The organism is uncultured Collinsella sp. (assembly GCF_959026545.1).
In the GTDB taxonomy this organism is placed as follows: Bacteria; Actinomycetota; Coriobacteriia; order Coriobacteriales; family Coriobacteriaceae; genus Collinsella.
The window spans coordinates 1-57,671 of the sequence record NZ_CAUFLV010000011.1 but is presented as its reverse complement, the minus strand read 5'-3'; the positions used below and the strand labels follow the sequence as shown (position 1 = coordinate 57,671).

Annotated in this window: 48 protein-coding genes, 2 tRNA genes and 1 other RNA gene (1 of these 51 running past the window's edge); 7 read left to right on the top strand and 44 right to left on the bottom strand. The window is 61.8% G+C overall.

The features are described from left to right. Positions 1-246 carry the start of a YitT family protein gene (locus Q5Q88_RS06490; protein WP_294121673.1) on the bottom strand. It extends 501 nt beyond the left edge of the window, so 246 of the gene's 747 nt are visible here — the first part of the coding sequence; the start codon lies at positions 244-246; its stop codon lies beyond the left edge, outside the window. Positions 247-376: 130 nt separating this feature from the next. Next, positions 377-1,717 carry an MFS transporter gene (locus tag Q5Q88_RS06485; RefSeq protein WP_302742393.1) on the bottom strand — a complete coding sequence of 447 codons (1,341 nt, stop codon included), beginning with the start codon at positions 1,715-1,717 and terminating at the stop codon, positions 377-379. Between the two features lie 174 nt (positions 1,718-1,891). On the opposite strand from Q5Q88_RS06485, the gene Q5Q88_RS06480 reads away from it, so the two are divergent. The 4 genes from Q5Q88_RS06480 to yihA all read left to right on the top strand — a co-directional run bounded on the left by Q5Q88_RS06480 (position 1,892) and on the right by yihA (position 6,146). After that, positions 1,892-3,160, top strand: coding sequence for a GTP 3',8-cyclase MoaA (locus tag Q5Q88_RS06480; RefSeq protein ID WP_302742391.1), 1,269 nt, complete (start codon positions 1,892-1,894; stop codon positions 3,158-3,160). A 5-nt stretch (positions 3,161-3,165) separates the two neighbouring features. Continuing rightward, positions 3,166-4,524, top strand: a complete 1,359-nt coding sequence (gene moaC / locus Q5Q88_RS06475) for a cyclic pyranopterin monophosphate synthase MoaC (protein ID WP_302742390.1) — start codon at positions 3,166-3,168, stop codon at positions 4,522-4,524. 136 nt (positions 4,525-4,660) lie between these two features. Beyond that, positions 4,661-5,491, top strand: coding sequence for a 5'-methylthioadenosine/S-adenosylhomocysteine nucleosidase (locus Q5Q88_RS06470; protein WP_302742388.1), 831 nt, complete (start codon positions 4,661-4,663; stop codon positions 5,489-5,491). 16 nt (positions 5,492-5,507) lie between these two features. Continuing rightward, on the top strand, positions 5,508-6,146 hold the full coding sequence (yihA, locus tag Q5Q88_RS06465) for a ribosome biogenesis GTP-binding protein YihA/YsxC (RefSeq protein WP_294121660.1): 639 nt from the start codon (positions 5,508-5,510) through the stop codon (positions 6,144-6,146). Positions 6,147-6,248: 102 nt separating this feature from the next. On the opposite strand, the gene Q5Q88_RS06460 is transcribed toward yihA, so the two are convergent. The 32 genes from Q5Q88_RS06460 to Q5Q88_RS06305 all read right to left on the bottom strand — a co-directional run bounded on the left by Q5Q88_RS06460 (position 6,249) and on the right by Q5Q88_RS06305 (position 40,525). After that, positions 6,249-7,274 carry a YitT family protein gene (locus tag Q5Q88_RS06460; protein ID WP_302742387.1) on the bottom strand — a complete coding sequence of 342 codons (1,026 nt, stop codon included), beginning with the start codon at positions 7,272-7,274 and terminating at the stop codon, positions 6,249-6,251. 166 nt (positions 7,275-7,440) lie between these two features. Continuing rightward, positions 7,441-8,310: a MetQ/NlpA family ABC transporter substrate-binding protein gene (locus tag Q5Q88_RS06455; RefSeq protein ID WP_118652395.1), complete on the bottom strand. Its 870-nt coding sequence runs from the start codon at positions 8,308-8,310 to the stop codon at positions 7,441-7,443. Positions 8,311-8,674: 364 nt separating this feature from the next. Next, entirely contained in the window at positions 8,675-9,340 is a 666-nt protein-coding gene (locus tag Q5Q88_RS06450) for a methionine ABC transporter permease (RefSeq protein ID WP_302742384.1), read from the bottom strand. Further along, the gene (locus Q5Q88_RS06445) at positions 9,333-10,223 is read right to left on the bottom strand and encodes a methionine ABC transporter ATP-binding protein (RefSeq protein ID WP_302742382.1); all 891 of its coding nucleotides are present in this window, start codon (positions 10,221-10,223) and stop codon (positions 9,333-9,335) included. The genes Q5Q88_RS06450 and Q5Q88_RS06445 overlap by 8 nt, the downstream gene beginning before the upstream one ends. Positions 10,224-10,565: 342 nt before the next feature. Next, positions 10,566-11,096 (bottom strand): Asp23/Gls24 family envelope stress response protein, encoded by a 531-nt coding sequence (locus tag Q5Q88_RS06440; protein WP_118652389.1) that lies wholly within the window; start codon positions 11,094-11,096, stop codon positions 10,566-10,568. Positions 11,097-11,145: 49 nt separating this feature from the next. Continuing rightward, on the bottom strand, positions 11,146-11,601 hold the full coding sequence (locus Q5Q88_RS06435; protein WP_233545994.1) for a DUF2273 domain-containing protein: 456 nt from the start codon (positions 11,599-11,601) through the stop codon (positions 11,146-11,148). Further along, on the bottom strand, positions 11,591-12,136 hold the full coding sequence (gene amaP / locus Q5Q88_RS06430; RefSeq protein WP_118652387.1) for an alkaline shock response membrane anchor protein AmaP: 546 nt from the start codon (positions 12,134-12,136) through the stop codon (positions 11,591-11,593). The genes Q5Q88_RS06435 and amaP overlap by 11 nt, the downstream gene beginning before the upstream one ends. 213 nt (positions 12,137-12,349) lie before the next feature. Further along, entirely contained in the window at positions 12,350-13,156 is an 807-nt protein-coding gene (locus Q5Q88_RS06425) for a YebC/PmpR family DNA-binding transcriptional regulator (protein WP_118652385.1), read from the bottom strand. A 178-nt stretch (positions 13,157-13,334) separates the two neighbouring features. Continuing rightward, complete coding sequence (locus Q5Q88_RS06420) at positions 13,335-14,639, bottom strand: DNA recombination protein RmuC (protein ID WP_302742375.1); 1,305 nt, start codon at positions 14,637-14,639, stop codon at positions 13,335-13,337. Positions 14,640-14,724: 85 nt separating this feature from the next. Further along, positions 14,725-15,129 carry a hypothetical protein gene (locus Q5Q88_RS06415; protein ID WP_302742373.1) on the bottom strand — a complete coding sequence of 135 codons (405 nt, stop codon included), beginning with the start codon at positions 15,127-15,129 and terminating at the stop codon, positions 14,725-14,727. 145 nt (positions 15,130-15,274) lie between these two features. Further along, positions 15,275-19,135, bottom strand: a complete 3,861-nt coding sequence (locus tag Q5Q88_RS06410) for a discoidin domain-containing protein (RefSeq protein ID WP_302742371.1) — start codon at positions 19,133-19,135, stop codon at positions 15,275-15,277. Between the two features lie 172 nt (positions 19,136-19,307). Next, positions 19,308-19,847, bottom strand: a complete 540-nt coding sequence (rbr, locus tag Q5Q88_RS06405; protein WP_118652379.1) for a rubrerythrin — start codon at positions 19,845-19,847, stop codon at positions 19,308-19,310. A 145-nt stretch (positions 19,848-19,992) separates the two neighbouring features. After that, positions 19,993-20,952 carry an adenine glycosylase gene (locus Q5Q88_RS06400; protein WP_302742369.1) on the bottom strand — a complete coding sequence of 320 codons (960 nt, stop codon included), beginning with the start codon at positions 20,950-20,952 and terminating at the stop codon, positions 19,993-19,995. A 26-nt stretch (positions 20,953-20,978) separates the two neighbouring features. Continuing rightward, on the bottom strand, positions 20,979-21,464 hold the full coding sequence (locus Q5Q88_RS06395; RefSeq protein ID WP_118652375.1) for an Rrf2 family transcriptional regulator: 486 nt from the start codon (positions 21,462-21,464) through the stop codon (positions 20,979-20,981). 233 nt (positions 21,465-21,697) lie between these two features. Beyond that, a tRNA-Asp gene (locus Q5Q88_RS06390) sits at positions 21,698-21,775 on the bottom strand. An 86-nt stretch (positions 21,776-21,861) separates the two neighbouring features. After that, the gene (locus Q5Q88_RS06385; protein ID WP_118652373.1) at positions 21,862-22,317 is read right to left on the bottom strand and encodes a YfcE family phosphodiesterase; all 456 of its coding nucleotides are present in this window, start codon (positions 22,315-22,317) and stop codon (positions 21,862-21,864) included. Beyond that, entirely contained in the window at positions 22,317-23,051 is a 735-nt protein-coding gene (locus Q5Q88_RS06380) for a LytTR family DNA-binding domain-containing protein (protein WP_302742365.1), read from the bottom strand. The genes Q5Q88_RS06385 and Q5Q88_RS06380 overlap by 1 nt, the downstream gene beginning before the upstream one ends. 71 nt (positions 23,052-23,122) lie before the next feature. Next, the gene (locus tag Q5Q88_RS06375) at positions 23,123-24,529 is read right to left on the bottom strand and encodes a sensor histidine kinase (protein ID WP_302742363.1); all 1,407 of its coding nucleotides are present in this window, start codon (positions 24,527-24,529) and stop codon (positions 23,123-23,125) included. Then, a complete protein-coding gene (locus tag Q5Q88_RS06370) occupies positions 24,529-25,713 on the bottom strand; it encodes a glycosyltransferase (RefSeq protein WP_118652369.1) in 1,185 nt (394 codons plus the stop codon). Before Q5Q88_RS06370 ends, Q5Q88_RS06375 begins: the two co-directional genes overlap by 1 nt. An 83-nt stretch (positions 25,714-25,796) precedes the next feature. Further along, entirely contained in the window at positions 25,797-26,447 is a 651-nt protein-coding gene (locus tag Q5Q88_RS06365; protein ID WP_255413654.1) for a QueT transporter family protein, read from the bottom strand. Positions 26,448-26,571: 124 nt separating this feature from the next. After that, positions 26,572-27,834: an MFS transporter gene (locus Q5Q88_RS06360; protein ID WP_118652367.1), complete on the bottom strand. Its 1,263-nt coding sequence runs from the start codon at positions 27,832-27,834 to the stop codon at positions 26,572-26,574. 222 nt (positions 27,835-28,056) lie between these two features. Then, complete coding sequence (locus tag Q5Q88_RS06355; RefSeq protein ID WP_118652365.1) at positions 28,057-28,842, bottom strand: helix-turn-helix domain-containing protein; 786 nt, start codon at positions 28,840-28,842, stop codon at positions 28,057-28,059. Beyond that, complete coding sequence (locus Q5Q88_RS06350) at positions 28,842-29,540, bottom strand: MurR/RpiR family transcriptional regulator (RefSeq protein ID WP_294159974.1); 699 nt, start codon at positions 29,538-29,540, stop codon at positions 28,842-28,844. Before Q5Q88_RS06350 ends, Q5Q88_RS06355 begins: the two co-directional genes overlap by 1 nt. A 55-nt stretch (positions 29,541-29,595) precedes the next feature. Beyond that, positions 29,596-29,835 (bottom strand): hypothetical protein, encoded by a 240-nt coding sequence (locus Q5Q88_RS06345; protein ID WP_118652361.1) that lies wholly within the window; start codon positions 29,833-29,835, stop codon positions 29,596-29,598. Positions 29,836-29,942: 107 nt separating this feature from the next. Then, complete coding sequence (locus Q5Q88_RS06340; protein ID WP_294121634.1) at positions 29,943-31,292, bottom strand: 6-phospho-alpha-glucosidase; 1,350 nt, start codon at positions 31,290-31,292, stop codon at positions 29,943-29,945. A 175-nt stretch (positions 31,293-31,467) separates the two neighbouring features. Next, entirely contained in the window at positions 31,468-33,021 is a 1,554-nt protein-coding gene (locus tag Q5Q88_RS06335; protein WP_302742356.1) for a PTS transporter subunit EIIC, read from the bottom strand. Between the two features lie 224 nt (positions 33,022-33,245). Beyond that, entirely contained in the window at positions 33,246-35,210 is a 1,965-nt protein-coding gene (locus Q5Q88_RS06330) for an ABC transporter ATP-binding protein (RefSeq protein ID WP_302742354.1), read from the bottom strand. Continuing rightward, positions 35,203-37,095 carry an ABC transporter ATP-binding protein gene (locus Q5Q88_RS06325; protein ID WP_302742424.1) on the bottom strand — a complete coding sequence of 631 codons (1,893 nt, stop codon included), beginning with the start codon at positions 37,093-37,095 and terminating at the stop codon, positions 35,203-35,205. Before Q5Q88_RS06325 ends, Q5Q88_RS06330 begins: the two co-directional genes overlap by 8 nt. A gap of 243 nt (positions 37,096-37,338) precedes the next feature. Next, an RNA gene (gene ffs / locus Q5Q88_RS06320) (signal recognition particle sRNA small type) lies at positions 37,339-37,434 on the bottom strand. Positions 37,435-37,647: 213 nt separating this feature from the next. Continuing rightward, positions 37,648-39,573 (bottom strand): tRNA adenosine(34) deaminase TadA, encoded by a 1,926-nt coding sequence (gene tadA, locus Q5Q88_RS06315; protein WP_118652649.1) that lies wholly within the window; start codon positions 39,571-39,573, stop codon positions 37,648-37,650. Between the two features lie 247 nt (positions 39,574-39,820). Beyond that, positions 39,821-39,910: transfer RNA gene (locus Q5Q88_RS06310), tRNA-Ser, on the bottom strand. 24 nt (positions 39,911-39,934) lie between these two features. Continuing rightward, positions 39,935-40,525, bottom strand: coding sequence for a TetR/AcrR family transcriptional regulator (locus Q5Q88_RS06305; protein WP_118652353.1), 591 nt, complete (start codon positions 40,523-40,525; stop codon positions 39,935-39,937). A gap of 301 nt (positions 40,526-40,826) precedes the next feature. Here Q5Q88_RS06305 and Q5Q88_RS06300 point away from each other — a divergent pair, with 301 nt between their 5' ends. The 3 genes from Q5Q88_RS06300 to Q5Q88_RS06290 all read left to right on the top strand — a co-directional run bounded on the left by Q5Q88_RS06300 (position 40,827) and on the right by Q5Q88_RS06290 (position 45,211). Then, positions 40,827-41,381: a LemA family protein gene (locus Q5Q88_RS06300; protein ID WP_302742351.1), complete on the top strand. Its 555-nt coding sequence runs from the start codon at positions 40,827-40,829 to the stop codon at positions 41,379-41,381. A gap of 298 nt (positions 41,382-41,679) precedes the next feature. After that, on the top strand, positions 41,680-43,638 hold the full coding sequence (locus Q5Q88_RS06295) for an acyltransferase family protein (RefSeq protein ID WP_302742349.1): 1,959 nt from the start codon (positions 41,680-41,682) through the stop codon (positions 43,636-43,638). A 484-nt stretch (positions 43,639-44,122) separates the two neighbouring features. Continuing rightward, positions 44,123-45,211: a hypothetical protein gene (locus Q5Q88_RS06290; protein ID WP_302742347.1), complete on the top strand. Its 1,089-nt coding sequence runs from the start codon at positions 44,123-44,125 to the stop codon at positions 45,209-45,211. Positions 45,212-45,615: 404 nt separating this feature from the next. Here Q5Q88_RS06290 and Q5Q88_RS06285 read toward each other — a convergent pair whose 3' ends face one another. From Q5Q88_RS06285 to Q5Q88_RS06240, 10 genes are all read right to left on the bottom strand, one after another. After that, positions 45,616-46,857, bottom strand: a complete 1,242-nt coding sequence (locus Q5Q88_RS06285) for an Nramp family divalent metal transporter (RefSeq protein ID WP_294159991.1) — start codon at positions 46,855-46,857, stop codon at positions 45,616-45,618. Between the two features lie 15 nt (positions 46,858-46,872). Further along, positions 46,873-48,759, bottom strand: a complete 1,887-nt coding sequence (locus Q5Q88_RS06280) for a magnesium transporter (RefSeq protein ID WP_302742344.1) — start codon at positions 48,757-48,759, stop codon at positions 46,873-46,875. 288 nt (positions 48,760-49,047) lie between these two features. Next, a complete protein-coding gene (locus Q5Q88_RS06275; RefSeq protein ID WP_302742422.1) occupies positions 49,048-50,364 on the bottom strand; it encodes a polysaccharide deacetylase family protein in 1,317 nt (438 codons plus the stop codon). 15 nt (positions 50,365-50,379) lie between these two features. Beyond that, a complete protein-coding gene (locus Q5Q88_RS06270) occupies positions 50,380-51,588 on the bottom strand; it encodes a polysaccharide deacetylase family protein (RefSeq protein ID WP_302742342.1) in 1,209 nt (402 codons plus the stop codon). Between the two features lie 203 nt (positions 51,589-51,791). Next, a complete protein-coding gene (locus Q5Q88_RS06265) occupies positions 51,792-52,583 on the bottom strand; it encodes a PRC-barrel domain containing protein (protein WP_118652337.1) in 792 nt (263 codons plus the stop codon). 15 nt (positions 52,584-52,598) lie between these two features. Beyond that, the gene (locus Q5Q88_RS06260) at positions 52,599-52,979 is read right to left on the bottom strand and encodes a YtxH domain-containing protein (protein WP_118652335.1); all 381 of its coding nucleotides are present in this window, start codon (positions 52,977-52,979) and stop codon (positions 52,599-52,601) included. Between the two features lie 110 nt (positions 52,980-53,089). After that, positions 53,090-53,698 carry a hypothetical protein gene (locus Q5Q88_RS06255; protein WP_118652333.1) on the bottom strand — a complete coding sequence of 203 codons (609 nt, stop codon included), beginning with the start codon at positions 53,696-53,698 and terminating at the stop codon, positions 53,090-53,092. Positions 53,699-53,747: 49 nt separating this feature from the next. Continuing rightward, positions 53,748-55,103, bottom strand: coding sequence for a hemolysin family protein (locus Q5Q88_RS06250; RefSeq protein ID WP_294121612.1), 1,356 nt, complete (start codon positions 55,101-55,103; stop codon positions 53,748-53,750). Between the two features lie 89 nt (positions 55,104-55,192). Then, positions 55,193-56,017 carry a hemolysin III family protein gene (locus tag Q5Q88_RS06245; RefSeq protein ID WP_294160005.1) on the bottom strand — a complete coding sequence of 275 codons (825 nt, stop codon included), beginning with the start codon at positions 56,015-56,017 and terminating at the stop codon, positions 55,193-55,195. A 259-nt stretch (positions 56,018-56,276) separates the two neighbouring features. After that, on the bottom strand, positions 56,277-57,479 hold the full coding sequence (locus tag Q5Q88_RS06240) for a DUF362 domain-containing protein (RefSeq protein WP_118652331.1): 1,203 nt from the start codon (positions 57,477-57,479) through the stop codon (positions 56,277-56,279). Between the last annotated feature and the right edge of the window lie 192 nt (positions 57,480-57,671).

Genomic DNA, 57,671 nt, shown 5'->3' with positions numbered 1-57,671 from the left:
GCCAAACCAATGGTCGAAGCACAGGACGAGGCCGATGATACCACCCTCGGTGATACCCGTGACATTATGGATGTTGTGCACGCCAAAACTCACGATGGCGGACCCGAGCAAGATGACGAGCACCCTCTTGGCGAATTCACGTGGGCTCAAGCCGGCGATGCGCACGCTCGGACTGTCGCCCTCCGTTGTGGCGTCTTCGCTATTGATCGTTGTCACGTTCTGGTGCTGCGTATTCTCGCGCGGCATGGATATCACGTCTCCCAAGTGATCTCGTGCATATCCAGCCTAGCTGAGGATTACGGCGGCGGCAAGCCGAGCACGCGGGGCGTCGTTACTCGTTCACGCCGTCTCCAAAAGCACCTTCATAAGTGGGCGGCTATCCTTCCGCGAGCTCCTCCTCTGCCGCGCGCTCGCTCTTCACCAGTTGGGCAAGCTCCCGACGGCGCACCACCAGAATCGCGAGTGGAACCACAGCGACCAGCATGCCCGCAGCTATGAGCGTCCCCTGCACGCCGAACATGTGCGCGAGGCTCGGGGCGCACAGCAGCGGAATCGCGCCTGCCATGTTGTACCCGGAGCCCATAGCGGCATTGACGCGGCCAATGCGGTCGAGCGGCGTATGCACCTGCACAAGGGTGTCCTTAATGGGGCCGAATGCCGAGAACGCGATACCGAGTATGAATTGCCCAACGCACGCGATAAGTACGAAGGGCGTGGCAACGTACAGCAGGCTACCGAGCCCCGTGATGCACAGAACCACGAGCAGGGCCCGCACGTTGATGAGGCGCGGGGGCATAACGCCCGCAAGCGCGGCACCTATAAGACCGCCCACGCCCGACAGAGCGGACAGCCAGCCCATCCACTCGGCACCCACGTTGAGCACATCACGGTAAAACAGGGACTCGAGCGGGTCGAATGCCCCGTATCCCATGAAGGAAAGAAGCGTTGCCCAGAACAGCAAGGTGAGTACGCTGCTGCCAAAGATGACGGAGAAGCCCGCGGAGATGTTGCCGCGCGAAGCCGAGTCGCCGGCGGGCGCCCCGTCCGTCGACGAGAAGGCCGCCTCCCCCATGCCGTCGGCGCCCCCATCGAGCTCACCAGGCTGCCTCAAAGCCTCGATCCCCCATCCGGGAATGAGCGCAAGCGCCGAGCAGGCCACCATAAACAAAAATACCGCCTGCGTGGGAGCCACGAGCGAGATTGCCCCGCCCACAAGCGGTCCCACCACGATGGCGATGTTGCCCGTGAGGGTCACGAGTGCGTTGATGCGCTTGAGCTCGTCCAGGTCATCCGTGAGATAGGCGGGGTACGAGCGCGGGATGGCCTCCGACATGCCCCACGCGAAGCCGAAAACAGCCGCCCCAATGTAGACGCCCATGATGCTCGTGCCCACCACCTGGTAGAGCAGACCGCTCGCGACGAGACCCGCCACGGCGATGCGCAGGTAGAAGTGCGGTCCCATGCGGTCCAGCAAGCCACCTCCGCGAATCTGGCCGAACACGATGCATAAGTTGAGCAAGCCGACCGCGATGGCGTTGTCCCCCACACCGGCACCCATGGCGAACGTGAGGGTTCCCATCACGCCGATGAAATAGCTCGACATCGCGCCGAGATAGAGCAACAAGCGCGCCCAGATGAACCGGCGAACCTGCTGCGTGAGCTCCGGCGTTGAATAGGTAAACCGGTCGCAAAGGCCGGAGAAATGTCCCTTTTCCATATCGTCCCATCTCCTGTGCTTTAGCACTCCAGTGTAGCAAAGTACCCCAACCGGCTTACCGGCCCCCTCCCGAAACGCATGCGAACCATCGTGGTTCCCCTCGGTGACGTGGGGTACCATGAAATCATCTACCCTTCACCGGCATGCCGCCGGACCATCCCGAAAGGCGCCCGCGTGCCCCGCGAACTTCACGACGGCTTCGGCCGAGGCATCAACTACCTGCGCATCTCCGTCACGGACAAGTGCAACTTCCGCTGCGTGTACTGCATGCCCGAGGAGGGCGTCGCGATGCGCGCGCACGATGAGCTGCTCTCCGCCGAGGAGATCGCTCATTTCGTGCGGCTCGTCGCTCCCGAGGGCATCACGCGTGTGCGGCTCACCGGGGGCGAACCGCTCGTCTCGCACCGCATCGTGCCCCTCATCGAGGAAATTCGCGCCATCGATGGCATCGAGGACATCTCCCTCACCACCAACGGCGCCCTGCTCCCTCGTCTTGCGCCGGCACTTCGCGAAGCCGGGCTTGACCGCGTGAACATCTCGCTCGACACCCTGAACGCTGACCGCTTCACCCAGATCACGCGCCTGGGCCGCGTCGAACAGGCGCTCGCCGGCATCGATGCCGCCCTCGAATACGGCTTCGAGCCGGTCAAGGTCAACACCGTCGTGGTCAGGCGTATGGACCAGGATGTGCTCGAGCTCGCTAAGCTGTCGCTCGAGCGCCCCGTGCACGTGCGCTTCATCGAGTACATGCCCATTGGCTCCTCAGCCACCTCGCCTTGCCCCTCAATCGTCGGTCGCCGCACCCAAGGCGTGCTCCCTCCTCGTTCGGGGCAATCCGAGGCACCTGAGGAGCCAATGTGGTCGAGTTCAGCCACCTCGCCTTGCCCCTCAATCGTCGGTCGCCGCACCCAAGGCGTGCTCCCTCCTCGTTCGGGGCAATCCGAGGCACCTGAGGAGCCAATGTGGTCGAGTTCAGCTACCTCGCCCCACTGCGGGGCCGGGACTTCGGGCTGCTCCGGGAGCACCCTCAACCCCGAACTGTGGGACGCAAGCGACGTCGTGCCCTCAGATGAGCTGCGCGAGCTCATCTCGAGCCAGGCGCGTGCGATGGGTATCGGAGCCCTCGCTCCCGTGGACGAAAGCGCACCGTACGGAGCCGGTCCCGCACGATACTGGGCCTTCCCCAACGCCGCGGGCACCGTGGGCTTCATCTCCGCCATGTCCAACCACTTCTGCAGCGCCTGCAACCGCCTGCGCCTTACCGCCGACGGTCAGCTAAGGCCCTGCCTCTTCTCCGACGCCGAGTACAACGTACGTGACGCCCTACGCACCGGCGACGACGAAGCGGTTGTTGCCCTGTATCGCACCGCGATTGCCCATAAACCCCAGCAACATGACCACATTGATGGAACCCAGCGCTTCATGTCGCAGATTGGAGGCTGATCTCCGTGACCGCCCGAACCCCCGATAAGCCCGAGCGCCCAAAGACCTTGGGCAGAGCCGTACACGAGAAGTACCCCGCCGCCGTGGTTGAGCCGCGCGATGCCTACCGCGATGAGCTCACACACGTGGACGAGCACGGGGATGTGCGCATGGTCGACGTGGGCGAAAAGGCGGTCACCCAGCGCCTCGCCATCGCAGAGGGCTCCATCCTCATGCACCCCGAGACGCAGGCGATGGTCCTCGAGGACCGCGCCAAGAAGGGCGACGTCCTCGCCTGCGCGCGCATCGCCGGCATCATGGCGAGCAAGCGCACGAGTGACATCATCCCCATGTGTCACCCGCTCAACCTCACCAAGGCGAAGGTCGAGATAGCGCCCATCACCGCGCCGGGCACAAAGCTCGCGAGCGGCTGGGCACCAGAGCGCGAGGACGGTCGCGTGGGCTTTCGCGTGCGCGCGACCTGCGGCGTGACGGGCGTCACGGGCATCGAAATGGAGGCCCTTACCGCCGCCTCGGCCGCCTGCCTCACCATCTACGACATGTGCAAGGCCGTCGACCGCGGCATGGAAATCGTCGACGTACGCCTGCTCCACAAAGAGGGCGGGCGTTCCGGCCTGTGGGAACGCGACGGTGCGAAAGACATGGCAGGCACCGATGACGCTACGGCCATCGCCGACTCCACCCATGCCGCAAACGCGGCCCTCCACCCCATCTCCCCCGCACCCGAGGACCTCGATCCCTCGCCGCTGCCCGGCGGACCGCGCACAGGGGCGGCGGCGCCGGCCATCGCCTTTGTGGGCTACCAAAACGCCGGAAAGACGACGCTCGTCGAGAAGGTCATTAGCCGACTCACCCAGCGCGGCCTGCGCGTGGGATCCATCAAACACCACGGCCACAAGGGCTTCGACATCGACCAGCCCGGCAAGGATTCGTGGCGTCACGCTCAGGCGGGCAGCCGCCATGTGGGCCTTGTCTCGCCCGGCGCCTACGCCGAATACGCGCGGATCGACGGCGAGGTTCCCGTGCGCGACCTGATTGCGCACTACACCGATGTGGACATCGTGATCGTGGAGGGCTACAAGACGGCGGGGTTGCCGAGCATAGCCGTGGCGCGCAGCGGCATCGACCGCATGCGTGGACGCGACTCGTTTGAGCTCATCGACGAGAACACGCTTGCCGTGGCCTGCAACGATGTGGTGGCACGCGACTTCCGCACACGAGCAGCAAAGGCCGCCCGCGCCGCCGCCGAGGAGGAGGGGCGCGCTTTCAACGAATCCGACGTCACGCTGCCGCCTTTCCTCGACATCAACGACTCTGCCGCTATCGCAAGTTTTGTATACGACCACCTGCAAAATCTAAAGTAGCCGTCCAGCTCGTTGGCGCCCTGCAGGCCCCGGGCGACCGTTCGGGGTCTGTTCGTTTGCCGCAAAATCGCTGGCGTTCACCTTTGCGCTGCTAGAATAGGCCGCGATACACACTCGCTTGCCCGATTGGAGACGCATGACACCCACCATCGCCATCATCGGCGCGCTGGAAAAGGAAGTGCGCCAGATTTATACCGCCGTAGAAAAGGGCACCGTCGTCGACGAAGCCGGGCTGCATATCGTGGGCGGCGAGTATCACGGCTTCACAGTGGTTGCCACCACCGCCGGCATGGGTACGGTTAACGCCGCCGCAGCGGCGCAACATCTCATCAGCGCCTACCATGCCAATGCCATCATCTTTTCCGGTATCGCTGGCGGCCTCAACCCCCAGCTGCATATCGGCGACGTCGTCATCGGCGAGCACCTGCGTTACCTCGACACCGACACGGCCCTCATCGCCGAATCCGCTCCCGAACTCGAGGAATTTACCAGCACCGATTTCCTCATCGACCTCGCCGAAGAAACGCTACGCGCCCACGGCTACATCGACGCCTCCCTCACTGGCAATGCGGCCGCCGGCCCCGAGACCCTTGCCGCCGCGCGAGCCGATGCCGATGCCACGTTGTTCCGTCGCAACAACGCAGGCACCGAGCCGCAGCAGTACCTGCGCGGCACCATCGCCACGGGCGACCGCTTCGTGAGCGGATGCGAAGCAAAGGCCGCCGCCATCGCCGCCACGCAGGGCGACTGCGTCGAGATGGAGGGTGCCGCCATCGCGCACATCGCCGCCAAGAACGGGATTGACTGCCTGGTGTTGCGCGCGATTTCAGACAGCTGCGATGAGAGCTACGATGCCTTGTCCTCCCGCGAGTTCGACCTCGAGGAATATGCCGCAAGCGCAAGTTCCCTCGTCCTGTCCATCGTCCGTCGCCTAGCGGTTAAGCTGGGTGTCGAGCCCCGCGACTAGCACGAAAGGCTGCCCTATGGCCGAAGCCATCAACTACAACAAAGTCCACTTCGTCGCCAGTTATGGCAAGGCGTCGCAGATTCCACCGTCAACCTGCCCCGAAGTCAGCTTTGTGGGCCGTTCCAACGTGGGCAAGTCCTCAATCATGAACAAGCTGTTCAACCGTCGAAGCCTGGTAAAGGTTTCCTCCACCCCCGGCAAGACGGCCAATGTCAACTTCTTCGAAGCCGATGGCGTGCACTTCGTCGACCTACCCGGCTACGGCTTCGCACAGCGAAGCAAGGCCGAGCGCGACCGCTGGGCTCGTCTCATCGGCGACTTCTTCGACTCCGAACGCAGCTTCAATCTGGTTGTCTCCCTCGTTGACATCCGCCACGACCCGAGCAAGCTCGACTTTGAGATGATCAACTTCCTGCGTGAGAACGGCTTCAACTTCATTGTCTGCCTCACCAAGGCGGACAAACTCTCCAAGTCGCAGCAGGGCAAGCAAGCGGCCTCCATCCGCAAGCAGCTCGGCATCCCCGCCGATCGGCTCATCGTCACAAGCAGTGAATCTGGCTTGGGCATCGATCGCCTCAAGCAAGCCATCGTCGATTTCTGCCTCGACAACGAAAACGATGGGGCCGCGGATTCGGACGCCCTCAACGAAGCCTAGCGCCATCGAGTAGCCATCTTTTTTTCACATGCAAAACGGCGGCTCGCGCACCATTGGCAAGGCCATCTACGCGGGCATCTTCAATAAACCCCGCACGTCTTATTAATTAACACCTCTAAAGCCCTTGCCAACAATCTCAGAGCTGTCCACAATCGTGATAAAACAGCCCGGATCGACCTCGCGCGCATAGCGACGCAGCTTCACCGCCTCGCGACGACTGAGCACACACATGATCACGGTGACGAGCTGGCCGGAGAAAGCACCGTACCCACGGCTGATCGTGGCGGTGCGGTTGAGCTCCTTAACGATATAGGTCTCGACCTTGAGAGGTTCCTTGCAGATGATGGTACATACTTTGCGCAGGTGAATGCTCTCGATTGCCTTATCGACCACGAGCGTCTTGGCAAACAGGCCAAGCACGCAGTAAAGACCCACGCGCGGACCGTACAGAACCGCGGCGATACACACGATTCCGATGTCCACCAGCAGCAGCGCGCGACCGATCTCAAGCGTACTGTGACGCTTGAGAATCATGGCAAGGATGTCCGTGCCGCCCGTTGAAGCGCCGATGTCGAACACCATGGCACTGCCAATCGCCGGCAAGATCACGGCAAAGCACAAATCGAGCCACATATCGCCCGTGATCGATGTAGTCGAGACTCCCGGGAACAGCATTTCGAACAACGAGACATACCCCGAAAGCGCAAAGGACGCAAACACGCTCCAGAGGATTGCCTTGCGCTCAAGGAATATGAAACCGAGCACCACGAGCGCGATGTTGATGATCCACATGAACGCACCAACGGGCAGCGACGGGAACAGCGTGGATAGGATAACCGACACGCCAGACGTACCGCCAAAGGCAAAGTGATTGGGCGTCTTAAACAAGACGATGGCGAGTGCCGTTAAGATGAGGCCGCCGTTGAGGACGGCGAAGAAATGAAGAAAGCCCGGGTCCTTGCTACGCTTGACGCCAGCCCGCTCACCGCGACGGATATCCTCCTCGGAAACCAAGTGCTCCAAAGGCTCCACAGGCGGCGTATGCCCTGTGGCGAGGCAACCGTCCGTTCCCTCCGCCGCGAAGGTGCCCTGCCTGCCGCTATCGTGCTCTTCCACCGCGCGCTCCATCGTCCGCCGAAACCATAGCGCCCTGATGGTAACGCGCCGGCGCGACGACGCAAGCGGAAACCAAGCGCACTCAAGAAAACGGGCCGTCCCGTGCGCGCGGGACAGCCCGAAGAAGTACACGAGAGCCCGTCTTGCGCGGATGCGCAACTGGGCGGTCGAGCAAGCTTTAGAACGCCGGAAGAACATCCTCGCCGTAGTTCTCCTCAAGATACGCCTTAAAGTCATCCGAGGTCAGGACCTTGACGAGCGCCTTGACGGCCTTGGAATCCTCGTTGTTCTTCGCAACGCAGATGATATTGGCGTACTTCTCGACGGCAAGGGAATCGGAGGACTCGTGAGCCAGAGCGTCGGCCACGTGGTAGCCCGCCTCGATGGCGTAATTGCCGTTGATGACCGCAAAATCCACCGAAGAGAGGGCACGCGGAAGCGCAGCGGCCTCGAGCTCCTGGAACTTGAGGTTGTGCGGGTTGTCCTTAATGTCCTTCGGCGTGGCCTCGAGGTTCTCGGGATCGCTGAGGGCAATGAGGCCCAGGTCCTGCAGCAGGAGCAGCGCACGGCCCTCGTTGGTGGGATCGTTAGGCACGGCGATGGTGGCACCGTCGGCGATGGCGTCGAGGTCGTTGGAGGTGCCGGCGTACACGGCGAAGGGCTCGTAGTGAATCAGCCCCGCGGAGACGAGGTCGGTACCGTTCTCGGCGTTGTAGTTCTCCAGGTAGGTGATGTGCTGGAAGTAGTTGGCGTCCACCGCGCCCGACGTGGTGTCCTTGTTGGGCTGGATGTAATCGGTGTACTCCTTCACCTTAAGCTCGATACCCTCCTTGGCAAGCAGCGGCGCGGCGAAGTCGTTGAGGATCTCGGCATGGGGAGCGGGGCTTGCAGCCACGGTGAGCGTGGTCGAGCCGGCGGCAGCGGAGCCCTCGGCAGCGGTGCCAGACCCGCCGCAGGCAGTCAGACCGCCCAAAGCGACAACGCCAAGGCCCGCGAAAGCGGAAGCAACAAGGGAGCGGCGGGAAATGGAGGTGTTGAAGTTCTTCATGATGGAATCCTTTCAGATGGAAAACACAGTTGGCGGGAGGGAATCGAGGGCCGTTGGTTCACCCCCCATCCCTCACCTTCCGCGAAAGTTACCTTTCGCGGAGGATTTGCGGATGAAACGCCCCTAAACTGACGCGAGAGTTAACTCTCGCAGAAGGACTGGGGCCAAAACGACCCGAAAGCGCCGCGAGAGTGCACTTTCGCGTCTTGTGCCGAGCAATACGCGGCGGCACGAGACCCATGTGCGCCGGCACGAGGACCCAACCTCGTGCCCACATCGTAGAGGGCGCGGGCAGGCGGTGCCAGATACACGAAGGCAACGCCTCGGAATCGACGAGCCAAAGCCCTTAGCAGCAAACCAACCTCTAGCGGTGGTCCACTTTGCGGGCGATGGCGTTGCAGACGGACTGGATGAGCTGGACGAGCACGATGAGCAGCACGACCGTGACGATCATTGCCTCGTCCTCATACCGGTAATAACCGTAGCGGATGGCGATGTCGCCCAGGCCGCCCGCGCCCACGGCGCCGGCGATGGCGGTGTAACCCAGCACGGCGATGAGCGTCACGGCGATGCCGCGCACGATGCTCGGCAGCGCCTCGGGCAGAAGCGCCGAGAACACGATACGGGGCACGGACGCGCCGCACGCCTCAGCGGCCTCCACGGCGTCGCGGCTCACCTCGGCGAGCGACTGCTCGACCATGCGCGCCACGAACGGGGCGGTAGCGACCACCAGAGGCGGAATGACACCCACCACGCCGGTGGAGGTGCCCACGAGTGCCTGCGTGGCGGGCATGAGGGCGATCAGCAGAATGATGAACGGCAGGGAACGGCCGATGTTGACCACCCAGCCCAGCACCGCGTTCAGCACGGGTACGGGACGCAGGCCGTTCGGCGCGGTGAGGTGCAGCACGACACCGAGGACCGTGCCAATCACATAGGCGACCGCAGTGGACGCGAACACCATGACGAGCGTGTCGATGGTGCCCTGAATGAGCAGCGGAGCAAACTCCGCGAGGAAATCGTTAAGCATCCCAATCCACCTTTCCGAGCAGCACGCGCGTAGCCTCGGCCTGGGGATCGGCGAACACCTTCGCCACGCTCCCCTGCTCCACCACGCGGCCGTGCTCGAGCACCGCGACGTTGTTGCAGATCTTCTCGACCACGTCCATGGAGTGGGTGATTACCACCAGGGTCACGCCGGTCTCGTGGTTGATATCGCGCAGCAGCTTGAGGATGGTGTTCGTGCTGCTGGGATCGAGCGCGGAGGTCGCCTCGTCGCAGAGGATCACCTCGGGCTCGCAGGCGAGCGCGCGGGCGATGGCAACGCGCTGCTTCTGCCCGCCGGAGAGCTGGCTGGGATAGCTCTGCGCCTTCTCCGCAAGACCAACGCGGTCGAGCAGCTCGAGAGCACGGGCGCGGTTTGCCTCCGTCACCTTGCCGGTGGCGGCGAGGAACGGGAAGCAGACGTTGTCCAGCACGGTCTTTTGCGCCAGCAGGCCAAAGTTCTGGAAGATCATCGCCACGCGACGGCGATACGCGCGAAGCTCCTCGCCAGAAAGCGCGGTGACGTCACGGCCATCGACCTCGATGACGCCCGTCGTGGGACGCTCCAGCAGGTTGATGGTGCGAACGAGCGTCGACTTGCCGGCACCGCTCATACCGATGATGCCGAAGATGTCGCCGTCGGCGATCTCGAGATTGATGTCCGAAAGGGCGTGAACCAGGCCGTCGGCCTCGACCGACGCCAGGGTTTCGGCCGCCTCGTCAGTCGCCTGCACGACCGCGGCAGCTCCGAGAGCAGGATTTCCGCTCACCGAAGCGGCGTAGGACACCTCGGCCTTGCCTCCGTGGCGTTTCTTGCCGGACGCTTTGGGCGCGGCGAAAGATTTGTACACATGCTTGATGCTGATCACGAGGAAAACTCCGCTTGAAGATGGAATGGGACCTGTGGCCATCTCCCGCCGGAGACAACCTAGTGGAGGCGCCCGGTCTCTATCAGCACGCGGAAATCGCGCGGCATGACAAAGTGCCCGGGCGAGGGCATCTCCATGACCATCATCATGTTCGCGCTATGTCCAACAAACGTAATCATGGGGATGAGAGTAACAGGGTACCTTATATCGGGCAAGCTGGGAAACTACCATGTAACAAAAGGGACCCCGAAGGGCCCCTTTAATCGAAAGCAACGCATCTGCCCGAGTCCGCCCCTTACCTCGAAACGGCGAGGGCGCGGGCCCCATGAGACGCGGCCGTCCCTACTCGGCGTCCTCGGCGTGACGGCGACGGCTCGCCTCGTACTCCTCGCGCGTGACAACGTCCTCAATGCGCAGGTTGATGCCCGCGACCTCAAGGCCGGTCATGGCAGTGAGGCGCTCGGTCACGCGCTCCTTGACGTCCTCGAAGATGGCGGGGGCATAGCACCCGTACTCGATGATGACGGAGATGTTGACCACCACGCGGTTGTCGTCGGTCACCTCGATGGTAACGCCCTTGGAAAGGTTCTCCGCGCCGAAGGTCTCCTGGACGAGGTGCATGAGGTTGCCCTTCATGCCCAACACATGCGGGACCTCGCGCGTGGCCATGGCGACGATCTTCTCAATCACACCGTTGGAGTAGGTGAGAGAGTCCTCGGAGTCGTCGTCTTCTTCAGACTCGGCAAGGACCTCACCGATCTCGACGTCCTCGATGGCGTCAGTCGCCTCAGCCGCGTCGTCGGACGACGCCCGTTCGACCGTCTCCACCGCGTCAGCGTCCTTGTTATCCAAAAACTCTTTACTGTCTGCCATGATTCGCTCCTATCCGCAAATCCCAAACTCACACGAACCGACCGTGCGCCTATTTACGCCCATCGAGCACGCGGCGAATAAAGTTGACCGCCGCATTGTCGCCATCGACCATTTGGCCAATGACCGTACCCACAAACACGAACACCGCGATGACGATCGTGTCCCACAGGCCAATCACCAAGATGAGCACCGCCAGCACAAAGCCGATGATGCCGTACAGCGTGGCATGCGGATGAGCATTGGCATACGCCCATGCCGTACGACCGAGCCCTTCAAACAAGCCGATGGTCGCGCGTTGGAAATCACGACGAGAGGTATGCGCACCGCCTTGCGCGCCATCCCCACCCATGTGCGAGGAGCCCTTCTGAGCAGAGGCCTCGGCCGCATCTCGATCCGAAGGACCGGGGGTATCACCTGTCCCCCGCTCCCCAACGCCCTCAACATGGACCTCGAGTTGCTCGACTATCGCTTTTGGCACCTTGGGCGCATGGGAATTATCGCTCACCGGAGACCTCCTTCGTCACGGTCACGGTTTTACTCGGGAGAAAACGTACGTGCACACGCGCACCGGCCACTCCGAGCATCTTGTGACAGGCGTCTTGGACACGTTGCTGCACACGATGCGCAAGGCCCTCCGCATTGTGCTGCGTGAGCGCAATCGCCTCGATGCGAATGTCCACAGCGGATTTATCGCGGCCCACAACACGTGCGCGAACATCTTCGACCATCACATCGCGCTCCGCGGCAGCAGATCGCGCAATGGAAGCCAAAGCCTCAGTCGAAACCTCGATATCCGCGTTGCCCGCCAACCGCATGCACGTGGGCTCAGGGCGATCAACGAGCAGGTACATCAGGACGGCGATTAGATTCAGGGCGACAATGACCAGGCAGATGGCCATAGTCACGCGGCCGGACCCCGATGCGAGCATCGAGGCGAACCGCTCCGTATAGGGACCAAAGAGGGAGCCCGCGCATGCGCCGACCACCAATACACCGGCGATGAGATACAAAACCAGCCCGATTCTGCGTATTCGCCGCATGGCTCCTCCTCTCTCTTACACATCGCGGGCACCACGGCGCCCGCACACATTTCACCTTTTGTACCCCGATAGCCCGTAAAGCATCATGGCACGCTTCTCGATTATACGGCGAACACGCCGCTCTAGGGAAAAGCCGGGCCCGCCACATAGCGAACCCGGCTCAAACAAGCGACGACTTGCACGTCACGATGCGGCGCCTCGGGAACCCCGAACCTACTCCTCCTCGAGGGCAGCGATGACCTCGTCGGTCATATCCATGGTGGAGTAGACGTCCTGAACGTCGTCAAGCTCCTCGAGGCGGTCAATGAGACGCTGGACCTTCTTGGCATCAGTGCCAGAGACGGACGTCGGGGTGGTGGGAACCATGGTGAGCTCGGCACCCTTGACCTCGATGCCCTGGGACTCAATGCCCTTCGAGACGGCCATGAGGTCACCGGCGGCGGTCCACACAACCCACTCCTCGCCGGCATCCTCGTAATCGTCGCCACCGGCCTCGGCAACGGCCATCATGAACTCCTCCTCATCGCCAGCAGCGCCGTTGGCCATGAGGTTCTCCTTCTTATCGTTGGGGTCGACGATCTGCTTGGCAACGACGACCTGGCCCTTGCGCTCGAACTGGAACGACACGGAGCCGGAAGTGCCCAGGTTACCACCCGCGTGGGAGAACGCGGAGCGGACATCGGCGGCGGTGCGATTGCGGTTATCGGTCAGGCACTCGACATACACGGCGACGCCCGCGGGACCGTAGCCCTCGTACACGATGTTCTCGTACACGGCGGCGTCGGCACCGGAACCGAAGGCCTTGTCGATAGCGGCCTTGATCTTGTCCTTGGGCATGGACTGAGCCTTTGCCTTGGCGACGGCAGCGGCAAGGGAGGCGTTGTTGTCCGGGTTGGGATCGTTGCCCAGACGGGCCGCGACGGTGATGTTACGGCTCAACTTGGAGAACAGGGCGGAACGCTTGGCGTCCTGCGCACCCTTGCGGTGCTTGGTTGTGGCCCATTTAGAGTGTCCGGACATGTGATGCTCCTTCTATTTACCCGCTCTCGACACATGACTACGCGCCTCAAGCCCATATAAACACACGCTCAGCATGATATACCGATTGCGGAGCATGCGAAAGGGGTTTACCACGAGCTTCACACGCGTGCCAAAGGGGGCACGCCCCCAAGGGCACGTTGGCACGCCCGCCGGCGCGTCACAACTCGTCCGCGTCCACGGCCTCGATTCCGAGCAGTTCGGCAGCAAGCATATCGTCTTCCAAAGCGGTCACGCTCCTGAGCTTGCGCTCAATTACGTTCGTGCGCGTGTTGATGATTCCGTCCACCGTCTTCCCGGCAGTCTCGATCTGCTTGAGCGCGCGGCGCAACTCCGCTTGATACTTGGGGAACTCCGCCTTGACGGCGCTTAGCACCTTTTGGATCTCGTCGGCGCGGCGTTGGAACGCGAACGTCTGATAGCTCAATTGCAGGCTATTGAGGATCACCGCCATGGTCGAGGGCCCTGCCACGTTCACCTGGTAGTCGCGCTGTAGGCACTCGATAAGCCCCGGCCGGTCGACAACCTCGGCATACAGGCCTTCGAACGGCAGGAACATGATGCCGAAGTTCGTCGTCTCGGGAACGCTCAGATATTTGGCGGAAATGTCCTTCGCCTCAAGCTTGATGACCTGCTCGAGCGTACGACGGGCGGCGGCGATTCCCTCGGCATCGCCCGCATCCATCGCATCGCGCAGGTGCTCGTAGGTGTCGCCGGGGAACTTTGAGTCGATGGGCAGCCAAATCGGCTCGCCCTCCTCAACCGGTAGTTTGACGGCGAACTCGACGCGATCTGCACTGCCCGGTTTGGTGGCGACATTCTCGGCATATTGGTCGGGCGCGAGAATCTCGGACAGAATCGCCGCCAACTGAACCTCTCCCAGCATGCCGCGCGTCTTGACGTTGGAGAGCACCCGTTTGAGGTCGCCCACGCCCGTCGCGATAGACTGCATGTCCCCCAATCCGCGGTACACCGCCTCGAGTTGATCGCTCACCTGTTTAAAAGAGGCGCCCAGGCGGTCATTGAGGGTCGTGGCGAGCTTCTCGTCCACCGTGACACGGATGGCCTCGAGCTTGCGCTCGTTATCACTGCGCATCGCACCGAGCTGCGCATCAACCGTCTCGCGCGTCTTTTCCAAATACTGAGTTGTCTCGCGGCGAACATCGTCCACCCTAACACCCATCTGATCGAACGCGCGCGATTGCGCCTCGAAATGTTGCTGCTCGATTATCGACAGGCTCGACAACCCATCAAGCGCGGCATTCACGGCAGCGGAAACTTGAGACAGAGCGCTGCCTGCGGCGGTAAGGGTCTCATGCATCTGCTCTCGCTCGGCAATCGAGCGCTCTCTTTCTTCCCGATGCTCCATGTGTGCGCGGCGCAGGCGGACGCACGCGACGGTCGACCAGGCAGCAAGCACTGCCGCCATGACCGATGCGACCATCGTTATAAGCTCGATTCCCATTCCCTCAACCCCTTATCCGCTTTCGAATAACCTCATCTTAGCAGTCGCCATTCGTATCGCACCAAAGCCAAGGCGAACCCCCGCACTACGCGATCGAGCAGATCCTATCAAATAAGGCAGCGAGAGCGTCCATGAGTTCCTCGGGAGTTGCACCATCCAAAATGCACGTCAACGCATATGAAGCGACGAAGACCGCAGCAACGAGAACGGGTACCGCCAAAGCCAACAACACCGCCCGCAAGACCCCCAAAAGTGCCCCGCGACGCATCCTCTTGACGTCGTATGCCCTCTCGGCAGCGTATGCCTCCGCAGCCGCAAGGCGTTGCACGCCCTCGCCCCCGGAAGCTGCGCGCTCGAACTCTCCAACGTCTACCTGCGGGAAGCGTTCCTTTCGCGCGGCGCGCCGTCCCTTTGTGCGCGGGGCGTTTCCTCCACCGGATGCGGATGCCGGCACCTGCGTGCACGGCGCGTGTTTAAGAAAAAGGTCCATGCAAAAGCCCTCCTTATGGAGGCATGCATGGAACCGACTTCTCCAGAATTGCACTAAAAAGTTCCCGCGTCAAGCCCGGATCGAGTTGAGGCTTGACGCGGGATGGTCACATGCGCCAAACGCGCATCTCCCGTTGTGGCCTGCCCTACCGGTCTTCGCGGCGCGACCTCAAACGGCTGAAGGCGGCTGCCGCCATGGACGCGACGCCCGCAGCGGACGCCATCACGCCATGAGCCGACGCGTCGCCCGTTCCGGGAAGGGTTTCGGGCTTACTGCCGAGGGAATTCTGAGGTGTCTCGTCGCCACTCTCATCCTTGGCGCCGTCATTATCGTCCTGGTTCCCGTCTTCATCGGGAGTCTCCTGGCCGCCGGAGCCATCGTTGCCGCCGTCGCCCTGGCTGTCGCCGTTGTTCCCGGCGTCTCCGTTATCGTTACCGTCACCTTGGTCGCCACCCTGGTTGTCGCCGTTGTTGCCGCCGGTATCGCCGCCGCCATTGCCGCCGTTGCCGTCGCCGCCATCGGGGTCAACGACATCGGGCACGATCTCAACGGGTGCTCCCTCGCCGGAAGTCACCGCACCTAAACCGGGCACACCCGTCACGCGCACGAAGGCATAATACGTCTCGCCGGGCATCAAGCCGCTGAACACCGGATCGCTCGTCCAGGTGTTGAGGGGATTTCCCTGCACCTGCGGTCCCTCAGTAGCGTCGGCGACCGTCACCGCGTCAGGCGCTTGGTTCGTATCGCACAGGGCGTACTCCACGCGGGCTCCCAAGCCCTCTGCGCCCTCAACGCGGGCGTTCAGGCGAACCGAATCCTGCCCGAGCTTCTCAACATCTACGGAAACGCTGACGTCCGCCGGGGAGACCTCGATCATCACCGGAATGCTGAGCGTGCGCGCGGTAGCCTCGGTTCCCACAGCCCGATAGGCAACCTTGGCAGCCGCCCGGTGCGACCCCACCGCAAGCCCGGCTTTCGGCACCACCTGCCAGGATGCGTCCGTGCCGCCGGCGGGGATCGTAGTCGAGCCGGAACCGCGCAGCTCAAACGCGTCGGAATCGAGCGTCACGCCCTCGATCTGCACATCGACCTTGCTTGTGTTCTTCAACTCGAGAGCGATGGGGACGGGAGTCGCCTCACCCTCGCGCATCGAATCAAAGACCACCTCATCGGCTTCCAAGCCGGGCTCGTGGGCCTCCCACACATCGATGAGCGTCGCGCTGAAGTAGATGTCGTTCAGGTGCAACTTGACGTAGCGAGCCATCACTGGACCGTCGCTCAGCGTCAAACGGGTGCTCAGCGTGCTCTCCTGCCACCCGGGCACCTTCGTGCCACCCTTACCAAAGCGCTCGACTTCCTTAAAGGCCGAGGCATCCACCGGAACCCCGGCAGCAAGGCCCGTATCGGGCGCAACCGACACCGTCACCGCCATGCGATCCCACCGGGGAACGCCATTGGTGCCCAGGTTCTTGGGACGCCAGTAATCGACATCCGTGACGGCACGCTCATGTCCAAGGTCGAGCACGATCCAGGCATCGCTTGTCTTCTCGCGGCTCGTGATCCAGAACTCGTTGCCCGGTCCGTAGTAGCCATCGATCACGCGCTGGGCCATCGCCGCGCCATCGCGAGAGGAAGAATAGGAGTTGACCACCATCTCCTCATACGGAACGAAATTTGCATCGCGGTCGCCCGCGGTGAACGTGAACACGGCCGGGTTGGAGGCAGTGGTGGTTCCCCGCGCGGGCACGCGCAGCTCGACCGTGCGATTCCCCTTGTACGTCCGCTCAACATCCAGCGGCTCCCACGAACCGCCGTCCACGCGCATCTCGAGTCCATTGGGAACCTTGCCGTCAAAGAAATAGATGCGGTTCGCGCGGTCGTTCGCCTCGCACTTGAGCGAGGGAGCCTGACCCGCCACGATATCGATGCAGTTGATGACGCTCGCGCCGATGAGCTGGATCTGGATATCCGTCTCGGCGTTGATGGAGGCGATCTGATCGGCGGTTAAGACGACCTCGACCTGACCATCCGTCTGGTCGGACCATGTCTTGCCGCCGTCGAGGCTGAACCTCCACGGCACGCCTCCGCCGCGAAGGTGCTCACCCAGCGCGATCACACCCGCCTGATCGCCATCGAACGAGAAGGTCGCCACCACACCATCGGCCTCGCCCATGAGCATCTTGGCCACGCGCGCACAGGCATCGTGATTGACCGTCTGGCTCTTGTCGACCTTGGACGCGCGCTGGAGCGCATCGAGCCTGATGGCCTCCAAGGCGGCGAACTGCGAGCCGTCGGTGCGCTTGTTGATGTTTTTGATGAGGTCATGCATGGGCAGCGGGTAGAACTTGAGCTGCTCGGCGATCTCCTTGGCCAGTGCCTCCCATTCAGCGGCGGCGGCATCGCGCGCGCCGAGGAGCTCGATCTTTGCCCAAAGTGCATCGAAGTTGATGGGCTGCGCCCCGCGGGCGGCATCAATCGCCTGCTCGCGAACGGTGGAACCCTCATCGAGGCTCGCGGCGATCAGGCGCGTCTCGTAACTGCGGACGTACCCCACCCAATCGGAGAGGGCCTCCGTGGCATAGAGCGTGTACATACCTGCGAACTCGCCCGTAATGCCGCGCCCCCACCCGTTGAGCCAGTGGGCTGCAGACGGGCTCTTGCTCTTGCCCCATCCCGATACGTCGTTTTGGATGCGATACGTCGGCACCATCGTGCCGTTCGCATCGGCGCGCAGCTCATAGGTGAGCGTGGCGGCGTGGCCGGGCTGGCCCACCACGAACGAGGGCACGCCGACCATACCGTTGAGGTTGGCGAAGGTCTTGGCGAGGGCTCCGCACACGCCACCCTTCTCAAACACCATCCAGAGACGGTGGTACTTGGTCTTATCCTGTGTGGCACCCGGAACGGAAGAAACGTCGCCGCAACCGATGTGATAGAGGTCGTTCGCCTCGGCATTCGGGAAGTGCGCGTCCGTGTAGGAAAGCTGGTACTTCTCCTTCCAGCCGCCCTGCCAGACTTTGAGGGGCTTGCCGGGCGCACCGTTGGAGGACTTCATCTCCTCAACAGGGCCGTTGAACTCGGCATCGTTGTAAAAACGCACGTTGCTGTACCCGCCGTTGCTCGCATAACCACCGTCATACCAGATGTAGGAGTACGCGTTCAGGCGACTATCCTCAGTTTTGTCGTCAGTGGCGGAGAACTTGGCGAGCGAGTAATTCGCCAACCAGGGCAGCTCCGCATCGGTGATCTGGTTTTCGAAGACCAGGCGCATGCTCTCGACCGGCAACGCGTCGAACAGGTCCTTCTTAAAGCGATAGCGCTCATCGGAGCGGAATGTCTTGATGGTGTAGTAGCGCACGAGCGGGTCGGACACAAACCCCGGATCGCCCGTCCACAGGCGCGCACGACCAGAGACATCGAGGGATGCCGCAACCATCATGCGCAGGTACACATCCGCATCGGCACCCGGTGCCGTAAGGTCGGCGGCGTTCGTCTTGCGCAGGCGCATGAAGATGCCGAGCGACTTGATGTAGTCGGCGTGGGTCGCTACGTTGTTCTTGGCGTTGGTCCACACCTCGCCGCCCGTGACGTAATAGCGCAGCGCCGCGAGGTCACCCATGAACCAATCGAGGAACTCGCTTGCATCGGTTGAAGAGGCCCGTAATTCGCTCAGCTGCTCATATCCGGCACGACGCACCAGCTCTCGCTGAAGAATCAGGCGCTCCGAGGCCTCGTCGAGCGTTCCGGCAGCAGCACGGGCGACAAGGTCCTGTTTTTCGACAAGCGAGCGAATCTGCGCATCGTACGATTCGAGCGTTTGAATGGCACCACCCTGGGGAGCCGCATGGGCAATTGAGGGGACAGCGATACCAGCGGTTGAAACCGTTGCGGTCGCGATCATCGCAGCCATGAGCACCGTCTTGGTGGAGCGGCCAACGGGGTTGAGTGCGGCTCGGACACGTGAGTCAACAAGACCCATGTCCTCGTAGCGAGCGGGGTTGGTCACAATGGGCTCCCTATGAGATGTAGTACGTTTGAAGTGCCAGTCCATCGTACCGAATAATCACGCTTGAGGGAATGCCCCTTGAGCCGACACATTTCTTAAGCAAAAGATAAGGCGGTGCGCCGAAGATCTCCTCTCCGGCGCACCGCCAAACCACGCGTATATGCGCTGCGGTCTAGTAGTTAACGACCTGCTCCTCGAAGTAGGACTGCGGATGAGCGCAGACGGGGCACATCTCGGGGGCGGTGGGGCCCACGTGCAGGTGACCGCAGTTGAGGCACTTCCACACCTTCACGCCCTCGCGGGTGAAGACCTCGCCCTTCTCAACGCGCTCGGCAAGCTTGTTGTAGCGCTCCTCGTGAGCCTTCTCGACGGCACCGACACCGCGGAACTTGGCGGCGATAGCGGTGAAGCCCTCCTCGTCGGCGGTCTTGGCAAACTCGTCGTACATGGTCGTCCACTCGTAATTCTCACCGGCAGCAGCATCGCGCAGGTTATCGAGGGTGCCGGGGACTTCGCCTCCATGCAGCTCCTTGAACCAGAGCTTGGCATGCTCGGACTCATTCAGAGCGGTCTCCATGAAGATGTTGGAGATCTGAACGAAGCCGTCCTTCTTGGCCCTGGAAGCGTAGTAGCGGTACTTGGTGTGGGCCTGAGACTCGCCCGCAAAAGCGGCCTCGAGGTTCTTCTTGGTCTGGGAATTCTCGAAATCCATGAATACCTCCTAGGTGGCGTAGGAATCGAAAGGCGCCGTCGATGCGCCACATCGAGCGGAACCCCAACGGGACCGCCTGCAAAGACGCCCGTAAATCTCTTGTACCCCACTCGCGCCCGCTCTTGCAAAAGCTCGCTCGATCGCCCTAGACGATCACCCACGCCCCTTCACACTCCCGGCAAAATCCCTCGCGGGCGAGATCGATCAATATGGATTCGACGAGCTCCCCCTCAACGGGCGGACGTCCGGCAGTGCGCTCGACGTCGTTGAGGGCGGCATGCAGCGAAGCGGTGCTCGCCCGCTCGCCACGCGCCTGGGCATCCAACAACTGGCGCACGATTTCCGCCCGCTTCTGACGGCGTGAGCCTTCAAATCGCGATTGGCGCGTATATGCCTTGGCACGACGCGAGGGGTTGGGAACGGTCTTCTTGAGATACGCACCATAGTCGAGCATGGCATAGTACCAGGTGCGCGGCGTGTCATCGGGATCCTGGGGCATAGCGAAGGGGTCCGCGGACCTCGCGTCGGCAGCCATCAAGGCGCCCGGTTTCTGGCCAGCGAAGCAATCCGCTTCCGCCCCGCACGATGCGGGAGCTGCGGGACATGTCGCCTCCGCCAGCGGCACAAGTTCCCTATCGGGCACGCCCGGCACATCGGGGAACAGGTGGTGTAGAAGAACGGTGCGCACATTCGTCTCCAGGTAGACCCCTGGCAAGTCAAACGCAAAGGATCGGATGCCCTGCGCAGTCGCCGGGCCGATCCCCGGCAAGGCGATGAGCTCCTTCGTACCCGCGGGAAACACCCCATCGTACCCGCGAACGATCTCCTCAGCAGCCGCCTTGAGCGCCAGAGCGCGACGATTGTACCCCATACCCTGCCAAGCCGCGAGAACCTCAGCAGTACCGGCCTCTGCCAGCGCGAAGACGCTCGGGAACGCATCGAGCCATTCCGCCCACCGCGTCTCCACGCGGGCGACCTGCGTCTGCTGAAGCATGACCTCCGAAAGCCAGATCTTATACGGGTCGCGCGTGCGACGCCACGGAAGGTCTCGATACAAACGAACCCCTTCCGTGCGAACCAGCGTGCGGAAGGGGTCCATGTTCATCTTGAGCTCCTTAGAGGATCATGCGGCTACACGCACGAGCACCCCCTGGAGCACCCGGCGTACTCGGGAAAACGCGAGCGATCGGCGAACTTGGGGTCGACCGCGGGATGCTGCCGTCGATTGACGACGTCATCGAGCGTAACGGAGTCCAGATAATTGCGAAGCAGCTCCTGGGCTCCTATCCACAGGGGATGATAGCAGCATTCATCCATGCGAGGGCATATCCCGTCCTCCGCCGTGCAATCGTTCATGACGAGCGGGCCCTGGACCGCCTCGACGATCTGACGAATCGTCACATCTTTGGGGTCGACTTTAAGCCGCATGCCGCCGCGGACACCGCGCAGGCTCTCGATAATCCCCGCCTGCACCAGACCGTGCTGAATGGAGCGGGCAAAAGAATACGGCACATCCACCGTCTCGGCGGCCGTACGCACGGACAGAAGGCTATCCTCGCCTTCCGCCAACATGGAAAGCATGCGCAGGGCATAGTCGGTCTTGCGGGAGATGTCCATCTCTTCTCCTTGCGAGTAAACGAAATCTATTCGAGACGTTATGCGTGGTTGGCAAATAAACTCGTGGTCGAGCATAGTGCGCCATTCGGCACCGATACTGACATTGTACTAATATAGCGTGTTTGATGCATTTGGAGAAAGGTCTGTACTGCCCCTCCTCGCGCAGATTCATCGCTTCACAACTCTACCACAAACGCAAAAAGCCCCGTCTTGCGACGAGGCTTTGATTGCGATGGCGGGAAGTACGGGGCTCGAACCCGCGACCTCCGACGTGACAGGCCGGCGCTCTAACCAAACTGAGCTAACTCCCCAGGCGGCAATTCGCGTGTGCTCCTTGCTGCGGGGATTAGTATACACAGACTTCAACTTCACACGCAAGAACTTTTTTCAAAAAAAGTTATAAGTCGATGATCTCGGCAGATAGCACGCGGCCGTCCTCGACCATAAGCCGTGCGATGGAGGCCTCCCGTCTGCCACGCGGCAGCGATGCCGACCCGGGATTGATCACCAGACACCCATGCACCCGGTCGATGCGCGGCCGATGCGTATGACCGCACACCGCAACGTTCGAGCTCGCCAACGGCAGGTCCTCGGCGTAGTGCGCCACCGAAAACCGAACCCCCTCGTACGTGAACTCGTTCACACGCGGCACATCGGGGCCGTAGTTGTAGTAACCATCGTTGTTGCCCAAAACCGCGCGCAGAACGGGAACGCTCACCTCGAGCTCCGCGTAGTTGCTCTCGGATGTGATATCGCCGGCGTGGATAAGCAAGTCGCATCCCTCGATGGCGCGCAGCAGCTCCGGAGCGAGGTAGCCATGGGTATCGGAGATGATGTCGACACGCCGCTCCATTACAGGTTCAACGCCTTCTTGAGCGGCACCACGCGCCGGCGGCTCACCGGAATGCGCTCGTCAACGCCGTTCACGCCGAGCTGGATGGCGCCCGAGGGCACCGTCTCGACGTCCTCGACATTGGCGAGGTTGACGATGTAGCGACGATGGACGCGGAAGAATCCGAACTCCCCGAGCTTGGACTCGAACTGTGCGAGCGATGTCGTGGACAGATAACGGTCGTCTTCGGTGAAAATGCAGGAGTAGTCGTCCTTCGCCATGATGAAACGGATCTGGTCGACCGGAATGAGCACCTTGCGGCCGCCCTTTTCCACCGGGATGCGCTCGATATTGGTGGGCTTGGCGGAAGTGGGCTCCGCAGTGGCGACGGGCTTGGCACGGGCAATGACCTTCTCGATCGCACGATCGAGGCGGGCCTCCTCCACGGGCTTCATGAGATAGTCGACGGCATCCACATCGAACGCCTCGACGGCATGATCGCTGTACGCGGTCACGAACACGATCGCCAGCGGGTTCTTGAGCTTGTAGAGCGCCTCGGCAAGCTGGAGTCCCGAAGCCCCGGGCATGGAGATGTCAAGGAAGACCACATCGACACGCGCCTCCATGAGCATCTCAATGGCGGAGCGGACGCTCGACGCCTCGATAATGGAGCCGATCTTGCCCGTCTGCTCGAGCAAGAACCGCAGCTCGGAACGAGCGGGTGCCTCATCGTCAACGATCATCGCACGTAGCATACCTATCGATAACCTTTCATACTGTGAGTGAGACCCGGCGAGAAGCGCCGTCCGTACGGTCCGCTCCTATTCTACCCTTCGTCATACATACTACCCTCAAGATCGAGGTGAAGGGAAATCGTGGTGCCCTCCCCCGGAGTCGACTCCACGCTTGTACGCGATTTGGGACCGTAGAAACGCTTGATGCGCTCGGAGATGTTGTGCATGGCCACGCCGGCTCCACCGCCCTGTGGTGCATTGGGGTCCGGCGCCGACAAGGATCGGTCGAACAAGCGCATGGCCGTCTGCTCGTCCATGCCCACACCGTCGTCGGACACGAGAATCGACACGGCACTCTCCCCCGCCCGCTCGACCGCGATGCGGATCGTAAGGGGACCCTCGTCCGGCATGGCATGGCGCACGGCGTTCTCGACCAGCGGCTGGATCACGAATGCGGGGATGAGGACATCCTCGGCGTCCTCGTCCACATCGACTTCGACCAAAACGCGGTCCTCGCCAAATCGCGCCTTCTCAAACTTGAGATACCGCAGCGTTTGAGCGATTTCGCGTTTGACCGCAATCAGCTGACCGGAGTTCTCGAGAGTTGCGCGGTAGAACTGGGAGAACTCGCGGAGCAACTCGCGTGCCCGTAACGGCTCGGTGCGCGTGAGCGACGCGATGGTGTTGAGCGTGTTGAACAGGAAGTGCGGGTTAATCTGGGCTTGGAGGGCGCGAACCTCCGCGCGCGCGGTGAGCTCTGCCTGGCGCTCAAGCTCAGATACGGTAAGCTGCGTGGAGAGCAGCTCGGCAAAGCCAGAGGCGAGGGCGTACTGCGTGCGATTGACGTGCCGTGGCGAACGGTAATAGAACTTGAGGGCTCCCACGGCACGTCCGCGGATCTTGAGCGGTGCGATGATACCCGCGGGGATGCTGCGCCTGCTCCCGCGCTCGACGCGGACGTCCATGTCGCTCGTGAACGACTGCACGATGCCGTGCTCGATGACATAGCGCGTCGTGGGCGTGTGAATCGGGGAGCCCGCAGGGAAGTCATCGGCGAGCTCGCCCACGCACGAAAGCACCTTCTCTCGGTCAGTGACCGCGATGGTCATGGCGCGCGTCTCGGGTAACAGACGGCGGCATATCTCCTCGGCGCTCTCGCGCGTAAGACCGCCCGTAATGTCCTCAAGCATGCCCGAAGCAACGGCGAGCGTTTGCTCCGTGTACTGCGAGCGCAGGGTATCGGGGCTAAAGAACACATAGATGAACGCAAGCGTAAAGCACACGAGCAGGACGAGCGCGGCAACGGTGGTGACCGTCTCCACACCGTTGAGGATTGCATAACCAAAGAACCCGACCATGCTGAACACCACGAGGGCGGCGAGCAGCCTGAGCGCCTCGTTCGCGTCGAGCATTCCCGCTCGATAGCTGCCCTGGGTCATTCCCTCAAGGCTCTGTGGGCACCGGGAGCCCTCGTGCTCCGGCGATGTATTCTCGGTCATCAACGCTCCAAAAGGGCGACCAGGCGCTCGTCACCCGCGAGCCCGCCCATAATACTCGGCCAAAAACTGACGAATCTGAGGTAATCGGTCTCATGGGCAGCCGCGTATTCGCGCGCATCCTCAATCCCACGGCGATAGATATGCCAATAGCCCCGGTGCTCGCAGGTGAAAATAGAACGGATGAGCGCGGTTTTGCGCACGCGTTCATCTAGACCTCCCGAAATCCACGGACCGGGATACGGCATGAGCGAGGCGGCGGTCACCGAGTTGATATCGGGACGGCGCGAGGCGCTCGCGAGCTTGGCGCGCTCGTAATACCAGCGATAAACGTTTTGCATGAAGCGCGGGGATTCTTCCACCTGGCTCGGCGGCAAGTGCTTGACCACCCAAGCATTGTCGAACCACACATCCATTCCCAGCAAGCGCATGTTGAACAGATAGTCCAAATCCTCGCCGCGCGTGATATAGGGATCGAACGCCACGCGTTTGAACGCACGCGCGTGGATGGCAAAGCAACCGCCGCAGACGTAGTTGGAGCGCGAGATGCGCGTCCCCGCAAGGGCGCGCTCCATCCAGCGGTTGAACTCGATACGCTTGGTCCACCACCGATAGGTGATTCCGTTTTTCTTGCCGGTGTCGGCCAGGGGAGAGCCAGCCTTGTTGTAAAAATAGCCGCTCTTGGCCAGGATGGGCAGACGCTGACGCGTCTCGTGCCCCAACCCGTACAGGGCCTTGTCCATAAAGTCGGGCGCCAGAACCACTTCGTCGTCGTCCAAGAACACCACCACGTCGTGGCCGAGAATGGCCGCGCAGGCAAGACCCATGTTGCGTATGGCACCGTACCCTCGCAGCGAGACAGTCTCTCCGCGCACATTGGGGGCTATCCGGCTCACTCGATCCATGATGAACGATGCCTCGCGATTGGTGACGAGGGTCACGTCGACCGTAGGGTGCTCATCGATGATGTCCCGTACGCGATGCGCGATGCGCTCGGTCTCCTGCTGAGGACATACCAGCAGCACGATGACGCGCGGAAGATGACGGACCTGCTCGAGAGAAGCCAAGCAGCGATCAAGTTCGGGGCGGGAGGCCGACAGGTCCGACGAATGGTCGTACGCCCCCGGCGACTTGAGCTCGGCGGGTCCGCCTGCCCAGTAACTCGGAATGACGATTGTCGGATTCATGCAGCCCCCTCCCCGGAAACTCACGGGAGGACATCTGCGCACCGCGCAGTTGGTGAGGGAACGCGACGCCTCTTCCGCATCTATTACCTAGTTGTACCCACCTGAGCAAGTTCGCGCTTGATGAACGGTGTTTTTGCCAGAGAGCGCGAGAGCGGGTACCCCAACACGTACATGATAACCGCTTCGCCCAAGCCGGTGGTCACCAACCCGAAGGCATACATGAACGGATAGGCGCCATCAAGCGAGATGGACGTGAACGGAATAGTATAGAAGCCGATTCCCTGCAGGAGCAACGGCAGGTACGCGGGGACTATCAGCGCATTCGCGAGCACGGGGCCGACAAGCGCAATGAGCGGGCGCTCACGCATTTTCCAGGTGAACAGCGCACCGGCGAACGTGGCAAGTGAGCCGAACACCACATCGAGCATGCCGAGCATGCCAGTCCCCGAGAGCGCGATGTTGGCAACGTTGGCGATGATGCAGCCCAGGGTGAGCCCGGGAACCGCCGCGGGGGTAAAAAGCGCCAACACGCACAGCGCCTCACTCACGCGGAACTGCACGGGACCCCATGCGAGGCTCCCCAAGAACATCATGGTGATCAGCGTGCACGCTGCATACGCGGCGGCGATCATCCCCACGCGCGCAATATGATGCGGATCGCGCGACCATCCCGCGCCCGCGACCTTTTCCCGTGCGGAGGCCGCCGTTTTAGAAACCTGTTGTTTTGTGCCCATGTTCTCCACCTTCTACAAAATCGGAGGGCTTTACTGACGCCAGCAAAACCCTCCGTAAGGTGGTACGTGTTCGCCCGGGCGGCCGGTGCGTGAGATGCGTGCCGCGGGATACAGGCCGGACGTCTTATGCGCGCGCCGCCTGCATTCGGGAGAGCTTTACTAGCATGACCAAGCCCACAACCAGCAAGATCCCGATGGAAAGCACTCCTAAAGAAGGATCATGCGTGAGCGAGGTCACGACAGATACTAGCAGAGTTCCCATAACAGAAGCGTACCGACCAAAGATATCAAAGAAGCCGTAATACTCGTTGGAACGCTCCTTGGGGATGATCTTTCCAAAATAGCTGCGCGAGAGTGCCTGGACGCCGCCCTGGAACATGCCGACCAAGATGGCGAGGATCCAAAATTCCACGGCCGTCTTGAGGAAGAACGCGGCGAACAACACGATGCCCACGTAAGCGGCGACCGCGACGATGATCATCTGCAACGTGCCCACACGTCCGGCGAGCTTGCCGTAGATGATGGCGGATGGAAATGCCACGAATTGCGTGACGAGCAGCGCGAGCACGAGCTGGGTGGAATCGATGCCGAGCGCAGCTCCGTAACTGGTGGCCATGGAGATGACCGTATGAACGCCGTCGATGTAGAAGAAGAACGCGACCATGAAGACGAGCAGCACGCGATCGTGCGCAATGCGGCGCATGGTGGTGAGCAGGCCCTTGAAGGTGAGGGCGATATTGTGTAGAACGCCCGCCGCGCCGCCCTCGCGCTCCTTGCCAAAACGCTGCTTATATGTACGCAGCAGCGGAATGGTGAAGGCAAGCCACCACGCACCCGTGATGAGGAACGTCAAACGCGTGCAGGTGAGGGTATCGAGGCCCAAGATGCTCGGCCCGCCAAAGATGAGGGCAATGCATAGGATAAACGGGACGGTGGAGCCCACATAGCCCCACGCATAGCCGGAACTCGAGACGGAGTCCATGCGCTCATCGGTGGTAACGTCGGTGAGCATGGCGTCGTAGAACGTCATGGATGAGTTGAGGCCGATGGTGCACAGCACGTACACCACCAGGAACACCGCCGCGCTCATGGGGATGGCCTGGGCGAGGCACAACACCAAACCCGTAAGGAAAAAGCCCGTGAAGAACTTGATCTTGTTGCCCGCGTAGTCGGCAAGGGAGCCGAGAATGGGCATAAGCAGCGCAACCACAAGCGAGGCGATGGTCTGCGCATTCGCCCAAGCAGTCACCAACTCGGCTGGATGCGCGCCCGTGTTGATGGCGTTGAAGTAGATGGGCACGACCGAGGTGTTCAGCAACACAAGGGCCGAATTGCCCACGTCATACATGACCCAGTTGCGCTCGAGCTTGGTGTATTTGAGTGCCATGGCGGTAACTCCCCGTTTCCCCCGCCACGATTGCGCGCGGGGTCTCAACACATAGATAAGTGCATGATACGGCAGCACGCGTGTCGCTCAGGTCAGGATTCCGCCAAGTGCCGGTAAAGAGCTCGTAGCGGTCCAGACCAGCAAACTGGGTACGGCGACTACACATATCGGAATTTTGCAGGTTTTGACCGTTAATATTTTCGTATTTTGCAGATCGCCCAGCTAGATACTGCAATTTTCAGAGCATAGAGGCCGTTGCGAAACCCTGCTGAACACTCGCTCCATGAACGCCAGGACGCCGGCGGCGAAGTAGTTGGGCTCGTAGGCTTCGGGGGTCGACTTGTTGTTCTTAATCACGACGTTGACCTTTGCGAGTTTGGAGACGGGGGTGTCGTGGCTCGCCGTTATGGCGATGATGTCGAACCCGCCGCTCGCCGCCTTGAGGCAGGTTGGCAGCAGGGACATGCCGCTTTCGTTGACCACGATGAGGACGCCCGCGGCAGCAGGCTGCGTCGCAATGTCAGGACCAACAATCCCGGTGCCACCCTTCAGCACGCGCATTGACGGTGCTGCCGCAGCATCATCCTTATCCAGAAACCTCTTAGACATCTTTTCCGGATACGGTGATAGCGCCTCAACCACACCGGGTCCATACGGCATTGCGTGAAAACCCACTTCACACATCCGTAACAGGCCTATCTGGATGAATACTTCCGCATCGCCAATCGCGTCAATCAATACGGGACGATCCCGATTGACGGATAGGACCGATGCCACAAGCTGAACACTATCGGAAAGTGCATCCTCACGTTGAAACGAGGAGAAGTACCTAACGAGTTGCGTAGTGAAATCAATCCAGCCATGATAGCCAAGCGTATCAGCGACGTGTGCGACGCTCGAACGCGGCACGCCAGTCATGCGCGCAACAGCGGCGATGGTCGGTCGCTCTCCCCTCTTGGCAAAGTCCCGCACGGCCGCATACACGATCCGCTCGTTATCCTGCAGCATTACAGCCCCTTTGAAATGCGCGCGAGAGCCATCTCGAACACCATAAGAACGCGCGTCATGTATAGATCCCCGCCCGCATCATCCCGACTATCAATCGCGATGCAAAGATCAGCCTGCACTCGTGTCGACTTTTCCGGGTCGTCGGAAAACGCCACGATTGAGAATCCCGCATCGCGCGCGGCGCGCAGCATCCCCTCGCCGTACCCGGAGGTCTGGCCCCAATTCGCTCGCCCCGGCAGCTCTCGGTGGAAGAAGAATATCGCCGTCCCCGGGTCGAGGGCATGGTGCTCGACCATGAGGTAGTCATAGGACGCACTCGCGAAGATCCCGAACATGGCGAGCTTGCGGCACATGTACGACGAGAGCGGCGCCCCGATGCGATGGTCGCCGGAGAACAGGATGCTGTGCTTGTCCCGGCAGGACCAGAGCAGGCGGGAGAGCCGGTCGACCTGGTCATCTACATCACCTGAGACGGGTCTGCGGGGAAGAAGGCCGCCTGCGCTCTGGGCGTTCAGGCGGATGTTGTACGTCAGATCGCCGAATCCGCCGTATCCCAGCTTTTGAACCGCCTTGACCACGGTGCTCTTCGCAACATGACACTCCTCGGCGAGCTCGGTGAGGGAAATCTCCTCGTTGCAGGAGATATGCTGCGTGAGCAATTGGATGATGTCACGCTCAAGCGGCGTCAACCCGACCATGTGCCCTGCCCCTTCGACTGCGGTGTGCCCCCGGCGCCCCGAATTACCCATATGACTATGCGGTAAGTGCGGCACCCACGAAGAACTGTACCGTAAAGAGCGCGAGGGAGAGGACGGCGCCGGAAAGCGGCGCTGCCCTGAACACAGGCGCGGACTTGCGGATCTTGAAGAACAGCCACAGGACGATGCCCGCGAGAGGGTACCAGATGCCTGCCGCGATCTCCAGGGCGATCCCCACCTTGCGCCTGGGCGCCAGACATTCGTATTGGTTCCAAAGGTCGCGCACCTTGTTCATTGCAGATTCCCCTCTTTGGGACGGCGCCCACCGGACAAAAAGGCGCGAGGCCGCCCCCATCGACTCCGTGCCGTGTCGAGGGGAACGCGACCCCGCGCCCTCATGAGCTAGTTCAGCTCGGGCCAGTAACCCTTGTTGGCCTCGATGTAGTCGTCGAGAAGGGCTCGGGCGCGATCGGTGTCGCCCACCAGGCGGTTGAGGGTCAACGCGTCGAGGGCCTTGCGGTAGCTGCCCTCCAGACACGCGTCCACCGTGAGCTTCTCGTAGGCGAACTGGTTCTCGAGCAAGCCCTTCTGAAAGGTCGGGATCTCGCCGACGTTAAGGGGCTCCACGCCGTTCGCGCCGATCATGCAGGGAACCTCGACCATGGCACTCTCGGAGAAGTTGGGGATGATGCCCGTGTTCTCGGTCATGCACAGGAACACGTCATGCGTGTTGTGCGAGATGGCGTAGGCCAGGTCGGCGATGTAGGAGGCGTGGTCGTCGTCCTTGAGGCTCTCGATGGTGAAGGCGTGCTTGGTGCCCTCGAGCTTGCCGTTGGCGATGACCTCCTCGACCATCTCGAAGATCTGCTTCTCGTGGCCCTCCATGCACTCGTCGGCACGGGTGTGGTTGGGGTCCTCGTGGGCGAGCATGTGATCGCGGTACAGGTAGTACTGCAGGTAGGTGTTGGGCATCATGCCGTCGGAGCACTCGCGGACCATCTTGCGCATGAAGTGGAAGGTGGCGGACCAACTGGGATCGATGTCGGAGAAGGCGTCCTCGGGCAGGTCCTCGGAGAAGATCTCGCGCAGGCGAGGCAGGTAATCCTCGCCAGTCTTCTTGTCGAGGATCGCGGTGAACCAGCCGTAGTGGTTAAGACCGAAGTAGCGGGCCTCGATGGAGTTGCGGGGGACGCCGAGCTCATCCGCGTACTGGTTCATGATGCCGACCGGCATGTCACAGATGTTGATGATGCGCTTGTCTCCGGGGAAGACTCGCTTGGTGGCCTCGGCGACGATCGCGGCGGGGTTGGAGTAGTTGAGGACCCAGGCCTCGGGCGAGTACTTGCGGATGTCCTTGATGATGTCGCAGACGGCGGGGATGGAGCGCATGCCGTAGGCGAAGCCGCCGGCTCCGCAGGTCTCCTGGCCGATGCAACCATGCTTGAGGGCGATGTGCTCATCGGAGGCGCGCATCTTCAGGCGGCCGGCGCGGATCTGCATGAAGGCGAAATCGATGCCGGTGAAGGCGGTCTCGGGATCGGTGGTGTCCACGACCTCGCACTCGGGATAGTACTCGCTCATCAAGATACGGCCGTACTCGCCGATCTTGGCGTTGCGCTCGTACTCGTTATCGTACAGGACGACCTTGGACAGCGGAAAGCGATCCTTCTCGGCGACCAGCATCTTGAGGATGCCGGGGGTGTAACGGGAACCGCCGCCGACGATGGTGACGACAAACTGCTCTTTGCTCATGGTCTTTCTTCTCCTTGTAAGTTCTGACCTATGCCTTGGGACGGGGCGCGATGGCACGCGCCCTTGTATCACGCGTCCGTTCAGATTCGGGCGCGCGTCCCATGATTACCGTGGGTGGAGCGCCGGGTGCGGGCGCAGAGGGCTGCGCACCCGGCCGGAAACTCGGCGATTGGGACTACTCGTCCTTGATGCCGAGGGCGGCCTTCACGGCCTCAGTCACGTCCTGGACCTTCAGACCGATGACGATCTGGATGTTGTTCGGACCGCCGTGGACGATGCCGGAGTTCTTGTACTCGTTGATCTTGTCCTCGTCGACGAGGGACATGTCCTCCACGTCGACGCGCAGACGGGTGAAGCAATTCATGACGCTCTTGATGTTCGCCGCACCGCCGAGGCCATCGATGATGACCTGAACGCTCTCAGGGGAGATACCTGAGGCGAGGGCTGCGCTGGAAGAGCCATCGGCCTCGTCGAGAAGCTCGTCATCGTCCTCGCGACCCGGGGTAACCAGATTGAGCTTGAGGATGAGGAAACGGAAGACGAGGAACCAGGCGACGATCGCCACGGCACCGACGGGAATCACCATGAACCACTGAGACAGCTCGGCGGGAAGGGCGATGAGACCGGGAACGGTCTCGATGAAGCCCGTGAGAAGCGCGCGGAAGCCCGAGGCGAACAGGATGCACTGGAACAGGCCGTCGAGGGCGGCGTTGACCACGAACAGGATCGGAGACGCCCAGAGGTACATGAACTCGAAGGGCTCGGTGATGCCCGCGAGGATGGCGACGAGCGCCGCGGGAACGAGCATGGCACGCACCTGGGCACGATGCTGGGGCTTGGCAACCGAGATGAAGGCGAGGACCGTACCGACGGTGCCGAACCACTTGCCGAAACCGAGGAGGCTGAAGCGGATGGACGGGTCCATAGCGGTAATTGCGGAGGCGTTGCCGAGCTCGGCCATGAAGATGTTGTAGGAGCCCGCGTAGGCCTCACCGGCTATCTGCGCGGTGCCGCCCACGGCGGAGTACATGAAGGGCATCCACAGCAGGTGATGCATGCCGGTGGGAATCAGGAGCTTGTTCAGGAAGCCGTAGACGAACTGGCCGGCGTATCCGGTACCGTACATGAAATCCTGCAGGCCGTTGATCCAGCCGTTGACAACCGGCCACACGTAGCACATCACGACGCCGAGGACGCCGGCGATGAAGATAGCGATGAGGAAGACGAACTTGGTGCCACCGTAGGTGCTGAAGACTTCCGGGAACTTGGTGTCGCAGAACTTGTTGAACACCCAGCCGTTGAGGCAGCCGAGGATGATGCCGATGAAGACGCCCATGTCGACGACCTGGATACCCAGGACGACGCCCTGACCGGTGCCATACAGGCCGCCGGCGGGATCGATGAGCATGTTGTTGTTGGTGAGCCAGGCGTTGTTAGCATACAGGAAGACCAAGAAGGTCGAGGCGGCGATGACCGCCGCGTCGCCGGCGCGTTTCTTGGCGAGAGCGCAGGTGAGGCCGATGCAGAAGATCAGGCCGAGGTTGCCGACCACGCCGGAGTTGACACAGGTGTAGATGAGCTGGCCGAGCATAACCACAGGCGCGGGCATGCCCTCCATCTTGAGGATAACGCTCACCGCCAGCAAGATACCGGCGACCGCGAGGAACATGACGGGCTTGATGATGGCGCCGGAGAAGCGCTTCATCGCACCTTGAATGTCGAGGTTCATCCCATTCCCTCCCGAAATCTATATGGGAACTGACCATATGCGAAGAGGCGATTCTTCGCGTGCTGCAGCTGGTTGCAGGATACGGGAGATTACGAAATACCAAGGGGCTTTAAGGAATGGCGTGTACGGTTCCACAGAAATGGAAATCTTGTCCAACAAGATTGCCACTCACCGAAGTTTTTCCGCCGTTCGCGCCCTTGCGCTAGACGAAAGCGCGAACGATATTACTCGGCAGGCGCAAACTGACTGCTGTAGAGCTCGGCGTAGAAACCTCCGGCGACGAGCAGTTCGTCGTGCGTGCCACGTTCCACGATGTGGCCATCGCACATCACGAGAATGCAATCGGCGTTGCGGATGGTGCTCAGGCGATGCGCCACCACGAAGCTCGTACGCTCCTGCATAAGCTCGTCGAATGCCGCCTGGACCTGCATTTCGGTTCGGGTGTCGATGCTGCTGGTGGCTTCATCGAGCAAGAGGATGGCGGGGTCGGAGAGCATGACGCGCGCGATGCAGAGCAGCTGGCGCTGACCTTGCGATAGCGACCCGCCGTTCTCGGGCAGCACCGTGTCGTAGCCGTCGGGCAGAGCTCGAACGAACGCATCGGCGCGGGCGCGGCGTGCGGCCTCCTCCACCTGCTCGCGTGTGGCGTCCGGCCGGCCGTACGAAATATTGTCGCGTACGGTACCCTCGAACAACCAGCTCTCCTGCAACACCATGCCGAACATGCGCCGCAGGTCCACCCTGGAATACGAGGCAATAGGCCTATCGTCAACGAGAATCTCGCCCGAATCGATATCGTAAAAACGCAGCAACAGATTGATGAGCGTTGTCTTGCCACAGCCCGTGGGGCCCACAAGTGCCATGCGCATACCCGGGCGCGCGTGCAGACAGATGTCCTGGAGTAGCGGGTGGTCGGGCTCATAGGAGAAGTCGACGTGATCAAAGACAACGTCGCCCTTGGGGCCACCCTGAGGGCTGGCCCCGGGGTCGGCAGCCAAATCGTCGTGCAAAACGACAGAGTTGCGCGCGGAATCCATCGCTGCCCCGTCGTTCGAATCAAGGTCGAATGGCTTCTCCCCCATGTCATCCTCGGGAGCATCGAGCAGGGCGAATACCCGGCGTGCCGAAGCAAAAGCGCCTTGAATCTGAGTAACGACGCCCGAAATCTCATTGAACGGTTTAGTGTACTGATTCGCGTACGAGAGGAAAACCTGCACGTCGCCAACGGTGAGCACCGCAGGGAAACCAGTCACCACGCCCACAAAGCCCACAACCGCCACAACGGCATACATGCAATTGTTGACAAAGCGCGTCCCCGGATTGGCAAGCGAGCTGAGAAACTGAGCGCGCTCACCCGCCGCGTAAAGCTTGCGGTTAATGGATGAAAAGCCCTCCTGCGCGCGCTCGCCATACGCAAAGGCGCTCACCAAGCGCTGCGCCCCCACATACTCCTCGACATATGCCGAGAGCTCGCCTTGAATGCTCATTTGGGCGGTAAAGCTCTTCCCCGCAAACCGTGCCATGGCGCCCGCCGCGACCACAGAAAACGGCGTGACGAGCACAACGACAATCGCCATGGGAGCCGAGGTCGCGAGCATGAAGGCGAGGGTGGCGACAACCGTCACCACGCCGTTGAACAGCTGTGTCAAACCTTGCAGCAGACCGTCGCCCACCTGATCCACATCGTTCACCACACGCGAGATATAGTCACCGTGGGGATGGCGGTCGATGAGCGAGAGAGGCATGCGCGTGAGTTTGTCATACGCCTCGATGCGCAGATCGCACACGGTGGTGTAAGAGAGCCGATTCACGCACACACCCTGCACCCACTGCAACGCAGCTGCGGCGAGAACGGTTGCCGCAAGCCTCGCGAGCAGCGGCACAAGCGCCGCCATGTCCACCCTTCCCGCACTCACAATCAGGTCGATCGCACGCCCGATCAATATGGGCACGAAAAGCTGCAGCACGACGGAAAGCGCAGAGCACACGAACGATGCCACGAACAGCAGGATATGCGGACGTACGTAGGCGAAGATGCGGCGAGCGACTTGAGCCGTCCCCATCGGCTTTTGCGCACGGTCGGAATTGCCGCCACCGCGGGAATCGCGAAAATCATTCAGGTTGTCATTTCCCGATACGGTCGCCGTGATGGTGGAGGCTCCGGCCGTGGAGGCATACGGATTAGGCATGTGCGCCCCCCTCCTCCGCCGCCGATGCAGCGGCATCCGAGTACAACTGGGACTCAGCGATCTCGCGATACACCTCGCACGTCGCCATAAGCTCTTCATGCGTGCCCACACCGACCGCACGGCCATGGCGCATCACGCAGATGAGGTCGGCGCCGCGCACCGAAGACACCCGCTGGCTCACCACCACCGTGGTCACGCTTGAATCAGCATCACTGAGCATGCGAATCGCCCTGCGAAGCGCGGCATCGGTCTTAAAGTCGAGTGCCGAGGTCGAATCGTCCATGATGAGCAGCGGTGGCGCGCCAACAAGCGCACGAGCAATGGTCAAGCGCTGGCGCTGACCGCCCGAGAAGTTCTTTCCCCCCGCCTCGACAGGCGCATCCAAGCCCTTGGGAAGAGCGCGCGCAAAGTCCTCCGCCTGAGCGGTCTTAAGAGCCCTCCACAGATCAGCGTCTGAGGCGAGCGGGTCGCGCCACAGAAGATTCGACCGAATGGTGCCACTCACCAGCTCGACCTTTTGGGGAACGAAACCGAATGCGCGGCGCAGCTCCCCAAGCGGCCACGCGCGAACATCGCGGCCGAACACCTCAACAGAACCCCGCGCAACATCGTACAGACGTGGAAAAAGGCTCACCAGCGTCGACTTGCCGGAGCCCGTACCGCCGATCACGCCGAGCGTGCCGCCGCGCGGAACCTCGAACGTCACGTCGTGCACCGCGTCCTCCGCACTGCCCGGATAGGCAAAAGAGACGCCGGAAAGTCTGATCGCCGGGACGCTCGGATCAAAGCCTCCGGAGAGCACATCGCTCGTCGTGCCGGTAGGGCTCGCCGTGCCAATGGGGGCCGTCTCGCAAGCAGGGGCCGCCTCGCCAACAGCTCCCGCCGTGCACCCCGATCCGGTATCGTCCCCGCCAGCCCGCTCGGCGGCATCGCACATGCTCGGCTCACACGCGAGCACTTCCTCGATACGCCCGGCGCTCGCGCTCGCCTTGGTGAACACGACCACCAAATTCGCCACATAGACAATGGCAAGCAGCGTCTGCGTCATGTAGTTCACGAACGCCATGACCTGACCCTGCGTGAGCGCGCCCACGTTTACCTGGATGCCGCCGACCCATAGGATTGCACAGACAGCCAAGTTCATCACGAGAAATGTCGCCGGGTTGAGCACGTTGGACAAACGTCCAACGGCGATGGCGGTGTTCGCCTGGTCAACCGCGGTGTGGCAAAAGCGCTCTCGCTCGTAGTCCTCACGTACAAACGCGCGCATGACGCGCGCCCCCGACAGACCCTCGCGCGTAACCAGGCCAATCTGGTCGAGCTGCCGTTGCATGCGCTTGAAATACGGGATGCAACGCGCCATCACAAACCAAAAGATCGCCCCAATGAGAGGCGTTGAAATCAGGAAAATCAGACCGAGCTTGGCATCGATGAGCAGGGCCGCCACCATGGAGCCAACTGCAAGAAGCGGAAAGCGTGTGAGTTGGCGAATCGCGAGCGCGATGGCGAGCTGGACCTGATTGATATCGTTGGTGATGCGCGTAATGAGCGACGGTGTGCCAAAACGGTCGAGCTCGACATACGAAAACGAGTTGATATGCGCGAACAGCGCGTCGCGCATGCTGGTACCGAGCCCTTGGGAGGCACGGGCGGCCATTTTTTGGCAGATGAGCGTGGAGGCGAAGCCCGCCAGCGCCATACCCACGAGCAATGCCCCATAAGCGAGCAGTACACCGACATTGCGCTCGCCCACACCGCGGTCGATCATGAGAGCGACAACAAGGGGCGTAAGCAGGTCGAATATGACCTCGATGAGCTTGCTTGCCGGTCCAAGCGTCAGCTCTCGGCGAAAAGGGCGGCCAAACCGTTTGAGCAATCCAATCATGTAGATGACCCTCATGGACTCGTTGCGCAGACGAATTCGCAAAACACCGCCGCGCCTAGGTGCATCGGCACGTATTATACAGCCGGCCACGAAAGGCCGAGCGATGCATCAGATTGTTTACGAGCAGGTGCCCTGCGTGCGTCCCGGGACAATAGCGCGGCACGTCGCTCGCGCCTCATGGCAGCCGCGACACCTCCCCTGCAACCACGTCCCAGGCAGCCGCGACACAAAAAACGCCCCGTGTGCTCGATGGGAACGGGTGCCCGTCAGAGGCTCCTTATGGCTGCTTCCTTCCGGACCTGACCAGGTTCGGAACATATCGTCACCCGAACCCATCGAACGCGCAAGGCGTGTCTTGTTATAGTAGCGGCTTTGAGCCCACTCGTCCAGAGCATCGCCCATGTGAGAAAACGTGAGTTTGAAATGAGCGCGTTTGTTTCAAACCTATGATAAATCACATTACCGGGCACCTTTTTGTGAGGAATCATGGGTTTGAAAGAGTGGCCTCGCTTCAAACCCATGATTCCTCACATTGCGGGTCGGTTCTTCGCGTTACGGTCGGTGCCCCGCAGTGCGACTCGCTTCCCGCATTGCAATCAGGCGAGCGAGGGTCTCGCCAGAGGCGATGAGATTGGAGCGGGTTTGCGCGGAGCTGAGGGCACGCTCCAGAGGCTGGGGACCAAGCTCGATGGGCAGGACCGCATCGATCCCCAGTGCATACACGCTTCCGAGGTCCTCGGCGCGCGAGCCGCACACCGCAAAGACGGGAACATCTTTGCAAACGTGCTTGGCGCGACGCGCCACCCCCGCCGGAACCTTACCTTCCGCCGTTTGAGCGTCAATTGATCCCTCGCCCGTGATCACCGCGATCGCGCCGGACACCTGGTTATCGAATTGTGCCAGATCGAGCAGCGCGTCCACCCCAGACGCGAGCTCCGCACCTAGGGCGAGGAGTGCGGCGCCCAAACCGCCCGCGGCGCCGGCTCCCGGCACACCCGCAAGCGACGTGGGGCGAGCGCCAGGGACGGCAACTTGCCAGGGTGTTCCATCAAGGGCATCGCGAGCGGCGGTGAGGCGCGCGCCATACGCTGACATATGGCGGTCGCACTCGCGAAGCATCTCGTCTCGCGCAATGTCATCGAGGCCCGTGCCCAGCCCCTTCTGCTGCCCGAACATGCGCACGGAGCCGCGCGGCCCCACAAGAGGGCACCCCACGTCCGAAAGGACCTTGATCCGTACGCCAGCCAGCGCCTCGCGAGCGGGCGCGAGATCGACGAAGGCAACGTCGCGCAGACCGGCGAGGCCCGGCCTCACCGGCTCGTCTGCTGCATCGAGAATCCGTGCGCCGAGGGCCTGCAGCATGCCCGCACCGCCGTCCGTCGTGGCACTGCCGCCAAGGCCGATATACAGCGTTTTCGCGCCCGCAGCGACGGCGGCGAGCATGAGCTCGCCCACGCCGCGGGTTGTTGCCGCGAGGGCAGCCTCGTTCGTGCGCGGGGAACGGGAGATGCCGGCCGCGTGTGCCATCTCAATCACGGCGATGAGGCCCGCTTGTCCGCCGTCGAGCCCCACCCCATCAACGTCGACCAGGAGATATGGAGCCCAGTGAACCTCGCCGGCAAACGCCTCGGGCGTATCCGCGCTCCCGGCATCCGCAGACGCCCCGGCAACGAACGTCCCGGCAGTACGGGCGGTTCCAACGGGAGAGGTCACCTCGACCTCGCGGACCTCGCCGCCGAGCATCGCCCGAACGGCGTCCATCGTCCCTTCCCCTCCATCCGCAACGGGGATGGACATGACATCCAAACCGAGGTCGGCGGCAGACATCCCTTCAGCGAACCATGTCTCGACCTGCGCGCTCGTCGCCGATCCTTTGAACGAGTCGATGGCGAGTATCACGCGGCGTGAAGGCGCAGGCACCAGGGCGGGCGCGGAGGCACCTTGCGCGAGGGAACTCGCAGGGGAGCTGTCCGCGACGGCCATGGCACCCGTACCAACCGCCGCGCCCTTGCGCTTGGCCCTCAACCCTCGGAAAAACTCGCGCAACACGGCAGCGCACTCATCTCCAAGGACGCCCGCCCCGACTTCGAACGAGTGGTTGAGACGAGGATCCCGGCTCACGTCGTACAGCGTTCCAACCGCACCGCCCTTTGGATCGACGGCGCCGTACACGCAGCGGTCGATACGCGCGTTGACCATGAGGCCCGCGCACATGAGGCACGGCTCGAGCGTCACATACACCGTGCATCCGGTGAGGCGCCAGCGTCCCAGAGCACGCGATGCCTCCATCATGGCGGAAAACTCGGCGTGTGCCGAGGGATCCTCGTCGAGCTCACGGCGGTTATGGGCGCGGGCGATCACGCGGCCCTCATGCACCACTACGGCGCCGATGGGTACCTCGCCGAGTGCTGCTGCCGCCCGGGCTTCTGTCAGAGCCTCGCGCATGAAGCGCTCGTCGTCTGCAAACTGGCCTCGCATGCAATCACCCTCGTCCACCATATGAAAAAAGCGAGCCGGTTGGGCTCGCTCAACTCACAAAAACTGGCGGAGAGAGGGGGATTCGACGGACGCCCTTCGGCGTCCTCGCCTCGCTGCGGCGCTTCGCGCCTTGCGGGCTACGCTGGAAAACGTCTTCGCGTTTTCTCAGCTCCGCCCCCTCGCGGGTTCGAATATCTGCCAATCCACCTCAAAGCAAGTTTTTCGAACTCGCCCATCAAACAAAAACTGGCGGAGAGAGGGGGATTCGAACCCCCGGGACACTCGCGTGCCCAACGGTTTTCAAGACCGCCGCATTCAACCGCTCTGCCATCTCTCCACGCGCTGGGTAATCATACCATCGTTAGGACCTGAGTACGCGTGTCACCATGGCTTCGGCAACGGTAATCAACTCCACCTTGCCCTCTACGCTGTGTCCGCGCACCCACCACTTCTCAAATAGGCGCACGATTCCGCCGGCGGCGAACTCCGATGCAGACGCGAGCGTGATCACGTCCGCCTCGCTCTTCTGGAATTTGTCGCGGTACCGCTCTCGCAGCGTTTCCGCCACGCGATCGGCCATCATGAGAACCATCATGCCGCTCATTGAACTTTCGAAAATGTTGTCGATCATGCGCTCGTGATCGAGCATGAAATCGACGAGGGCTCGCAGGATCGCCAGGCCCTCCTCAGCATTCACTCCCCCATCCGCCTCGGCAGACCGCGAGCCGGCGGACTGCTCCTCTCCATACTTGGTGATCTCAATGCGCAGGCTATCGACAAAAAAGCTGAAGAATTCGGATTTATCGGCGAAATGCTTGTAGAAGGTCGTCCGGCGAATCATGGCCTCGTCGCAGAGCATGGCGATCGTCACATCCTCGTAGCGATGCGTCTCGAGCAATTTGGTGAACGCCACGAGCAACGAACGGTACGTTTTTTGAATACGCAGATCCATCTCGATCCCATTCCCAACAATACGCTCGTACGCTATAACGCATTTGAGCGCACTAAGATAGATATCTTATAGGTGTCTCTTATCCTACCGCTTGATAGGAAATGTACAAGCGGCAGGTGGCTCTTGACGAATTATCGGCACCAGGTGACCACGTGAGGCCACGATCGGGCGGGCGCTGGGCGCGGCAGGTGCGCACCTTCGTCTGCGAGTCCCTTGTCATGCACATCGACCCGCGTGCATGGGTATACTGACCAGTACCACGAGCACGGCGCGAAAACGCCGCCGCAGAAACGGAGCACGCATGGATCTCACGCTCATCATCGTCATCATCGTCGTCGCCGCACTCGCCATGGGTATCGCCGGCATCTACAACAACCTGGTCACCCTGCGCAACCGCGTTGACAACGCGTGGCAGAACATCGATACGCAGCTGCAGCGCCGTAACGACCTCGTTCCCAACCTGGTCGAAACCGTCAAGGGCTACGCTGCGCATGAGAAGGAGACCCTCGACGCCGTCACCGAGGCGCGCGCCGCCGCCGGGTCAGCCGCCACCCCCGAGGAGAAGATGGCTGCCGACAACGTTCTCACCGGCGCCCTGCGCCAGCTGCTCATGGTTGCCGAGGCCTACCCCGACCTCAAGGCGAACGCCAACTTCACCCAGCTCCAGACCTCCCTCGAGGACACCGAGAACAAGATCTCCTACGCTCGCCAGAGCTACAACGATTGCGTGCTGAATTACAACAACGGTATTCAGACCTTCCCCGGCAACATCTTCGCCGGCGTCTTCCAGTTCAAGCCGCGCACCGGCTTTGAAGCCGCGGAAGCGACGCGCGAGGTTCCGCAGGTCAAGTTCTAGCAGATACCTTCGAATCGATCGGACGCCCCGCGAGCACCACCGCTTGTGGGGCGTCCGCGTTTTAGGGCACTTGCCATGCCCCGCCACCACGCTTACAGAACAGTCATGACGCGTTCGAATGACGTGCACGCATACGCGTTAGAATCGCGATAGACCGGTAAACGCACCTGATAGAAAAGACTCCGCCTTGGTCACTTCACCGCAACATCCCATAGCCTCCACGACACCCGAAGGCGATTTTGGGGCCTCCTCCCCCGCCGACCTGCACGCCCCTGACGCAACGACTCGCAAGGGACGCATGCCCCACATCCCGGCGCTGGACGGCATCCGCACCCTCGCCGTCGCTGCCGTCGTGCTCTACCACCTCAATCCCAGCCTCGTTCCCGGCGGCATGCAAGGCGTCACCGTGTTCTTCGTCTTGTCGGGCTACCTGATCACACGCTTGCTGCTCAGTGAGCACAAGGGCACGGGGCGCATCGATCTCAAGGGGTTTTGGCAGCGCCGCCTGCGCCGCCTCGTTCCCGCTATCGTCACGGTGATCGTGGCGACCGCGGCGCTCTGCACCCTGTTCAACCACGTCATGCTCACCAAGATGAGGCCAGATATCATCCCGTCTGCCCTGTTTGTGAACAACTGGTGGCAGATCTTCAACCAGCAGTCCTATTTCAATGCGATCGGGGACCCGTCGCCACTCACTCATTTCTGGTCGCTTGCGATTGAAATGCAGTTCTACCTCGTATGGCCCGTGGCGCTCATGCTTGCGCTGCGTCACGGTGAGCCCAAGAAGCGGATCCGTCGCGCCGCCCTGGCGCTCGCAGCGGTGTCGGCACTTGAGATGGCGATCCTCTACGATCCCGCCACCGACCCCAGTCGTATCTACTACGGCACCGACACACGCGCGTTCTCCCTTCTTTTGGGAGCTTGGCTCGCACTCGTCACCAACCTTCGCCTGCCTCGGGCTCTGCGCGACGCCCTGCACGCCGCATTGGCGAAAAAGAGCCAGCGGCATCTCAAGCAACACGGTGCAAGCCCGCTCGACCTCTTAGGAGTTCTGGGGCTCGCGGGCCTCTTGATGCTCATGGCGTTCACGAACGGCTACAGTGCCTTCCCCTACTATGGGGGAATTCTCATTGCCTCGCTTTTCACGCTCATGGTCATCGCTGCGTGTGCTCAACCCCATAGCCACCTTGGCCGATTCTTCAGCCTCAAGCCTCTCGTATGGCTGGGACAGCGCTCCTACGGCATCTATCTGTGGCATTATCCGCTTCTCCTGTTGATGAACCCCGCCAGCGATGTGACTACCAAGCCGTGGTGGACATATGCCCTGCAGGTCTGCATCGTTATCGGCATTTCTGAGCTGAGCTATCGTTGCATCGAGACGCCATTTCGACATGGAGCCGGCAAGCGCATCGTCTCGCAGCTGCGCGACCGCGAGACGTTGCCAAAATGGGCCCGCGCGAACGTCATCCCGCTGGCGATTGCAGGGGCCACGGCCCTCGTAGCGGCGGGAGGCATCGCGTTCGTCCCCGCCACCTCTGCCCTGAGCGAGGACGGCGCTGCACTTCTTCAGGGCGCAGGTGAAAATGGCGGTCCCAATGGCACCGATAGTGCAGCGCCCGACCAGGACGGCACTTCGCCCCAAGGCGGCGCCTCGGCGGCGGACGGCACCTACGACATCACGATGGTGGGCGACTCGGTCTCGCTGCGCGCAGTCGATTCGTTCAACCAGATGTTTCCGCACGGATATATCGATGCGGCAATGAATCGTCAGTTCACCGCCGGCATCGACATCTACAAATCGCTTGTGGACCAAGGGCTCGCAGGCCGCGTTAGCGTCTTCGCACTCGGCACGAACGGGCCGTTCTCGAGCGAGAACGTCGATGAGCTCATGGATCTTGCCGGAACGAACCGCATCGTCGTGTTCGTGAACAATCGAGCAGCGCGCCCGTGGTGCGAGCCGAACAACCAAGTTCTCGCCGATGCCGCCTCGCGCTACAAAAACGTCATCCTCATCGATTGGTATTCGTACAGCGCCGACCGCAACGACCTGTTCGATGGCGACGGCATTCACCTCTCGAACACAGGCGTCACCGAGTATCTCCAGCTCATTGACGACCAGGTGGCCCGCTACCTGCCCATCCATCTCGAGGATGGAGATGACGAGCGCCTGTTGATTGCCCAGCACGCGCTCGACAGCCTCAAGACGTCAATTGGGGCCGAGTTTGCGCATATGAAGATCGAAGGTGACACGGAATAGCGGCGGCACGGCGGGACGTCGGCGCGAGCAGGGGCCGATGCTGACGGGACGTCACTGCCGACGGCACGACGACGCGAGCGTAATGTCGAAAAAATCGCGATTGAAGCGCGTCATTTTCGACATTACGCTCGCGTCTTTCTGTCAAAGACACCTCGACCGCGCCGCTCCGTCAGTAGCGTCTCACCCGTGTATTCATCGCCATGCAACGCTTGCCTGCATACGAGTGCCTCCCTGCCAAAGACGTCTCGTTCGCACATCTAGCCTCACCCTCGTTAACACGCTGTTATTGCGATTTTTAGATGGCGCCTCCAGCCTAAATGCACCCATAGCGACAATCCGCCACTCGCTCCACCTGCACAGGTTCGAAACACCCCGCGCAGGTGACAGGATACCGACAGAAACACGAGGACAACTGCTTAAAAACGAGCCAGAACCCCCTGCTACGCTCATGTCTCCCGACAGGCCGAACACATGGGAGGGGCAAATGACTGTTACCAACGACAACAAGATCGAGCTGCTCCTAAACGAGGCGGAGGAGCATGGCCAATGTCTCGTCCGGCCTCACAATGCACATCTCATGCGGGCGCTCGCCTATCGCGCGAACCACGCGAAACGGAACCCGATCTATTCTCCGTATCGCGGAATCTACGTTCGACAGGCGTACTGGAATGGGCTCTCCCGCACCGAGCAGGTCACACACATGGCAAAAGCGCTTTCGCAGATTCATCCGGAATGGGTGTTCGACGGTTATACTGCGGCTGCGATTCGCGGATGGAACGTATCGTACAGCCTTCTTGACAGACTGAGCATCGTCGCCCCGTACCAAGTGCAGTCAAAATCGATTATCGCGAGAAGCAGCAAGCATATTACGCACGAAATACTCCATGGCATTCGCGTGACGACGGTTGCCCAAACCCTTCACCAGTGCCTGCGAGCCGGAGATTTACGAACTTCCCTCCCCATAGCCGATTCCGCACTGCGAGTGACTGGGAAAACGAGTAGCAGCCTCATCGAGTTGCTCGAAATCGATCCGGCGATCGTTAGGCAACATGATCTGCAAAGGGCGGTTGATGTCCTGTCTCTCGCCGACGCTCGCAGTGAAAGTGGCGGCGAGTCCATTGCGCGCGCAACGATGATCATGCTTGGATTTGCCGTACCCGACCTCCAGATCGAATGCCATGATCCGATGAATCCAAGCAAGGTGATTCGCGTCGACTTCTACTGGACTCTTTCAGACGGAACGGTGATCATCGGCGAGCTCGATGGGAAGCAGAAATATGTCGATCCAGCCATGACAAAAGGTAAGGACCTGGTAAGAATCCTCAGCGATGAGCGCCTACGCGAATCGCGCCTCAGCATCAATGGAGCGCGCATCGTACGTTTTTCGTTTGACGATGTGTGTAATGTAGCCTATTTTGCCCAACTTCTCGAAAGCTACGGCGTTCCTCGGGATACATCCGAGATGTTTGTAGACCACGCGATGGTCTCTTTGCCCACGTGCGCCAAGTGCGAAGAGATGCCTCCGCTCGAATGCTATGCAGACCTTGTTGCCCCCTATGAGCATCGAAGATAGGCGCAGCAAAAGCCAGCTAGGTCAAATATGGGATGTCTCAAGCATGCCAACGCGAGCGAGGGGCGTCTCAACGCGCGGCAAGCACCTCGGCGCGAACGGCACGCGCCTCAACGCATGCGGCAAGCACCTCGGCGCTATCGAGACAATGGCCTCAACGCGATCGGAGCGCCCCTCTTTGGAACGTCTCGCGTAAAATGTCGAATTTGAAGCGTTTTAATTGCATTTTTTCGACGTTACACGCGCGACTAGTCGACGAAGCGGCCGTGAACCTCATGACTCCGCGCGGGCGCCAAGGTATGTGGGCACCACCGTGCGCGAGTGCCATCATGTGCTGGAGTCCGTCGTCATCCTCGCGTTCGGCGCCTGCCAGTGCGCGTACGGGTACCACGGTGCGTGGGCGCCCGCTAGTATCCCAGTGCCTGCAACACGAACATCACGACGGTGAGCACGGTGATGAGCACAATGGTGGCCCAGGTGAGCACGTTCCACAAACGGCTGTTTTTGTAGCCACCCATAATGTGTTTGTCGCCGGCGATGAACACCAAGAACACGAGCAGAATGGGCAGCAGCACGCCGTTGATGACCTGCGCGCTCATCATGATCTGGAACAGGTCGACACCGGGCATGATCACGAGCGCGGCAGACGCCACGATGATCACCGTGATGATGCCGCGGTAGACCGGCGCCTCACTCCAACTGCGGTCGGCACCGCGCTCCCAGCCAAACGCCTCGCAAATCGCGCTCGACGTCACGCCGGGCAGCACGCACGCCGCCAAGAAGCTCGCCGCCACCAGGCCCGCGGCGAACAGCACCGTGGCGAACTCACCGGCGATGGGCTCGAGTGCGAGGGCGGCGTCTGCCGCGTCGGCAACATGGATGCCCGCCGGATACAGCACCGCGCCCGTGGTGATGATGATGAACCACGCGATGGCGCAGGCGATCACGGATCCGGTCGTGGTGTCGATGCGCTGCAGGACGATATCGGACTCGTCGGCGTTCTTGTCCACGACGTTGTTCTGGGCGAGGAAGATCATCCAGGGCGCGATGGTGGTGCCGATGGTCGCCACGAGCAGCGACACGTAGCTCGGCTCGGGGATGAGGTGCGGCGTCACGGTGGAGAGCGCCACCTCACCCCAGTTGGGGCCCGCCAGGAAGGCTGCCACCACATACGTCACAAACACGCAGCTCACGAGCAGGAGGATCTTCTCGATGCGGCGGAAGCTTCCGCTCATGGTGAGCAGCCAAATGAGCAGACCCATCAGCGGCACGGACACCGTCTTGGGGATGCCGAACAGCGCAAGGCCGCTCGCGATGCCCGCAAACTCGGAGATGGTCACGGCCGTGTTGGCGATGAGCAGGGCGATCATGGCGAGTGCCGTCTTGCGCACGCCGAACTTCTCGCGGATGAGCGAGGCGAAGCCCTTACCCGTCACGCATCCGCAGCGGGCGGCGGTCTCCTGCACCACGATGAGCAGCAGCGCCATCACGGGCAGCATCCACAGCGTGGCATAGCCGTAGGAGGCACCCGCGCTCGAATACGTCGCGATGCCACCGGCGTCATTGCCGGACAGCGCCGCCAAGAGCCCCGGCCCCATGGCACCGAGCACCGCGGCGACGGTCAGTTTCTTCTTGGTCGATTGCTCCATACCGTGCACCACACCCTACAGCAACGGCAGCGTGCCGAGTACGGTGTAGGCCAACGCGGAGAGGAGCACCGCCGCAAACGTAAGCGAGGTGCCAGAAATGCTCTGGTCCTTCTCGTCGCTGCGGAACAGTACGTAGAAGTAGATCACGGCACTCGCGTACGTGCCCACTATGACGGCGGCGGCACCCTTGAAGCAGGAGAGGAGCGCGGTCGCTGCCCATGGGTCCGCCTCGCCAAAGAGGGTCGTTGCCATGAGCTCGCCACAGAGGAAGACCACGGCGGCCAGAATAACGCCGATGAGCGTCGTCTTGAGGAAGAACCCGAGGTAGGGCTTGGGCTCGTCGTCGCGCTCGTCGTACTCAAGGTAGCTGTTCTTCACAAAGGAGACCATGCGCATGGAGGCGAGGAGCACGACCGGCATGATCGAAATGGGCATGAGCGCCGTTAGACCCTGGCTGGTGATCATCTGGTGGGCCGTCGCGATACCCATGACGTTGAGGTCGAGGCGCTCCAACGGTGTCACCACGATGGCGGCGATGGCGCACGCCGCGATGGCCCACACCACAACCCAGTACTGGCGCTGCGAGAACCACGTAAAAGCGTGCGTGGACTCGCCGGCGTTGCTCTCGCCCACCGACACACCTGCGATCTGCAGGTCCTCGGCATGCTCCTCGGCGATGACGTCCAGGGCGTCGTCAACCGTGACGATACCCAGGATATGGCGGTTCTCATCACAAACGGGCATGGCGACGAGGTCGTACTTGGTCATCTCGTCGGCCACCTGCTCTTGGTCGAGATCGGGGGCGACCCACACCACGTCGCGGTAGGCGAGGTCCTTCAGGCGGTCGGTGTGATCGGCGACCACGAGCGAACGCATGGACAGCACGCCCGTGAGCGCGCCCTCGGCGTCGGTGGTGTACACGTAGTAGATGCTCTCGAAGTCCTCGTCCAGATCGCGCAGCGCATCGATGGCGTCCTGAACCGTCGCCGTGGCGGGCAGGGCCACGAACTGATTAGTCATGATGCGACCCGCGGTGTCCTCCTCGTACCCAAGGAGGTCGCGAATGGCCTTCTCCTCTTTGACGCCCATGAGGCGCAGGAGCTTTTCCGCCTTCTCGTAATCGAGTTCCTCGATGAGCGCGGCTGCGTCGTCGGGGTCCATCGTGGCGAGCATCGTCGAGGCCTCGCGGTCGGACAAGCCCTCGAGCATCTCGGTCATGAGCTCGTCATCGTCGAGCTCGGCAATGGCCTCGGCCGCCTGCTCGGTGTCAAGCTGGGCGAACACCTGCGTGCGCAAACGCGGATCGAGCTGCTCGATGATGTCGGCGATATCGGCGGGGTGCAGCTCGGAAAGCGTCTTGTGCGAGACGGAAAGCTTGATCTGCTTGGTGGAGCGCTCCAGCAGGTCCATGTAAGACCACGCGATGATGTCCTCGGGCAGGGGCTTGCCGAGCATCTTGGCGACCTTCACGGTCACGCGCTCGAACAGCGGATGAATGGCGCGCAGCAGACCGCGCGCACCCACCTCGGCGCCAAGCAGGCGCAGCTGGTTCTCGCCGGTGGTGGACAGCTTGATGTCGTTCACGCGCACGACCTTCATGCCCTGCGTGTCGACGATCTGCTTGTTCATGATGTCGCGAGCCAGCAGCACCTCATCGGGCTGCAGGTAGGAGAAGCGAATGTCGGTGGCAGGGTACTTGAGGTACACGCCGTCGTCGTCGAAACGCTCGACGTACTTGCGCCAACTGATCATGAAGGGCGTTTTGCCCGGGCCCTGGAATGCGAGTGCCGTGACACGGGGGAAGACCTCGCCCGTGGCAATGCCGAGGTCGTTGACGATGCCGATTTTCTCACCGGCGGCATCGACCACCGGCAGCTTCAGCATTTCGGAAAGGTGGTTCATCGTGCTCCTTTACGTGCAGGTTCACCCCGGCGAATTCCCGCACCGCGCATGAGCGCAGGGGCACCGCTGGGGTCATCGACTGTGTGGTCGGGGTTTAGCTTTCACCTCAGGCCTTTCTCGTGACCCTCTCATAAAACAAAACAAGCGGCCGTCCCCTCAAGGCACAGCCGTTGTAACTATACCATGCACGGACGCACGGTCTTGTAAGGCTTCCAACAGCCCTTCATCACTCCTCATTAGGCATACCATTGGGGGACGCGCCCCTTTGGCACGCCGGATACGCCACCGCTATCCCACCGTCGGCGCGTCAGCATCCTCGGGCATCTTGACGGTGCCCTGGACGACGTCTTGGGGAAACGTACCGTCGAGCTCCATGAGCTCGCTGACGGTCACGAGCGTGTAGCCGGCGTCGCGCAGGCCGTCGATGATCGCGGGCAGCGCTTCGATATCTTGCTCACGGTTGCCCCCACCATCGTGCATGAGGGCGATGGCGCCGTTGAACGCCTGATTGAGCACCGTCTTGGTTATCGCATCCGCACCGGGACGCTTCCAATCAAGTGTGTCGATATTCCACAGCACGTTGCAACTGAGCAAATCGGCGGAGCGGGCCCACTCGGTGGCGGTGAACGCACCGTACGGGGCGCGAATCATCTGCGGGCGAAAGCCCGATGCGCCCTCCAGGGTGTCGAACGCCGTCACGATCTCGGAGCGCAGCTCATCGGCGCCCACGGTGGGCAAGTTCTTGTGGGCATTCGTGTGGCTTGCCAGCTCATTACCGCCATCAACGACCGCCTTGGCGAGAGCCGGATTGCCTGCCGCGCTCGTGCCCAAATTGAAAAACGTCGCCCTAGCTCTTTTTTGGGCCAAGATATCGAGGATGGCCTGCGTGTAGCGACTTGGGCCGTCATCAAACGTGAGCGCGATGTACTTTTTGGAACCGACGGGCCGCGCGTTCCTGGAGCCGATGATCAGGTCCTGCGGCTCCTCGATCGTGCCCTTGTCCACCACCTCGCCGGACTTCTCGCCCTTCCACACGGCATGCGAACCTGCCTTGCCCCACTGCTTGACGTACTGGATGGCTCCACCCGTCTCCATTTGGACGCCGGGGGCCAAGGGCTCGACGGTCTCCGCGTGGGGCTCGGTGACATCTGCACCATCGGATACGGTGAAGATGCCGCCTTCGGCAACTTCGGTCTGCGAGAACTTCTCGGATGCAAGCGGCTGGGCGTTGTCGCCCTCGCCCACCGCGACGGTGCAACGCTCGCCTCCATCTTCCTCTATCACGTTGCCGCTTACAGAAAGCAGGCGACCGGGCTTGACGCCAAAAAAGTCGTTGCCATCCAGCATATCCTCAACGGTCGCGTGAATTCGCACGTCGACGTGCTCGCCGTTAACCACAACGGGGACGCTCCGCCAAAAGGCAACGTACCCATAGGCCACGCCGGCCAGCAAAAGCGCGCCGGCGAACACGCGGAGCACGACCCGGAACGGCGCAGATCCGGTATCGACGGCTGAACGGGCCGCCGGCGTCTGTCGAGGCACAACAGCAGGGCGCGGTGTCGAAACGCGTCGTTTCTTGGCTGAGTAACGACCCTGACTGTTCATTTCCACGAAGCCTCGCTATTCGGACGTCCCGGAACTGGAATCTTGCGTCACGCTGGGAAGAGAAGCGCCTTTGGGCAGCCCGGCGCTGCTTACGTCTATCGCATCCGCCAAATCATCATCGGTGGCGATCAGCTCCGATATCGTCACCAATTTGTAGCCGCTTTCGAGCAGGCGATCAATGAGCTGGGGCAACGCTTCCACGGTCTGCGATGCCGTCGCGTCGTTGTCGGTGAAGAGCACGATGTCGCCGTTGCTGACCGACCCCGTCACGGTTTCGATGACCGAATCGGCGCCCTGCAAGAGCCAGTCGCCCGAATCGACGTTCCAGGTGACCACAACGCTCACCAAATCCATCGCCGCAGCCCAATTCCCCTCGGAGAATTCGCCGAATGGCGGGCGCAGCAACGCGGTCGATGTCCCAGCGGCGTCCGAGACCGCCTCGAACCCTTTGGTTAGCTGATCGCGCAGGTCTGAAGCGCCCAACTCGCGCAGGTCGACATCCGAGTACGCATTGGTACCGATCTCGTTACCCGACTCCGCAATCGCACGCACGGCAGCGGAATTCGAAGCGACCTTATCGCCCGAGACAAAAAACGTCGCCTTGACGCCCTTCTCCTGGAGAATGCGGATGATTTCCTCGGTCTGGTTACTCGGCCCCTCGTCGAACGTAAGGGCAACGTACTTCTCGTCTTTTTTGCTCGGCAACACCGACGCGCACTTTACCAGCGCGTTCACCGGCTCCTCGACCACGCCCTTGTCCACGACCTTGCCCGTCTTGGACCCAGTCCAAACCTCGGATCGGCCCGCCTTGCCCCATCTCTCCACATACCGCACGGGGCCCGTGCCTTCAACGGTCAACGTGGGCTCAATCGTGGTCGCGGCGACGTCATGGTCTTCGTAGACGTTCTCGCCGTCTTCGATGGTCAGCTTCTCGCCGCCCTCAAGCTGGATGGAAGCGAGCTTCTTGCCCGAAACCTTCTTTCCGCCAAGTGTGACGGTGTAGGCGGTCCCGCCGCCCTTCTCGAGCACCTCGTCATCGACGGCAAGCAGGTCGCCGGGCTCGGGCTCGAGTTCCTGGTCGGAAATGACGCGTTCGATATCCGAGTTGATCCGAACCTTTACGGCGGCACCGTTGAGCGTGATCTCAACGCTTCGGTTGGCGTACCACACAATGCTCGCCACGAACAGCAGGAAGGCGCAGCCAACCATGATCAGGGCGTACACCCTACGGTCGTTGCCACCATATCCGTGCCCGGGGCGTCTGCGTCCGCCGAACCCTTGTGATCTGCGCAGGTACTGCGCCCCCTTGCGGCGCTGTTGACGACGGCGTCCGCTCGGAAGCTGGTTCCCGGTGTTCTTGCGGTACCGCGGTTTCGTTTTTGAGGAGTAGGAGGTGGTGTAGTTAGGCAATGATTCCCCCGTCCCGCTTATTTCTTTTGTTTTCTTGGCGGCGTTCCGGCTGCCTTCTTATATTCGCTCATAAACGAGCCGAACATGCCCTTGGTCTTGCCGAGCTGTTTGCCCAAGGCCTTCGAACCCTTGTCGAGGGCCTTGGAACCGGCGTCGTCGATGATGGCGGCGCCCTTCTTGGCCTGGACTTTCGCCTTGGCACCGACCTCCCCCGCCTTGGCGGCGACCTTCACGCTCGCCTCGGCGGCCTTGGCGGCGGCACCGCCCGAGAACTCAAGGTCGAGCGCCGCATCGCTCACGATCATCGCGCCGTCGCGGTAACCCTTGAGCATTGACGCCGGCATCTCCCGGTGACCGACCAGCGCATTGGAGGCACCGCCCTCGGTGAGGATGAACGAGGTCACGTTGCCAGTTTTGGGATTGAAATCGGCATCGGAGCAAAAGCCGACCGGCCTGCCGGAGACCGTGCGAACATCCATGCCCGTCCAGATGAGGCAGGCATCGAGGTTGATGCCCAACCGCTTAGCCGCTGCATTGTCGAACGCCGCGCGGTCATCCTTGGCGACCATCACGTCGCCGCTCACGCCTATGGCGTCATACGCGATAAAGCGATCGGGCTGCTTGACCATCCCGGCGATATCCGGCAGGCGCAGCATAAAGCCCACCACCCGGGTTCCCTCGGGGGTGAACACCGGGTAGTGGATTTTGCCAACCTTCTTTGGTTCGCGCGGGGTCCCGTCTTTTTTAATCCTCTTGTCTTGAGCGGGCAGCTTATAGAGCTTGATTCCCGTGAAATCGCCGGCAAGCATTCGGATGTCGAGACGCTACGCCTGAACGGCGACGTCAGAGGCCTCGGGGGCGACCGTCTCGACCACGACGTCGGCAGCAGGGGTGACGGTACCGGCGTTTACGGCATCGTTCAGCTGCTCGCGGAGCTGGTCCATGCGCTCGCGGGCAAGATCGACCTTGGCGCGCAGCTCATCCGTGGCGGCGTCCATGGTGGGGCCGAAATCATCCATGGCGGCGCGGGCCTGATCGATGCCCTGCTCGTACATGTCACGCGCGGAGTCCCACGCGTCGTTGGCCATGTCGGCCGCCATAGCGCGGGTCTCGGAGCCGGAACGGGGCGCGTACAGAACGCCCAAAACCACGCCGGCTGCAGCGCCCAGCGCGGCGCCTGCGACAAAACTCATACCCTTGCCCATGTTTACTCCTTTGTTGGACTCAGATGTCCATCCAGATCATTTGCTTCAACCATTATACGCATGCGCTTGCGACAATGGGCATGAGCCCATCGTCACGTAACACGCCTCGATTACTCAGCGGCGGCTCCGCCGTACACGACACCCTCCGCATCATGCGGTTCGACAACTGCGCCCTCGGTGTCGATTGCGCCAAAGGCCTGCTCTTCCTCCGTCTCTTCGGGCGAGTCGGGCTCGGCGGCGTTGCCGCGCAAATTGCTCACCAGGCTCGTCAGGGCGGCAACCGTCCCCGGGAAATCCGGCGGCGTCTGATCATGATGCAGGAAGGCCCAGTTCATCATGAACGTCGCCGAGGAAAGGGCGCCGATGGCAAGGGCATCGTCGGGGCACGATACCTCGACGTCGAACAGGCGGTCGTCGCCCATCACGTTCCGCGTACGCCCCGTCGAGATGGTGCCCGCGAGGCCCGTCTCATTCATAATCTCGACCGTGAGATGCTCAAGCAGGTGGGCGAGCTCCGTATGTCCCATGCAATCCTGAAACTTGGAACCTGCATCACCCAGGCACAGATGCTCGGCGATTGCCGGTGCCAGGTAGTAGACGCGCGCTGTGGCCTCGACGTCCTCGGACGTCATGAGCGGCATGCCGGGATTCACCAGCACGCGGGCGGTGAGCTTTTTGGGGCCTATCGTGACCTTGAGAATGTTGAACAGATCGGCCATGGCCGCTCCTTTCCAGTTTCCAGTCGCGCTCTTCGTTTGCCTTATTCGCCTACTCGCCCTGGTCGGTCGACGTGTCGGGCTGCCGGTCGGTGCCCTCGTTCGCGGCGGCGAGCTCTTCCTCGGACGGAGCGATAACGCGCACGAGCGAAATGCGCTGACCACGCATGGACTGCACCTTGAACTTGTACCCCTCCGCCTCGAAAACCTCACCGATATCCGGGAGCGAATCGCAAAGGTCCAGAATCCAGCCGGCGATGGTCTCGTACTCGTCGCTTTCCTCAATGGGCCAGCCGAGCTCGATGGCGTCGTCGCAGGGAAAGCGACCGTCCACGAGCCATTCCCTCTTGGAGAGGCGCGTGAGGTACTTGTTGTCGGGGTCGAACTCGTCCTCGATCTCGCCGACGATCTCCTCGACGATATCCTCGATGGTGATGATGCCTGCCGTTCCGCCGTACTCGTCAACCACGACCACGATCTGGTCATGGGCGGTTTGCATCTCGGAAAGCAGCGGCAGGATGTCCTTCGTATCGGGGATGAACGTTGCATCGCGCATGAAGTCGCTCACCGGGCGGTCGGCGCCCTCGCCCATGGCGGGTGCGATCAGGTCCTTGATGTGCGCGATGCCCACCACACCGTCCTGGTCCTCGTGAAAGACCGGTACGCGCGAGTAGCCCGTCTGGCAAAGCAGCCCCATAACCTCGGAGACCGTCTGGACGTCCTCGACCATGGTCACATCGACGCGGGGCACCATGACCTCGCGCGCGGAGGCGTCGCCCAGGTCGAACACCTCGTGGATGATGCGCTTCTCCTCATCGAGCAGCGTGTCCTGCTCGTTGATCATGTACTTGATCTCCTCCTCGGAGACGTTCTGGCGGTCATCCGCGCTCTTGATGCGCATAAGCGCGGCGAGGCCGTTCGCAGATGCTTGCGTGAGCCACACGAGCGGGCGAGCGATCTTCTGGAACACGGTGAGCGGCTGGGCCACGCGCTTTGCCATACCCTCCGCGTCGGCCAACGCAATGCGTTTGGGCACGAGCTCGCCGACGACGATGGACAGGTAGGAGACGATCAGGGTGATGATCACCGGGGCGAGACCCGGTGCGACCGCCGAGAGAGGTGCGATGCCAAAGCTCGAGAGCCATTGGGCAAGCGGGTCGGACAGGTTCGTCGAGGCGACGGCCGACGAGGCGAAGCCGACGAGCGTGATGGCGACCTGGATGGTAGCGAGGAAGTTGCCGGAGTCCGACGCAAGCTCGGCGGCGCGGGCGGCGCGGCGGTCGCCTTCTTCCGCCTCGTGGTCGAGCACGGCGCGCTTTGCCGTGGTGAGCGCCATCTCGGACATGGAAAAGTACCCGTTGACGACGGTGAGGACAAGGGTTGTGATGATGCTTATGGTGATGTCCATGGGGACGGTTTCGAACCTCCTGGGTAGGTGTGCAGGTCATTGTCGGCGGGCATGCGGGGTCCCGCGCCCGTCGACGGCGGGACGCGAGACTAGATCACGAAGAGGACCACCGCCAAGAACTGAAGGACACTACCGGCGAGCACCCACACGTGAAACACCGTGTGCATGTAGCGGATCTTCTTGAGCACATAGAACACCGCGCCGATGGTGTAGCACACACCGCCGGCGGCGAGCAGGAACAACGCTGTAGGATGGAGCGCCTCGATAAGTTGCGGCAAGCGGAACAGCACGAGCCAGCCCATGGCCACGTACATGACGGCGGTGAGCCAATGGGGCTGTCGCTCGCGCATGAACGCCTCGAACAGCACGCCCGCGATGGCAAGAGCCCATACCGCGATGCACAGCGGTATGCCGCCCGCCTCGCCGAGGGTGATGAGGCAAAACGGCGTGTAGGTACCCGCGATGAGCACGTAAATGCAGCTGTGATCGATGATGCGGAACACACGCTTGGCGGCTGCCGGAGCAATGGCATGATACAGCGTGGATGCAAGATACTCGAGGATGAGGGCGATGCCGAAGATGATCGCGCTCGCAAGCGACGCGGGGTGCGAGCCGGCAACGGCGGCCTTGACGATCATGACGACAAGCGCCGCGACGCCCAAGGCGGCACCGATGCCATGGGTGATTGAATTGGCGATCTCCTCGCCCAACGTGTATTGAGGAGGTAGATGACGCCTGACAGCACGGGCCGCAGCCTTGACGGGAGCTCCAACGGTAACGGCGGCGCCCTTAGCGCCCGATTCGGCAGCATGGAGCAAGCGCTGCGCCCGCGATGCCGCGTCGGCGCGCGCTATGGGAACAGGGGCAGCCGCGACGTCTGGCCGCGGCGTGAGACTGTCACTGGTGTCCGGCATGTGGCTGTTCGGCCTCCAAAATCGGTGCATTGTTCAGAACTATAGCAGAACCCGGGCCCCCTGCATATCGCAGGTGGACCCGGGCACACTTCTTAACCCGACCTCAACTGAATCAAGTGAATAGCCCATGCGCCGGAGCTATGCGCGCAACTCGACTGGGATCCCCTTCTCAGAGGGTAGGATTGTCGAAAAAGCCGCTCGAAAGCAGGGCGATTTTCGACATTCCTACCCTCAATGGAAAACGAAAGCGCTGTTACCCCTACTTGACCTCGATGAGCTCGTAGTTGCTCGTACCGAGGCCGATCTTCTCGCCGTGCTCAATCATAGAGCGCCAGTTGGTGTCGGGATGCGTCATGTTGAAGTGGTCGTGCGCGCAGTGCTCGGGCACGCCACCAGCGGCGTCGAGCTTATCGCGCATCTCGGTGAGCTCAGTGTTGGGCATGGCGGGCATCTTGAGCGCCGCATCGATGCAGGCCTGGTCGATCGCCACGGGATCGAAGCTCGCGAACATACCGATATCGGGCACGATGGGCGTATCGTTCTCGGCATGACAGTCGCAGTTGGGGCTGACGTCGATGGCGAGCGAAATGTGGAAGCTCGGACGATCCTGCACGACAGCTTGCGTGTACTCGGCAATCTTGCAGTTGAGCACATCGACCGCAGCGCCGTAGTCGGGCTTGACGGCGTCCTGGTTGCACGCGCCCACGCAGCGGCCGCAGCCCAAGCATCGGTCGTGGTCGATGTGGGCGACGGGCGTCTCCACCACCTTGCCGTTCTTGAGCGTGCGCTCGCGCGTGGTGGGGAAGCTCACCGCGCCGTGGGCGCAGATGCGCTCGCACGCGCGACACCCGATGCACGCGCCCTCGTGCACGCTGGGCTTGCCGGCGGCGTGCTGCTCCATCTTGCCGGCACGGCTACCGCCACCCATCCCGAGATTCTTCATGCAGCCGCCGAAACCGGCCTGCTCATGCCCCTTGAAGTGCGTGAGGCTGATGACGATGTCGGCGTCCATGAGGGCGTGGCCGATCTTGGCCTCCTGCACGTACTCGCCGTTCTTGACTGGAACGAGCGTCTCGTCCGTACCTTTGAGGCCGTCGGCGATGATGACCTGGCAGCCCGTGGCATACGGGGTGAAGCCGTTTTGGTACGCGCAGTCGATATGCTCGAGCGCGTTCTTGCGGCTGCCCACGTACAGCGTGTTGCAGTCGGTGAGGAAGGGCATGCCGCCCAGCTCCTTAACCACGTCGGCAACGGCGCGGGCATAGTTGGGGCGCAGGAAGGAGAGGTTGCCCAGCTCGCCAAAGTGAATCTTGATGGCAACAAACTTGTTCTCGAAGTCGATCTGCTCGATGCCCGCGCGACGGATGAGACGCTTGAGCTTGTCGAGCTGGCTCTCGCGCCCATGCGTGCGCAGGTTGGTGTAATAGACCTTGGCGGGTGCAGTAGCGGACACAGCGCTCATGGTTCCTCTTTCTCGCTCACGGACACCTTTTGGCTCAAGATTCTACGACCTTGAGTTAGCTTCAACGCAAGAGAGTTCTCGCGTTGCGCCCACAGTCGCGCTGCATCTATCGGAAAGAAATGGCTGTTTTTTTCTTTGGCTCTGTCACAACAGTTAGTTGATATATATGCACTGAGCTGGGTACAAGGTAAT

Coding starts and splice junctions, on each gene's coding strand:
- Q5Q88_RS06355 (WP_118652365.1), bottom strand. CDS start 28,842: ATGCTGCAGGATAACGAGCGGATCGTGTATGCGGCCGTGCGGGACTTT.
- Q5Q88_RS06295 (WP_302742349.1), top strand. CDS start 41,680: ATGCCCCACATCCCGGCGCTGGACGGCATCCGCACCCTCGCCGTCGCT.
- Q5Q88_RS06335 (WP_302742356.1), bottom strand. CDS start 33,021: ATGAACCTCGACATTCAAGGTGCGATGAAGCGCTTCTCCGGCGCCATC.
- Q5Q88_RS06470 (WP_302742388.1), top strand. CDS start 4,661: ATGACACCCACCATCGCCATCATCGGCGCGCTGGAAAAGGAAGTGCGC.
- Q5Q88_RS06285 (WP_294159991.1), bottom strand. CDS start 46,857: ATGGAGCAATCGACCAAGAAGAAACTGACCGTCGCCGCGGTGCTCGGT.
- Q5Q88_RS06485 (WP_302742393.1), bottom strand. CDS start 1,717: ATGGAAAAGGGACATTTCTCCGGCCTTTGCGACCGGTTTACCTATTCA.
- amaP (WP_118652387.1), bottom strand. CDS start 12,136: ATGCGGCGAATACGCAGAATCGGGCTGGTTTTGTATCTCATCGCCGGT.
- Q5Q88_RS06375 (WP_302742363.1), bottom strand. CDS start 24,529: ATGACCGAGAATACATCGCCGGAGCACGAGGGCTCCCGGTGCCCACAG.
- Q5Q88_RS06365 (WP_255413654.1), bottom strand. CDS start 26,447: ATGGGCACAAAACAACAGGTTTCTAAAACGGCGGCCTCCGCACGGGAA.
- Q5Q88_RS06425 (WP_118652385.1), bottom strand. CDS start 13,156: ATGTCCGGACACTCTAAATGGGCCACAACCAAGCACCGCAAGGGTGCG.
- Q5Q88_RS06415 (WP_302742373.1), bottom strand. CDS start 15,129: ATGGACCTTTTTCTTAAACACGCGCCGTGCACGCAGGTGCCGGCATCC.
- Q5Q88_RS06330 (WP_302742354.1), bottom strand. CDS start 35,210: ATGCCTAATCCGTATGCCTCCACGGCCGGAGCCTCCACCATCACGGCG.
- Q5Q88_RS06370 (WP_118652369.1), bottom strand. CDS start 25,713: ATGAATCCGACAATCGTCATTCCGAGTTACTGGGCAGGCGGACCCGCC.
- Q5Q88_RS06385 (WP_118652373.1), bottom strand. CDS start 22,317: ATGGAGCGGCGTGTCGACATCATCTCCGATACCCATGGCTACCTCGCT.
- Q5Q88_RS06280 (WP_302742344.1), bottom strand. CDS start 48,759: ATGAACCACCTTTCCGAAATGCTGAAGCTGCCGGTGGTCGATGCCGCC.
- Q5Q88_RS06345 (WP_118652361.1), bottom strand. CDS start 29,835: ATGAACAAGGTGCGCGACCTTTGGAACCAATACGAATGTCTGGCGCCC.
- Q5Q88_RS06460 (WP_302742387.1), bottom strand. CDS start 7,274: ATGGAGCGCGCGGTGGAAGAGCACGATAGCGGCAGGCAGGGCACCTTC.
- Q5Q88_RS06250 (WP_294121612.1), bottom strand. CDS start 55,103: ATGGACATCACCATAAGCATCATCACAACCCTTGTCCTCACCGTCGTC.
- Q5Q88_RS06450 (WP_302742384.1), bottom strand. CDS start 9,340: ATGCTTAACGATTTCCTCGCGGAGTTTGCTCCGCTGCTCATTCAGGGC.
- yihA (WP_294121660.1), top strand. CDS start 5,508: ATGGCCGAAGCCATCAACTACAACAAAGTCCACTTCGTCGCCAGTTAT.
- Q5Q88_RS06440 (WP_118652389.1), bottom strand. CDS start 11,096: ATGGCAGACAGTAAAGAGTTTTTGGATAACAAGGACGCTGACGCGGTG.
- Q5Q88_RS06360 (WP_118652367.1), bottom strand. CDS start 27,834: ATGGCACTCAAATACACCAAGCTCGAGCGCAACTGGGTCATGTATGAC.
- Q5Q88_RS06340 (WP_294121634.1), bottom strand. CDS start 31,292: ATGAGCAAAGAGCAGTTTGTCGTCACCATCGTCGGCGGCGGTTCCCGT.
- rbr (WP_118652379.1), bottom strand. CDS start 19,847: ATGGATTTCGAGAATTCCCAGACCAAGAAGAACCTCGAGGCCGCTTTT.
- Q5Q88_RS06455 (WP_118652395.1), bottom strand. CDS start 8,310: ATGAAGAACTTCAACACCTCCATTTCCCGCCGCTCCCTTGTTGCTTCC.
- Q5Q88_RS06240 (WP_118652331.1), bottom strand. CDS start 57,479: ATGAGCGCTGTGTCCGCTACTGCACCCGCCAAGGTCTATTACACCAAC.
- Q5Q88_RS06395 (WP_118652375.1), bottom strand. CDS start 21,464: ATGGACATCTCCCGCAAGACCGACTATGCCCTGCGCATGCTTTCCATG.
- tadA (WP_118652649.1), bottom strand. CDS start 39,573: ATGCGAGGCCAGTTTGCAGACGACGAGCGCTTCATGCGCGAGGCTCTG.
- Q5Q88_RS06420 (WP_302742375.1), bottom strand. CDS start 14,639: ATGGGAATCGAGCTTATAACGATGGTCGCATCGGTCATGGCGGCAGTG.
- Q5Q88_RS06265 (WP_118652337.1), bottom strand. CDS start 52,583: ATGCTTGCCGGCGATTTCACGGGAATCAAGCTCTATAAGCTGCCCGCT.
- Q5Q88_RS06305 (WP_118652353.1), bottom strand. CDS start 40,525: ATGGATCTGCGTATTCAAAAAACGTACCGTTCGTTGCTCGTGGCGTTC.
- Q5Q88_RS06255 (WP_118652333.1), bottom strand. CDS start 53,698: ATGGCCGATCTGTTCAACATTCTCAAGGTCACGATAGGCCCCAAAAAG.
- Q5Q88_RS06325 (WP_302742424.1), bottom strand. CDS start 37,095: ATGATTGGATTGCTCAAACGGTTTGGCCGCCCTTTTCGCCGAGAGCTG.
- Q5Q88_RS06260 (WP_118652335.1), bottom strand. CDS start 52,979: ATGGGCAAGGGTATGAGTTTTGTCGCAGGCGCCGCGCTGGGCGCTGCA.
- Q5Q88_RS06350 (WP_294159974.1), bottom strand. CDS start 29,540: ATGGTCGGGTTGACGCCGCTTGAGCGTGACATCATCCAATTGCTCACG.
- Q5Q88_RS06275 (WP_302742422.1), bottom strand. CDS start 50,364: ATGAACAGTCAGGGTCGTTACTCAGCCAAGAAACGACGCGTTTCGACA.
- Q5Q88_RS06400 (WP_302742369.1), bottom strand. CDS start 20,952: ATGAACATGGACCCCTTCCGCACGCTGGTTCGCACGGAAGGGGTTCGT.
- Q5Q88_RS06245 (WP_294160005.1), bottom strand. CDS start 56,017: ATGCCGGACACCAGTGACAGTCTCACGCCGCGGCCAGACGTCGCGGCT.
- Q5Q88_RS06300 (WP_302742351.1), top strand. CDS start 40,827: ATGGATCTCACGCTCATCATCGTCATCATCGTCGTCGCCGCACTCGCC.
- Q5Q88_RS06290 (WP_302742347.1), top strand. CDS start 44,123: ATGACTGTTACCAACGACAACAAGATCGAGCTGCTCCTAAACGAGGCG.
- Q5Q88_RS06380 (WP_302742365.1), bottom strand. CDS start 23,051: ATGCTACGTGCGATGATCGTTGACGATGAGGCACCCGCTCGTTCCGAG.